This window comes from Streptomyces sp. SDr-06 (assembly GCF_003324565.1).
Lineage (GTDB): Bacteria > Actinomycetota > Actinomycetes > Streptomycetales > Streptomycetaceae > Streptomyces.
Genome location: NZ_QOLA01000019.1, coordinates 1 through 56,658 on the forward strand (window position 1 = coordinate 1; position 56,658 = coordinate 56,658).

A 56,658-nucleotide genomic window follows, 5' to 3' on the forward strand; every position below is an offset into this window, starting at 1 on the left:
CAGTAGACGACTGGGTTGATAGGCCAGATGTGGAAGCCCGGTAACGGGTGGAGCTGACTGGTACTAATAGGCCGAGGGCTTGTCCTCAGTTGCTCGCGTCCACTGTGTTTGTTCTGAAGCAACGAACAGTTGCTGGTTGAGCAGAACCCACTTAATTGAAAAGTGTGCTTGTTCGCTCGAAACCGATAGGGTTTCGGTGGTCATAGCGTTAGGGAAACGCCCGGTTACATTCCGAACCCGGAAGCTAAGCCTTTCAGCGCCGATGGTACTGCAGGGGGGACCCTGTGGGAGAGTAGGACGCCGCCGAACAATATTTCAGGACCCTTGGTCCCAGCGTTCACGCTGGGACCAAGGGTCCTTTTGTTTTTCCGCTTTGCTTTGCCGAAGCGCGTCGGGCAGCCGACTGCGCGAGAATGACTGCAGTACCCGAAGACTAGGAGTCACGATGTCCACCAACTCTCCCGACGATCGTCCGGAGCGCGAGCCGCGCCGTCAGGACGGTGGTGACCGGGGCGGCTACCGCGGTGGTCGAGACGACCGCGGTCCGCGTCGTGACAACGACCGGGGCGGTTACGGCGGGCGTCGCGACGACAGCCGCGGTGGCTCCTCCGGCGGTGGCTACGGCCGCCGCGACGACCGCGGCGGGCGCCCCACCGGCGGCGCCGGCGGCGGCTCGTACGGCCGTCGTGATGACCGTCCGGCCCCGCGCCGTGATGACGACCGTGGTGGGTTCCGTCGCGATGACAACCGTGGTGGCGGCGGTGGGTTCCGTCGTGATGACAGTCGTGGTGGTGGGTCTTCGTACGGGCGTCGTGATGACCGTCCGGCCCCGCGCCGTGACGACGATCGCGGTGGGTTCCGTCGGGACGACAACCGGGGCGGCGGCTCGTACGGACGTCGCGACGACAACCGTGGCGGTTCCGGCTCCTCGTACGGGCGTCGTGATGATCGTCCGGCTCCGCGTCGTGATGACGACCGTGGTGGGTTCCGTCGGGACGACAATCGTGGTGGCGGCGGTGGGTTCCGTCGTGATGACAGTCGTGGTGGTGGGTCTTCGTACGGGCGTCGTGATGACCGTCCGGCCCCGCGTCGGGACGATGACCGTGGTGGGTTCCGCCGTGACGACAACCGCGGCGGCGGCTTCCGCCGTGACGACCGCCCGGCTCCCCGCCGTGACGACGACCGTGGCGGGTTCCGCCGGGACGACAACCGCGGCGGCGGTGGCTTCCGGCGGGATGACAACCGTGGTGGGTCTTCCTACGGCCGTCGTGATGACCGTCCTGCGCCGCGTCGTGATGACGACCGTGGTGGGTTCCGTCGGGACGACAATCGTGGTGGCGGCGGTGGGTTCCGTCGGGACGACAACCGTGGTGGCGGCGGTGGGTTCCGCCGTGATGACAGCCGTGGTGGTGGGTCTTCGTACGGCCGCCGTGACGACCGGCCGGCGCCGCGTCGCGATGACGATCGTGGTGGGTCCTCGTACGGGCGTCGTGATGACCGTCCGGCCCCGCGTCGCGACGATGACCGTGGTGGGTTCCGCCGTGACGACAACCGGGGCGGCGGCTTCCGCCGTGACGACCGTCCGGCTCCCCGCCGTGACGACGACCGTGGTGGGTATGGGCGTCGTGATGACCGTCCGGCCCCGCGTCGCGATGACGACCGTGGTGGGTTCCGTCGGGACGACCGTGGCGACCGTGGTGGGTACCGCGGCCGGGACGACCGGCGGGATGACCGGGGTGGTTACGGGGCGCGCGACGACCGCGGCGGCTACGGACGCCGTGACGACCGGGACCGGGACCGTGAGCCCGTCAAGCGGCTGCCGATCGACGAGGACGTCACCGGCAACGAGATCGACGAGGACGTGCGCCAGGAGCTGATGAGCCTGCCCAAGGGTCTCGCCGAGGAGGTCGCGTGCAACCTGGTGATGGTGGCCCGGCTCATCGACGAGGAGCCCGAGCAGGCCTACGCGTACTCGCGCATCGCGCTGCGACTCGCCTCCCGTGTCGCCGCCGTTCGTGAGGCCGCGGGCTTCGCCGCGTACGCCACGCAGAAGTACTCGGAGGCCCTCGCGGAGTTCCGTGCCGCGCGGCGCATGACCGGGTCCGTCGAGCTGTGGCCCGTCATGGCCGACTGCGAGCGCGGGCTCGGGCGTCCCGAGCGGGCGCTGGCGATGGCCGGCGAGCCCGAGGTGCAGAAGCTGGACAAGGCCGGGCAGGTCGAGATGCGTCTCGTCGCGGCCGGGGCGCGCCGGGACATGGGGCAGCTGGACGCCGCCATCGTGACCCTGCAGAGCCCCGAGCTCGCGTCGAACTCCGTCCAGCCGTGGACCGCCCGTCTGCGCTACGCGTACGCGGACGCGCTGCTGGCGGCCACGCGTGAGGACGAGGCCCGCGAGTGGTTCGCCAAGGCGCTCGAGGCGGACAAGGACGGCACGACCGACGCCTCCGACCGGCTCGCCGAGATGGACGGTGTCGACTTCGTCGACGCCATGGTCGAGGAGGACGCGGACGGCGACATCGAAGCCCCCGCCGCGGCCGCCGACGACCTGGCGGACGAGCCCGACTTCGCCGACGAGGGCGAGGAGGAGGACGACTTCGAGGGCGACGACGCCGATGTCGCGCACGCCGCCGAGATCGTCGACGCCGACCTCGTGGAGCCCGCGCCCGGCGAGCCCCTCCCGCCGGTGAACAAGGACGCCTGACAAATGCTGCCGGACGGAAGTTGTCTGACAGAGAACGTCTGACAGAAACCGTCTGACGGAGGACGTCTGACCGAGAGTGTCTGACGGGGACATCGGACAGCTAGCGGCGTTTGATGTCTGACAGTTGAAAAGAGGCGGTGCCCCGCTGGGGGCGCCGCCTCTTTTTTGTGGCCGGTTCAGACCGATCTCGTCGCCCGTTCAGTTCACGGTCAGGCTGCGCAGCACCAGTCCCGTGGCCGGTTTCGGGCCGAAGGAGGTCGACTTCCGGGGCATGGTGACGCCCTGGCGGGCCAGGTCCCGGACCACCTCCTCGCGTACGGGGTGCATCAGAACCGCCGTCTTGCCGTGGCGTTCGGCCTGTTCGACCGCCGCGGCCGTGTCGTGGATGTACGCGATGTCGTCGGGGTTGTCCGGGATGCGCCAGATCTCGTCGAGCAGGGTCGAGTGGAGGACCGTCGCGTCCAGCGAGCGCCAGGCCGCCGGGCGGTCGGCGCGGATCGTGCGGGCGAGCAGCGCCTCGTCCGGGCGGTCCAGGAGGTGGAAGCGGCCGTCGCCCGCGAGCAGGAAGGCGTTGCCCTCGGACGCCGCCTCGGCCAGGGCCTCCAGGGCGCGGGCGAGCGGGACCTCCAGGGTGCGGACGCGGAAGGCGCCGGACGCGGTGACCGCTGCGAGGGCCTTGGAGACCGGGAGGCGGTGCAGGAGGCGGTGGATCGCGCGGACGCGCAGCGGGTAGCGGGCCGTGTCCACGAGGAGGACCAGGCCGAAGTCCCAGGGGCCGGGCGAGGCCTGTTCGTCGCGCAGCCGCAGATAGGTGGCCCAGCGGTGGTGGCCGTCGGCGATGACCGCCTGGTGGGCGGCGAGGTCGGACTGGACCTCCGCGAGATCGGCTTGATCCGTGAGGGCCCACAGGCGGTGGCGGAAGCCGTCCTCCGTGGTGGTGCGCAGGAGCGGCTCGCGCAGGATCGTGCGGTCGATGACGGCGGTCGCGCCGGTCGGGGTGGTGGTGCCGTGGTAGGTCAGGAGCAGCGGCTCGAGGTGGGCGGCGGTGGTGCGCATCAGGGCCGCGCGGTCCTCGACGACGTGCGGCATCACGTCCTCGTGCGGCAGCACGACTCCGGCCGCGGGTTCGGACAGGGCCAGGGCGCCGATCAGGCCGCGCTGGAGTATGCCGTCGCCCTCCTGTTCGTAGACGTACAGGGCGGGCTCGGGGTCCGGGGCGAGGACGCCCTCGTCGAGCCAGTCGTCCAGGGTGAGCGCGGCCTGCTGGTTGCGGGCGGCCGGGGAGGACGCCTGCGGAAGGATCAGCCGGACGATGTTGTACGGGTCCGCCGACTCCAGGTGCAGCAGCCCGTCGGGGCGTACCACCACGTCGTACGGCGGTGAGGTCACGGCGGCGAGGCTGCCGACCCGCTCGGGAACGTAGCGCAGTCCGCGGAACGGGATCAGGCGCAGCCCGAGGTCCGCACGCCCAGTTGTGCTCATCTGTGCATCGTATGTGGGAGACGGGCATGCGCGATGATCGGGGGGAGAGCATCGAACGAGGAGTGGATGAAGATGAGCCAGACCGGCCGGATCATGCCGAGCGGCAGCGAGCGGGCGCTGAAAGAGGCGTACGACACGGCCCTGCTGGATCTGGACGGGGTGGTCTACGCGGGCGGTGCGGCGATCGCGCACGCCGTCGACTCGCTGGCCGTGGCGCGGGACGGCGGGATGCGTCTCGCTTACGTGACCAACAACGCGCTGCGGACGCCGGACGCGGTGGCCGCGCACCTCACGGAGCTCGGGGTGCCCGCGGAGCCGACCGACGTGATCACCTCGGCGCAGGCGGTGTCCCGGCTCATCGCCGACCAGCTGCCGCGGGGATCAAGGGTGTTGCTGATCGGCGGCGAGGGGCTGCGGGTCGCCCTGGTCGAGCGGGGGCTCGTCCCGGTGGAGTCGGCCGACGACGATCCGGCCGCCGTGGTGCAGGGCTACGGCGGCCCCGACATCACCTGGGCGCGGTTCGCGGAGGCCTCGTACGCGGTGGCCCGCGGGGTGCCCTGGTTCGCCTCCAACACCGACCTGACGATTCCGAGCGGGCGGGGGATCGCGCCCGGCAACGGCGCGGCGGTCGAGGTCGTCCGGATCGCCACCGGCGCCGAGCCCCAGGTCGCGGGCAAGCCGCTGCCCCCGATGCACCGGGAGACGGTGCTGCGGACCGGCGCGCGCAAGCCGCTGGTGGTCGGGGACCGGCTGGACACGGACATCGAGGGCGCCTTCAACGGTGGTGTCGACTCGCTGCTCGTGCTGACCGGCGTGACGGACGGTGCGCAGCTCCTGGCCGCGCGGCCCGAGCACCGGCCCACCTTCGTCGACGCGGATCTGCGGGGTCTGCTCACCGGGCAGCCCGAAGTGACCGCGCGGGAGGGCGGGTTCGCCTGTGGCGGCTGGACCGCGTCCGTCGCGGACGGGGCGTTCGCGCTGGACGGGGAGGGGGAGGCGATGGACGGGCTCCGGGCACTGTGCGCGGCCGCGTGGAGCCATGCCGGGGACGGGGTGTGCGATCTTGACCCGTCGAAGGCACTGGAGCGGCTGGGGCTTTGAGGCCGGGGGACCGGGGTGCGTCCAACCAAGAGCAGGGTAGGCTAACCTAACTTGCGTGTTGGTAGACAGTCCTCCTCAGCCGCGCGACGGGACCACCTGCGCGCCCCCGGCCCCGACCGCCCGGCGCCGTACGCTGCGCGCCGCCGGTCTGCTCGCCTCCCTGGGCGCGCTGGCGTTCGTCGCCGTCGCCAGCATCGCGGTCGGCGCGAAACCCATGCCGCTCGGCGACGTCTGGCACGGCCTCTTCCACGCCTCGGGCACCGCCAACGACGTCCTCGTGCATGACGTACGGGTGCCGCGGACCCTGCTCGGGCTGCTCGTCGGGGCCGCGCTCGGGATCGCCGGCGCGGTCATGCAGGCGCTCACCCGCAACCCGCTCGCCGAGCCCGGCATCCTCGGCGTCAACGCGGGAGCGGCGGCCGCGGTGGTCTCCGCCATCAGCTTCCTGGGCGTCAACTCCCTCACCGGATACGTGTGGTTCGCGTTCCTGGGCGCGGGGGTCGTGTCGGCCGCGGTGTACCTCCTGGGCGGCAGCCGGGCCGCCACGCCCGTACGGCTCGCGCTCGCGGGGACGGCGGCGAGCGCCGCGCTCTACGGCTACATCAACGCCGTGCAGCTCACCGACTCCGCGGCCCTCAACCGGCTCCGGTTCTGGCAGGTCGGCTCGCTGGCCTCGGCGGACATGGCGACCGTCGGCAAGGTCGCGCCGTTCATCCTGGTCGGCCTCGTCGTCGCCCTGCTGCTCGCGCGGCCGCTCAACGCGATGGCCATGGGCGACGACACGGCCCGCGCGCTCGGCGCCCACCTCACCCGGACCCGCGTCACGTCGATGGCCGTGATCACCCTGCTGTGCGGGGCCGCGACCGCCGCCTGCGGGCCGATCGTGTTCATCGGGCTCATGGTCCCGCACCTCGTCCGGGCCATCACCGGGCCCGACCTGCGCTGGATCCTGCCGTACGCGGCCGTGCTCTCGCCCGTGCTGCTGCTCGGCTCCGACGTGGTCGGGCGGATCGTCACCCGGCCCGCCGAACTCCAGGTCGGCATCGTCACCGCGCTCATCGGCGGGCCCGTGTTCATCTATCTCGTACGGCGCAAGAGGATGGCCCAGCTGTGAAGGCGATACGTATCCCCGGCGGCCTCTCCCTGCGGGCCGAGCCGCGCGCGGCGGCCGTGGTCGGCGGCCTCGCCGTCCTCGCGCTCGCGGCCGGTGTGGTCCTGATCGGCACCGGCGACTTCACGATCGCCCCCGCCGACGTCGTCAGCAGCCTGCTCGGTTCGGGCACGCCCGCGCAGGACTTCATCATCAACGAACTGCGGCTGCCCCGCGTGCTCGTGGCGCTCCTGGTGGGTGCCTCGCTCGGGATCTCCGGGGCGCTGTTCCAGTCCATCTCCCGCAATCCGCTGGGCAGTCCGGACGTCATCGGCTTCGGGCAGGGCTCCTCGGTCGGCGCCCTCACCGTCATCGTGTTCTTCCACGGCGGCGCGGTCGCGGTCTCCCTCGGCGCGCTCGTCGGCGGGCTCGCGACCGGCGTCGCCGTCTACCTGCTGGCGTGGAAGAAGGGCGTGCACGGCTACCGGCTCGTGCTCGTCGGCATCGGAGCCGCCGCGATGCTCACCGCGGGCATCCACTACCTGCTCACCAAGTCGACGCTGGTGGACGCCACCCGCGCGATGGTCTGGCTCACCGGCTCGCTCGACGGGCGCGACTGGGCCCAGGTCTGGCCGCTGCTCGCGCTGTTCGTGGTGCTGCTTCCGGTGGTCCTCGCGTACGGGCGGCCGCTCAGGATGCTGGAGATGGGCGACGACGCGGCGTACGCGCTCGGCGTGCCGGTGCAGCGGACCCGTACCGTCCTCATGCTCTGCGCCGTCCTCCTCAACGCCTCGGCGACCGCGGCCGCCGGGCCCATCTCCTTCGTGGCGCTGACCGCGCCGCAGCTGGCCCGCCGGCTCACCCGGGCCACCGGGCCCAACATCCTCGCCTCCGCCTGCATGGGCGCGGCCCTCCTGGTCGTCGCCGACTGGGCCGCGCAGCGGCTGTTCGGCGAGAGCACGCTGCCGGTGGGCGTCCTGACCGGCATGGTCGGCGGCGTCTATCTGCTGTGGCTCCTCGTCACCGAACGCAGGGCGGGCCGGATATGAGCCCCACTGCCCCCAACCCCCTCGCGGATTCCGGCACTTCTACCAGGAGTACGAGCATGCAGCGCCTCAGCGCCGAATCGGTCACCCTCGGCTACGACCAGCGGGTGATCGCCAAGGACCTGTCGGTCGAGATCCCGGACCACTCGTTCACCGTGATCGTCGGGCCCAACGCGTGCGGCAAGTCCACGCTGCTGCGGGCCCTGTCGCGGATGCTGAAGCCGACGTCGGGGCGGGTGCTGCTCGACGGGCAGGCCATTCACTCGCTGCCCGCGAAGAAGGTCGCCAGGACCCTGGGGCTGCTCCCGCAGTCCTCGATCGCGCCGGACGGGATCACGGTGGGTGACCTCGTGGCGCGCGGGCGCTACCCGCACCAGGGGCTGCTGCGGCAGTGGTCGCCCGAGGACGAGCGGATCGTCCAGGAGTCCATGGACGCGACGGGGGTCGGGGGGCTCGGGGAGCGGTATGTCGACGAGCTGTCCGGCGGGCAGCGCCAGCGCGTCTGGATCGCCATGGCGCTGGCCCAGCAGACGCCGCTGCTGCTGCTCGACGAGCCGACGACGTTCCTGGACATCCAGCACCAGATCGAGGTTCTGGACCTGTGCGCGCAGCTCCACGGGGAGCAGGGGCGGACGCTGGTGGCCGTGCTGCACGACCTCAACCAGGCCGCGCGGTACGCCACCCATCTCATCGCGCTGAGGGAGGGGGAGGTGGTGGCCTCTGGGCCGCCCTCTTCCGTTGTCACGGCGGAGCTGGTCGAGCGGGTCTTCGGGGTGCGGTGCCAGGTGATCCCGGATCCGGAGACGGGGACTCCGCTGGTGGTGCCTGCGGCGCCTCGGCGGGTGTTGGTGGGCTGAACTTTCCCCACCCCGCCCCTTCCCGCAACCCTCCGGGGGATGTGAACGGGCTGATCAGGCCTCATGGAGCTCTGCCCCAGACCCCGTTCGCGCCCAAAGGGCGCTCGTCCTCAATCGCCGGACAGGCTGAAGACGCCGCCCCGCCCAGCACCGGCGCCGCGCAGGGGGCTGAAGACGTCCGCACGGGCCAGCACGAGTCCCGCCCAGGGGCGCGGGGAACTGCGCGAGTGGCCGCGCACGGTCTGCGGACGTTGGGCCTGGGGACGGGCCCTGAGGAGGGGCCTGCGCGGGTCCGCACCAGTGCTGCTGAGGGGCGCGGGGAACTGCGCGGGCGGCCCGGCACGGTCCGCGGGCGAAGGCTGGGGGGCCGCGGGCCAGAACGCGTGCTGCGGGTGCGGCACGGAGCGGTCGCGGGGGTGGGTCAGAGGAGGGTTCTCAGGCGGAGGAGGTCTCGGAAGCTCGCTTCCAGGCGGACCCTCCCCGACGCCCAGGCCTTCGCGAAGTTCAGCTCGCCCGCCACCATGGCCACCAGATCGTCGCCCTTCATCGCCAGCCGGATCTGCGCCTTCTCCCGGGGCGGCCCGGAAGCCGTGTCGTGGACTTCGATGCGGCCGTCCTGGAGACGCCCCGCGAAGGTGACGTCCAGGTCCGTGATGTGGCAGCTCAGCGAGCGGTCCAGCGCGGCGGCGGCATGCACGTCGCCCTCCGCGCGGGCCAGATTGTCCGAAAGTCTGTCGAGTGCGTCGCGGCACTCCTCCATGGTCGCCATCGTGATCGACCGTACCCCAGGGCTTCGCGGTAGCGTCTTGGCATGAGCGACTCGATGCCGGGCCCCGAGGCGGAACCCCAGGTGGAACGCGCGGCGGAACCCGACGTGGCCGGCCCCTCGCCGCTGGACGTACCCCGTGCCCCCACCGGCGACGCCGCGATCGACGCCCTCGTCGAGCGGCTCGGCGACGTCGACCACCTCCGTACGGACGGCCACCTGGAGGTGTACGAGGATGTACACCGGGGGCTGCGCGACTCACTGACCGCGCTCGACACCCGCCAGGGGCCTCCCGTACCGGGGGCCGTGCCGGGAACCTCCGGGCCGGTCCGGCCGTTGGCGGACCACCGCCCCTAGCGGTCCGCCGGGCCGCCGACACCTACGACTACAGGAGCTGAACCGAACGTGGCAGGAGTGGCACGCCGCCGCCTCGACGCCGAGCTGGTGCGCCGGAAACTCGCGCGGTCGCGGGAGCACGCCGCCCAGCTGATCGCCGCGGGGCGGGTGAGCGTCGGCAAGACCGTCGCCACCAAGTCCGCGACCCAGGTCGAGACCGCTGCCGCCATCGTCGTGGTCGAGGACGACAGCGATCCGGACTACGTCTCGCGCGGCGGCCACAAACTGGCCGGGGCGTTCGCGGCCTTCGTGCCGCTGGGGCTGAAGGTCGAGGGCCGCCGGGCGCTCGACGCCGGGGCCTCGACCGGTGGCTTCACCGATGTGCTGCTGCGCGCCGGAGCCGGGCACGTGGTCGCCGTCGACGTCGGCTACGGACAGCTCGCCTGGTCCCTTCAGAGTGACGAGCGGGTCACCGTGAAGGACCGTACGAACGTACGCGAGTTGACGCTCGACGACATCGACGGGCAGCCCGCGGACCTGGTCGTGGGAGACCTCTCCTTCATCGCGCTCGGCCTGGTCCTGCCCGCCCTGGTGCGGTGCTCGGCGCCCGACGCCGACCTCGTGCTCATGGTCAAGCCGCAGTTCGAGATCGGCAAGGAACGGCTCGGAAGCGGCGGTGTGGTGCGCAGCCCCGAACTGCGGGCCGAGACGGTGCGGACGGTGGCGGCGCAGGCGGCCGAGCTGGGTCTCGGGGTGGCCGGGGTCACCGCCAGCCCGCTGCCCGGGCCCTCCGGCAACGTCGAGTACTTTCTGTGGCTGCGGGCCGGGGCGCCCGCGCTCGATCCCGCGGACGTGGAGCGCGCAGTGGCGGAGGGACCTCGTTGAGCTCGTCGGAGAACGACACATCGGCACGTACTGTCTTCCTGCTCGCGCACACCGGGAGGCCGGCCGCCATCCGCAGTGCGGAACTGGTGGTCCGGGGCCTGCTGCGCAGTGGCATCGGCGTACGGGTGCTGCGGGCGGAGGCGGCCGACCTGCCGCTGCCGGCCGAGGCGGAGATCGTCGAGGAGGCCACCGCCGAGTGCCTCGACGCCTGCGAACTGCTCATCGTCCTCGGCGGTGACGGCACCCTGCTGCGCGGCGCCGAGCTCGCCCGTGCCTCCGGAGTGCCGATGCTCGGCGTCAACCTGGGGCGCGTCGGCTTCCTCGCGGAGGCCGAGCGCGACGACCTCGACAAGGTCGTCGACCGGGTGGTGACGCGGGCCTACGAGGTCGAGGAGCGGATGACCCTCGACGTCGTCGTGCACAACAACGGCGACGTGGTGCACGAGGACTGGGCCCTGAACGAGGCCGCCGTCCAGAAGGTCTCGCCGGAGCGGATGCTGGAGGTCGTCCTGGAGATCGACGGCCGTCCGGTGACCGGGTTCGGCTGCGACGGCATCGTCTGCGCCACCCCGACCGGTTCGACCGCGTACGCCTTCTCGGCGGGCGGGCCGGTGGTGTGGCCCGAGGTCGAGGCGCTGCTCATGGTGCCGATCAGCGCGCACGCGCTGTTCGCCAAGCCGCTGGTCACCTCGCCCACCTCCGTGCTCGCGGTCGAGGTGCAGCCGCACACCCCGCACGGCGTGCTGTGGTGCGACGGGCGGCGCACGGTCGAACTTCCTTCGGGCGCCCGGGTGGAGGTGCGGCGCGGGGCGGTCCCGGTCCGGCTGGCCCGGCTCCACCACGCCTCGTTCACCGACCGGCTGGTCGCCAAGTTCGCGCTGCCGGTGTCGGGTTGGCGCGGCGCGCCGCACTGACGGAGCCCGGCGCGGGGGGCCTCAGGAGGCGGCGAGCGTCCTGATGGCCCGCCGGCGCAGGGCCGAGCGCACCGGCACGCCCGTGGCCAGCAGGGTCAGGACCAGCGTGCCGCCCGCCAGGGCGAGCGCGGTCGGCCACGGCAGAAACGGGACCCAGGAGCCGAACGCGGCCATGAGCATCGGCGCCAGCGTCGCCAGGGCGACCACCGCGCCGAGCACCAGAGCCGTGGCCGTGACGATGGCGGCCTCCCAGGCGGCCATCGAGCGGATCTGGCCCGGCAGGGTGCCCACCACCCGGAGCAGGGCTACGTCGCGGCGCCGCTCGAAGGAGATCATCGCCAGGGTGTTGGCCGCGGCGATGGCGGCGAAGCCCGCGTACAGGCCGGTGCCGAAGTAGTCGAGCCAGACCTCGCCCGCGCTGCCCGCCGAACCCGTGTAGTGGGCGGTCGTCGTACGCATCGCGATCTTGGTGAGCCCGAAGCCCGTGACCAGGACCAGCGGGACCACCGCGGCCGAGAAGCGGCGCGGCTGCGAGCGCACGTTGAGCATCGCCAGGCGGGCGCTGCCGCCGAACCGGCGGGCCGGAGCCGAGACGAGCCGGGCGGCCGGACCCACGACCTTCGGGCCGAGCAGCCCCGCACCCACGCAGAACAGCAGCAGCACGAGGAACGAGGCCTGCGCCGCCCGGTCGGCGGACTGATGGGCCAGCGACACCGACAGGGCGCCGCCGCCCGCCACCGCGATCACGCCCAGCGGGGCCCGCACCCTGCCGAGGGTGCGCCGGCCCGCCGAGGCCTCGTCCAGGGCCCGTGCCGGGCGCAGCAGCGAGAAGCGCAGCGCGGCCAGGAAGGCGGCGAGCGCCGAGGTGACCACGGCGACGGCCAGGCAGACGGGCAGCGCCCACCAGGTGAAGCGGTAGGTCACCTCGGCCGGGACGAGCCCGTGGTCGCGCAGCCCCGCGAACCACACCCGGCTAACCAGGCCGCCACCGAGCGGGAACCCGGCGACCGCGGCCGGTACGGCGGCGGCGACCGCCTGGGCCACCACGGCCCGCCGCAGCTGCCGGGGCCGGGCGCCGATGGCCCGGACGAGCGCCAGCTCCCGGTGCTGCTGGGTCACCGCGGTGCCCATCGTCGAGGCGATCACGAAGATCGACATGTAGATCGAGCCGATGAGCATCACGACCGCCATGTCGCCGATGTCGTTGGCCGTGAGCGCGCGGCGCGCCGGCGCGGACAGGCCGTCGGCCGAGGTGCTGACCAGAAGGGTCAGCGAAGCGCTCACCACGGTCGAGGCGAACAGCGCGGCCACGAACGTCCCGACGAACGCCGGGCGGTGGCCGCGCAGGGCGGAGCGCGCCAGTCCTGTGCTCATGGGGCAAGCCTGGCGGGCGGGGCGGAGCCGGGACCATCCGGCAGGCCTCATGATCTTGCTGGGGATTTCCCCCGTGCCGGGGGTCGGGGCTCCACGAGAGGGTGACCGGCCGGGGGGCGTCGCACACAGGGCCGCGGACCTCGTAAGGTCGTGTCCGTGTTGGAGGAGATGCGGATACGGTCGCTCGGGGTCATCGACGACGCTGTCGTCGAGCTGTCGCCCGGTTTCACCGCGGTGACCGGCGAGACCGGTGCGGGCAAGACCATGGTCGTCACCAGCCTGGGGCTGCTGCTCGGCGGACGGGCCGATCCCGCGCTGGTGCGGATCGGCGCCAAGGCGGCGGTCGTCGAGGGGCGGATCGCGCTGCGGCCCGGCACCTCGGCGGTGCTGCGGGCCGAGGAGGCGGGTGCCGAGCTCGACGAGGGCGCGCTGCTGGTGAGCCGTACCGTTTCGGCGGAGGGCCGCTCCCGGGCGTTCCTCGGCGGGCGGTCGGTGCCGGTCGGGGTGCTCGCCGAACTCGCCGACGAACTCGTCGCGGTGCACGGCCAGACCGACCAGCAGGGCCTGCTGCGCCCGGCCCGGCAGCGCGAGGCGCTCGACCGGTACGCCGGTGACGCGGTGGCGGGCCCGCTCGCCAAGTACGCCGGGGCCTACCGGCGGCTGCGGGCCGTCGCGGTGGAGCTGGAGGAGCTGGTCACACGGGCGCGCGAGCGCGCCCAGGAGGCCGATCTGCTGCGGTTCGGGCTCGACGAGATCGCCGCCGTCGAGCCGCTGCCCGGTGAGGACGCCGAGCTCGCGGCCGAGGCCGAACGGCTCGGGCACGCCGAGGCGCTCGCCTCCGCGGCGGCCCTCGCGCACGCCGCGCTGGCCGGCAATCCGGAGGACCCGGAGAGCGTGGACGCGACCACCCTGGTCGCCGGCGCCCACCGAGCCCTGGAAGCGGTGCGCTCCCACGACCCCGCGCTCGCGGCGCTCGCCGAACGCATCGGCGAGATCGGCATCCTGCTCGGCGACGTGGCGGGCGAACTCGCCGGGTACGCCGACGACCTGGACGCCGACCCGCTGCGGCTGGCCGCCGTCGAGGAACGCCGGGCCGCCCTGACCGCCCTGACCCGCAAGTACGGCGAGGACATCACGGCCGTACTGGCGTGGGCGCAGGAGGGTGCGGCGCGGCTGACCGAACTCGACGGCGACGACGACCGGATCGAGCAGCTCACGGCCGAGCGGGACGGGCTGCGGGGTGAACTGTCCGTCCTGGCCCAGGAGTTGACCGACGCCCGCACCGAGGCCGCGGCCCGGTTCGCCGAGGCCGTCACCGCCGAGCTCGCCTCGCTCGCGATGCCGCACGCGCGGGTGTCGTTCGCGGTGACCCAGAGCGAGTCCGCCGACGAGGCTTCGGGCGTGGAGGTCGGCGGGCGGACCGTGGCGTACGGGCCGACCGGCGCGGACGAGGTCGAGCTGCTGCTCGCGCCCCATCCGGGCGCGCCGCCGCGGCCGATCGCCAAGGGCGCCTCGGGCGGTGAGCTCTCGCGCGTGATGCTCGCGGTGGAGGTCGTCTTCGCGGGCACCGACCCGGTGCCGACGTACCTCTTCGACGAGGTCGACGCGGGCGTCGGCGGCAAGGCGGCGGTCGAGATCGGCCGCCGGCTCGCCAAGCTCGCCAAGTCGGCGCAGGTCGTGGTGGTCACGCACCTGCCGCAGGTGGCGGCCTTCGCCGACCGCCAGCTCCTGGTCGAGAAGACCAACGACGGCACGGTCACCCGCTCCGGCGTCACGGTCCTGGAGGGCGAGGACCGGGTGCGCGAGCTGTCGCGGATGCTCGCCGGGCAGGAGGACTCGGAGACGGCCCGGGCGCACGCGGAGGAGCTCCTCGCCACCGCCCGCGCGGACGGATAGCCGCGCGACGGGTCACCCGGCGGCTCTCGTAGGGTGACCCGTATGGCTGATGTGGTGCGCGGGATCAGGGCGTTCGGGATGGCCGGGGCGGTCGCGCGGGCCGTCTACGTGGGGCTCGCCAGGACCCGGCGGGACGAGCGGTTCACGCGGAAGAGCTACGCGGGACGCACCGTCGACCTGTACTCCGGGCCCGCCGTCGCGCTCGGTGCGCTGGCCGGGAGCGCGACCCTGCCGACCCGGGCCGCCGGGCTCGTGGCGGTCGGGGCGGGCGCGCTGTGCGGGGCGTACGACGATGTCCGGGGGGACCACCGGCGCGGGTTCCGGGACCATCTGGGCGCGCTCGCGAGCGGTGAAGTCACCAGTGGCGCGGTCAAGTTGATCGGGATCGGCGGGGCCGGCCTGGTGGCGGGGGCGCTGCTCAAGGAGCGGGCCGTCGACAGGGTGCTCGCCGCGGTGGTGGTGGCCGGAACCGCGCACCTGGTCAACCTGGTGGACCTGCGGCCCGGCCGGGCCACCGGTCTCGTCCTCGCCGTGGGCGCCCCCGGCCTGCTGCGCGGACCCGAGGCGGCCGTGCCGATGGGGGCGGCCGCCGCCGTCCTCGCCGACGACCTCGGTGAGCGCACCATGATCGGCGACAGCGGCGCGCACGCGCTGGGCGCGGCCCTCGGGGTCGCCATCGCGGGTGGCAACGGGCGGACCGGTCTCGCCGTGCACGCCGCGGCGCTGCTCGCCGTGGCCGCGTGGGCTCAGTCGCGCCTTCCGCGGTGAGCTGGTGGGCGCGTCCGTTCGTTCACCCGTGGGGGTGTATCGCGTGCGGTGATCCACCCCGCGCGACACGGAAGGAACCCCCGGACGGTGCCGGAACGCCCGTACGGGCTGGCATCCTTGGCCGGGAACCACCGACCTCCACCGCCGACTCCGCCGCTCCGGGAGCCTGTTCACGTGTCACAGCTGCGTACGGTCCAAGTGCTGGGCGGCGGCAGCGCGGGCAGCAGCGCGCACGTCAGGTCGCTCGCGGCCGGTCTGGTCGCGCGGGGCGTACGCGTCACCGTCTGCGCCCCCGCCGAACTAGAGCGGGAGTACGACTTCCATGCGGTCGGGGCCCGCTTCGTGGCGGTTTCGCGGCGCGGCGACCCGGCGGCGATCGGCGCCCTGCGGGGTGCCTGCGCCGACGCCGACGTCGTCCACGCGCACGGGCTGCACGCCGCGGTCCGCGCCGCCCTCGCGCTCAGGGGCCGCAAGGGCGTGCCGCTGGTCGTCACCTGGCACACCCGCTCGCACGCCGAAGGCGCCCGCGGCCAGGTCCTGCGGCTGGTGGAGCGCCGGGTCTCGCGGGCCGCCGCGGTGGTCCTGGCCACCTCGTCCGACCTGGTCGACCGGGCGCGCAGCCGGGGCGCCCGGGACGCCCGGCTCGCCCCGGTGGCCATCCCGGCGCCCCGGCTGCCGTCCGGCCTCCTCGACGACAAGGCGCGGGCCGAACTCGGCGCCGTGGACCGGCCGTTGCTGATGGCCGTGGGCAGCCTCGTCGAACACCGCGGCTACGAGGTGCTCCTGGACGCCGCCCGCACCTGGCGCGATCTCGCCACCGTGCCGCTGCTCGTCATCGCGGGGGAGGGGCGCTGCCGGGCCGCGCTGCAACACCGGATCGAGGCGGAGTCGCTGCCGGTCCGGCTCATCGGGCGGCGCGACGACATCACCGAGCTGCTCGCGGCCGCCGACATCGCGGTCCTGCCGAGCCGTTGGGAGTCCCGGTCGCTGCTCGCCCAGGAGGCCCTCCGCCTGGGGGTGCCGCTGGTCGCCACCGCGGTGGGCGGGGTGCCGGAGCTGGTGGGGGACGCGGCCCTGCTCGTCCCGTACGGGGACGCCGAGGCGCTCGCGGACGCGGTCGCGGGGCTGCTGGGGGACCCCGGGGCCCGCCGTGCGCTGGCCGCGGCCGGGCGGGCGCAGGCCGAGACCTGGCCCACCGAGGACGAAACGGTTGCTCAGGTCCTGGCCGTCTACGACGAGCTGGTGAGCTCCTAGGACCCGGCCCGGGCCCTGCCCCGGGTGGCCTCAGCCGGTCGCGTGCCGGCGGGCCCGCAGCGCGAGCGACAGGGCGAGCACCGTCTGCGGGTCGTCCAGGTCCGTGCCCAGCAGGTCCGCGATGCGGGCCAGCCGGTTGTACAGGGTCTGGCGGTTGAGATGCAGCTCGCGGGCGGTCTCCGCCTTGCGGCCCGCGTGCGCCAGATAGCTCTCCAGGGTGGGCAGCAGGGGCGGCCGCGAGGCCCGGTCGTGGGCCTGGAGCGGGCCGATCGCGCGCTCCACGAAGGCCGCGAGGTCCGGGTGTTCGCGCAGCCGCCACAGCAACAGGTCGATGTCGAGGCGGCGTGCGTCGTACCAGGGCCGCTCGGGCAGTCCCTGCGCCGCGGCCGCCGTCTCCGCCGCGTGCCGCAGCCCGGCGCCGGCCGCCGCCCAGCCGCCCGCGACCCCGACCACGACCACCGGCTGCGTCCCGGCCCGCGCGCCCGTGAGCCCGGCCCGCTCGACGCCCGCCCGCAGCGCCGCCGCGACCCGGTCGGCCACCGCGGTGCGCTCCGTCTCCGAGCGCAGCCCGAGCAGCAGTGGGACGCGGCCCTCGACGGGGCGTACGCCGAGCAGCACGGGCACGCCCACCGAGGACAGCTCTTCGAGCACCGCCCGGGCGAGGACCGCCCAGTTGCCCGTCGGGGCGAGTTCGGAGGCCAGCCGCATCACGACCGGGAGCAGCGGCCCCTCGCCGGGCTTGAAGCCGAGGACCTTGGCCTGGGCGGGGGCGTCCTCGGGGGTGATGCGGCCCTCGGCGAGGTCGGTGAGGAAGTCGCCGCGGCCGCGCGCGGCCAGTTCCTCCTCCTGGCGGGCCTGCATGAGGACGACGGCGAGGATGCCCGCGGCCCGCTCGGCCGCCATGCGGTGCACCGGCAGCAGGGGCGGGCCGACCGCGAGCAGCGCGAGGCGGGCCCGTACCGCGCCCGCGCCGTGGCCGCCGCCCGGCACGTCGACCAGGACCGCGCCCGCCGGCGGTCCGGAGGCGCGCGCCTCGCGCTGGCCGCGCAGCCCCTCCCAGACCTGGAGCGGGTCGGCGGCCGCCTCGCCCGCGTCACAGGCGGCGGCGTACAGGAGCTGGCCGTCCGGGGTCTCCAGGAAGACCGGGTTGGCGGTGAAGTCGGCCAGGATGCCGAGGACCTGGGGGATCCCGCCGCCGCCGAGCAGCGCGCCCGTGCACCGCTGGTGGACCTCTTCGGCGCGCTGGAGCAGGGCGTAGTGGCCGTTGACGATCTCGGTGTGGATCTCCTCGGTCACCGCGACGAACGGCACCTCGCGGTGCAGCTGGACCAGGGGGAGCCCGGCGGAGCGGGCGGTCTCGACGAGGGTGGCCGGAAGGCGGGCGAAGCGCGGGCCGAGCTCGACGACGAGGGCGGCGATGCCCCGGTCCGCGAGCCGCCGCACGAACGCGCGCTGCTCGGCGGGGCGGGTGCCGAGGCCCAGCCCGGTGGTCAGGAGGAGTTCGCCGCCCTTGAGCAGCGAGGCGATGTTGGGCACCTCGCCCGCGTGCACCCAGCGCACCGTGCGCTGGAGCCGCTCGGCGCCCGCGACGACCTCCGGGAGGCCGCCGCGCAGCCCCGGCAGCTCCAGCGCCCGCTGCACGGTGATCCCGCCCTGCGTGTCCACTGCGACCCACCTCTCGTCCCGCGGGACCCGGGCCCGGCCCCGGGACGACACCGCATGCGGCGGACGCTACCTGCGGTTACGTCCCGGGAGCCGCCCCTTGTGGCGTACGTCACGCGGGGCGGCCGGGCGGGTCGGCCGCGGGGCGCGGTGGGCCCGCCCTCAGCCGCCGTACGCGCCCGAAGCGGTCAGCCGCAGCGCCGTGTCGATCAGCGGAACGTGGCTGAAGGCCTGCGGGAAGTTGCCGACCTGACGCTGGAGGTGCGGATCCCACTCCTCGGCGAGCAGGCCCAGGTCGTTGCGCAGGGCGAGGAGCTTCTCGAAGAGCTTGCGGGCCTCGTCGACCCGGCCGATCATCGCGAGGTCGTCCGCCAGCCAGAACGAGCAGGCCAGGAACGCGCCTTCCTCGCCCAGGAGGCCGTCCAGGTTGTCCTCGTCACCGCCCGTGGTCGGGTAGCGCAGGATGAACCCGTCCGGTGTGGACAGCTCGCGCTGGATCGCCTCGATGGTGCCGATCACGCGCTTGTCGTCCGGGGGCAGGAAGCCCATCTGCGGGATGAGCAGCAGTGACGCGTCCAGTTCCTTCGAGCCGTAGGACTGCGTGAAGGTGTTGCGTTCCTTGTCGTAGCCCTTCTCGCAGACGTCCCGGTGGATGTCGTCGCGCAGCTGGCGCCACTTGTCGAGCGGGCCGTCCGCGTCGCCGGACTCGATCAGCTTGATCGTGCGGTCGACCGCGACCCAGGCCATCACCTTGGAGTGCACGAAGTGGCGGCGCGGCCCGCGCACCTCCCAGATGCCCTCGTCGGGCTGGTCCCAGTGGCTCTCCAGATAGCGGATCAGCTTGAGCTGGAGCAGGGAGGCGTAGTCGTTGCGGGCCAGGCCCGTCATGTGCGCCAGGTGGAGCGCCTCGGTGACCTCGCCGTACACGTCGAGCTGGAGCTGGTGGGCGGCGCCGTTGCCGGCCCGCACCGGCGTCGAGTTCTCGTACCCGGGCAGCCAGTCGAGCTCCGTCTCGCCGAGCTCCCGCTCGCCCGCGATCCCGTACATGATCTGGAGGTTCTCGGGGTCTCCCGCGACCGAGCGCAGGAGCCACTCGCGCCAGGCGCGGGCCTCCTCGCGGTAGCCGGTGCGCAGCAGCGAGGACAGGGTGATCGCGGCGTCCCGCAGCCAGGTGTAGCGGTAGTCCCAGTTGCGCTCGCCGCCGATGTGCTCGGGCAGCGAGGTCGTGGGCGCGGCCACGATGCCGCCGGTCGGGGCGTAGGTGAGCGCCTTCAGGGTGATCAGGGAGCGGACCACGGCCTCGCGGTAGGGCCCGTGGTAGGTGCAGTGGTCGACCCACTCCCGCCAGAAGTCCTCGGTCGCCACCAGGGACGCCTCGGGCTCGGGCAGCGCGGGCGGCTCCCGGTGCGAGGGCTGCCAGCTGATGGTGAACGCCACCCGCTCGCCGGGGGAGACGGTGAAGTCGGAGTACGTCGTGAGGTTCTTGCCGTACGTCTCCGCCTCGGTGTCCAGCCACACCGAGTCCGGGCCCGCGACCGCGACCGTGCGCGTGTCGACCTTGTGCACCCAGGGGGTGATCCGCCCGTAACTGAAGCGCATGCGCAGGGTGGAGCGCATCGGCACCCGGCCGGTGACGCCTTCCACGATGCGGATCAGCTGCGGGGCGCCGTCACGCGGCGGCATGAAGTCGGTCACCCGGACCGTGCCGCGCGGGGTGTCCCACTCCGATTCCAGGACGAGGGAGTCGCCCCGATAGCGGCGGCGGTCGGCCGTCGGGGGTGGGTCGTCGGTGCCGTACGCCGGACCGACCCGCCAGAAACCGTGTTCCTCGGTGCCGAGCAGTCCGGCGAAGACGGCGTGCGAGTCGAAGCGGGGCAGGCAGAGCCAGTCCACGGTGCCGTCCCTGCAGACCAGTGCGGCGGTCTGCATGTCTCCGATGAGTGCGTAATCCTCGATGCGCCCGGCCACGTGCAATCTCCAGTCGAACGGCCACGTCCGCCCCCTGGGGGCGCTTACAGCGACAGCGGTCAAGGGTTCGCCAACGAGCGCATGTTCCGGGTGACGGACGGGGTGGTGCCGTGCTACCAGGAGGCTCGGCAAGCGAGTGTCCGAGCAGGATACGACGCACCCCAGTGATCCGCTGGAGCCTTCCTTGAACGCCATTGGGCCGAATGGGTGAGCCTTGCACGCAGTGCTGTCCGGCCGCACACAGAGCGTGGCCGGACGCGGTCTCCCGCTGTCGCTGATACCCTGGTAGCCCGTGGCCGGGTGCTGAAAAAAGCCCCGAACCGCAGCGACGGCACCCCCCGGAATCTCGCACGAGATCCACACAGGGTGACCGGCACGCACTCCACACAGCGACCACGGGAGCCCCCTCTTGGCCATGCAGCCCACGGCTTCGCGCAACAGCGCAGCCACGACGACCAAGCACATCTTCGTCACCGGGGGTGTCGCCTCTTCCCTCGGCAAGGGTCTGACTGCCTCCAGCCTGGGTGCGCTCCTCAAGGCGCGGGGCCTTCGGGTCACGATGCAGAAGCTCGACCCGTACCTGAACGTCGACCCGGGCACGATGAACCCGTTCCAGCACGGCGAGGTGTTCGTCACCAACGACGGCGCCGAGACCGACCTGGACATCGGCCACTACGAGCGCTTCCTCGACGTCGACCTCGACGGCTCGGCCAACGTGACCACCGGCCAGGTCTACTCGCAGGTCATCGCCAAGGAGCGGCGCGGCGAGTACCTCGGCGACACGGTGCAGGTCATCCCGCACATCACCAACGAGATCAAGCACCGCATCCGCCGCATGGCGACCGACGACGTGGACGTCGTCATCACCGAGGTCGGCGGCACGGTCGGCGACATCGAATCGCTGCCGTTCCTGGAGACCGTCCGTCAGGTCCGCCACGAGGTCGGCCGCGACAACGTCTTCGTCGTGCACATCTCGCTGCTGCCCTACATCGGCCCCTCTGGCGAGCTGAAGACCAAGCCGACCCAGCACTCGGTCGCCGCCCTGCGCAACATCGGCATCCAGCCCGACGCGATCGTGCTGCGCGCCGACCGCGAGGTGCCGCTGTCCATCAAGCGCAAGATCTCGCTGATGTGCGACGTGGACGAGGCCGCCGTGGTCGCCGCCATCGACGCCAAGTCGATCTACGACATCCCCAAGGTGCTCCACACCGAGGGCCTGGACGCCTACGTCGTCCGCAAGCTGGACCTGCCGTTCCGCGACGTGGACTGGACGCAGTGGGACGACCTGCTCGACCGGGTCCACAACCCGCTGCACGAGGTCACCGTCGCGCTGGTCGGCAAGTACATCGACCTGCCCGACGCCTACCTCTCCATCACCGAGGCCATGCGCGCGGGCGGGTTCGCCAACAAGGCCCGCGTCAAGGTCAAGTGGGTCACCTCGGACGACTGCAAGACCCCGGCCGGCGCCAAGAAGCACCTCGGCGACGTGGACGCGATCCTGGTGCCCGGCGGCTTCGGCGACCGCGGCGTGAACGGCAAGATCGGCGCGATCCAGTACGCCCGCGAGAACAAGGTGCCGCTGCTCGGCATCTGCCTGGGCCTGCAGTGCATCGTCATCGAGGCGGCGCGCAACCTGGCCGGGATCCCGGACGCCAACTCCACCGAGTTCGACGCCGCCACCGCCCACCCCGTCATCTCGACGATGGAGGAGCAGCTGGCCTACGTCGAGGGCGCGGGCGACCTGGGTGGCACGATGCGGCTCGGCCTGTACCCGGCGAAGCTCGCCGAGGGCTCCATCGTCCGCGAGGTCTACGACGACCAGCCCTACGTCGAGGAGCGCCACCGCCACCGCTACGAGGTGAACAACACCTACCGCGCGGAGCTGGAGAAGAAGGCGGGCATCGTCTTCTCGGGCACGTCCCCGGACAACAAGCTCGTCGAGTACGTCGAGTACCCGCGCGAGGTGCACCCCTACCTGGTCGCCACCCAGGCGCACCCGGAGCTGCGCTCGCGCCCGACGCGTCCGCACCCGCTCTTCGCGGGCCTGGTCAAGGCCGCCGTCGAGCGCAAGACGGGCAAGCCGGTCGCGTAGTCGCGGGATTCCCCGGCCTCTCGACTAGGCTCGATCAGGGGAGAACCCAGTCGTCGCCGGGGTACGGGTCCTCATCAGGGGGCCCGTGCCCCGGTTTTTTGTTTTTCTGTTGGTGCGCACTGTGGGAGGACGCCGTCATGGCCATCGAGGACACCGCCGAGAACTGGCAGATCGTGGCGACCGCCACCCCCTTCACCGGTCACAAGACCGGGGTGCGCACGGACGACGTCGTGATGCCCGACGGCTCGGTGCACCAGCGGGACTACCAGCTCCACCCCGGCTCCGTGGCGGTCGTGGCGCTGGACGACGAGGGCCGCGTCCTGGTGCTGCGCCAGTACCGCCACCCCGTGCGCCACAAGCTCTGGGAGATCCCGGCCGGGCTCCTGGACGTGCCCGGCGAGAACCCGCTGCACGCCGCCGAGCGCGAGCTGTACGAGGAGGCGCACGTCAAGGCCGGACAGTGGCACGTCCTGACCGATGTGTACCCGAGCCCCGGCGGCAGCGACGAGGCGGTACGGATCTTCCTGGCCCAGGACCTGTCCGAGGCGGAGGGCGAGCGCTTCGAGGTCTCCGAGGAGGAGGCCGACATGGAGCTGGCCCGGGTGCCGCTGGACGATCTCGTCCGGGGCGCGCTCGCGGGGGAGCTGCACAACACCTGTCTGGTGGTCGGCGCGCTCGCGCTGGCCGCGGTGCTGCGGGGCGACGGCGTCGACTCCCTGCGCCCGGCCGGGGCGCCCTGGCCGGCCCGGCCGTTCGAGGAGTGAGCCCCGCCCGCGGGGGACGGGCCCCGTCTTTTCCCGCCCCGCGCCGACCGATCTGACAATCGGCTGATCCGATCGGGCGACATCGGGCGAAAGTGGGCCCTGCTCCGCCCAAACGGTCACGAAGGGTGAACTACGCTCGGACTGCCCGTGCGGAGACCCGCACGGTCTCCAGGTGCTCAGGCGGACGGAGCGTGGCCCGTGACGGATCAGGCGGTGGACGTGGGCGGGGCTGCCGCCGGGCAGCGTACCGGGCAATTCCTGGGCAGGCAGCGGGAGTTGAAGGAGCTACGGGCCGACATCGAACGGGCCGGACTTGACACCCTGTCAGGCAAGAAGTCGCCCCGCGCCAGGGTCCTGCTGATCGCCGGCCGGCCCGGATCGGGACGCACCGCGCTCGCCGCCGAACTCGCCCGCCAGGTGGCCGACGACTATCCGGACGGGGTGCTGCGGGCGTCGCTCACCGAGCCCGGCGGGGCGCGTGTCCCGGCCGACCGGGTCGCCAGGGACCTGTTGGAGGCGCTGGATGTCCCGGTGCCGCCCGGGGCCGGCCAGGACGAGCTGACCGAGCTGGTCCGCGGGGCGCTCGCGGGCCGCCGGGCGATCGTGCTGCTCGACGACGCGGCCGACGCCGAGCAGGTCGGCCCGCTCCTGCCCGACACCTCGGAGAGCCTGGTCGTGGCCACCGCCCAGGGCCCGCTCACCGGAATCCCCGACGTCCGCCCCTGCACGCTGGGCGGTCTCGACGTCAAGTCGGCCGTCGAGCTCCTGGAGGGCTTCACCGGCGCGGTCCGGGTCACGGTCGACCCGCGCGCCGCCGAGATGCTCGTGGAGGCGTGCGGCGGACAGCCCGCGGCCCTCGTCCTGGTCGGCGGCTGGCTCGCGGCCCGCCCCAAGGCCGCCGTCTCCGACGTGGCCAAACAACTGCGCGCCATGTCCGAGGTAGGGGCCGAACTCCCCAGCGCGGCACGCCCGTTGGCGCGTTCCTTCCGCCTCGTGTACGAGTCCCTCTCGCAGCCGGCCGCGCGGATACTGCGACTGCTGTCGCTCGCCCCCGCCGGGATCGCCGACGCGCACACCGCCTCCGCGCTGGCGGGCTGCTCGGTCTCGGGCGCCCAGGCGGCGCTGGCCGACTTCCTGGCGTACGGACTGCTGCGGTGCGACCCGGCCGCGCCCGAGCAGTACCGGGTGCCCGGCGCCCTCGCTCCGCTGCTGCGCACGCTGTGCGAGGCCGTGGACCGGCCCGGCGAGATCGAGCTGGCCCGGGCCCGGATGCTGGAGCGGACCGTGCGGCTGCTCCAGTCCTGCCGGGCGGTCGCCGAGCCGGAGGGCTCGCCCGCCCGCCGCAAGCTCGCGGGCCTCCCGCGCGCCCTGCGCTTCCCCGGCGCGGCGGTGGCCGAGGCCTGGCTGCGCGGGCGCCGGCCCGCGCTGCTCGCCTCCGCCCGGCTCGCGGTGGAGGACGGCGAGCTCGATACCCTGGCCCGGCGCCTGGTGGCCGCGCTGGTGCGGGCGCTCGCCGCACACCAGGGCGCCGAGGCGGCGGCTCCCGAGCTGTACGGGCTGCACCAGCTCGTCCTCGACGTCGCCGACCGGCGCGACCTGCACCGCGAGAAGGCCGCGGCCCTGCTCAACCTGGGAGACCTCGACGCGGGGACCGGGCGGACCGCCGAGGCGCTGGCCCGCTACCGGGCCGCCCTGGACGCCGGCCGCGCGGCGGGCGACCCCTACGCGACCGGCCGCGCGATGGAATCCGTAGGCGGCGCCCACCAGGAGCTGGGGGACTGGCAGCGGGCCTCCGACTGGTACGGGCGGGCCCTGTCCCAGCGGCTCGCGCGCGGCGAGCGGGCGGACGAGGCCCGGCTGTACGGGCGGCTCGCCACCGTGCACACCTACGCGGGCCGCTACGGCGAGGCGCTGCGCTGCTGGCGCGCCGCGGTGGCCGGATACCGGCGGCTCGGCGATCTCCCGGGCCAGGCAAGGGCGTTGAGCGAGGCGGCCCGGGTCCAGGAGTACGCCGGGCGCCCCGAGGAGTCGCTGCGCACCTGCCGCGAGGCGGTGGAGTTCGCCCGCAGGGCCGGTGATCTGCGTCTCCAGGCCGCGCTCCAGCTCCGGCTCGCCGACACCCTGGACCGGCTCGGCGACCCCACCGCGGCGCGGATCCACCGGGCCACGGCCGACAGATTGCTGGAAGATGAGCCGTCAAGGCCATGAGGCCTGCGAAATCCGCAGTGCTTCGGCCAAAGATTAAAGCTTTGTAAGGGTAGACAGCTGGAAAACCTTCATTAGACTGGCTCCGCCGCAACTTCCTGCGGTGTCTCCCGGTGCGCCTCCTTGCGTCCGGGTATGTATCGCATTGCCCCCGTTTTCCCCTGAGCCAAGGACCGTGATCGACGTGAAGGTCGGTATCCCCCGCGAGGTCAAGAACAACGAGTTCCGGGTGGCCATCACCCCCGCCGGTGTGCACGAGCTCGTACGCCACGGCCACCAGGTCTTCGTCGAGCAGAACGCCGGCGTCGGCTCCTCGATCACGGACGCCGAGTACGTCTCCGCCGGTGCGGAGATCCTCGGCAGCGCCGACGAGGTCTGGGCCACCGCCGACCTGCTGCTCAAGGTGAAGGAGCCCATCGCGGAGGAGTACCACCGCCTCCGCAAGGACCAGACACTCTTCACCTACCTGCACCTCGCCGCCTCCCGCGAGTGCACGGACGCCCTGCTGGAGTCCGGCACCACCGCGATCGCGTACGAGACCGTCGAGACGGCCAACCGCCAGCTGCCGCTGCTCGCCCCGATGTCCGAGGTCGCGGGCCGGCTCGCCCCGCAGGTCGGCGCCTACCACCTGATGCGCTCGGCCGGCGGCCGCGGCGTGCTGCCCGGCGGCGTCCCCGGCACCCACGCCGGTCGCGCCGTCGTCATCGGCGGTGGCGTCTCCGGCTGGAACGCCGCCCAGATCGCCGTCGGCATGGGCTTCCACGTGACCCTGCTCGACAAGGACATCAACAAGCTCCGCGAGGCCGACAAGATCTTCGGCACCAAGGTGCAGACGATCGTCTCCAACGCCTACGAGCTGGAGAAGGCCGTCATCGAGGCCGACCTCGTCATCGGCGCGGTGCTCATCCCGGGCGCCAAGGCCCCGAAGCTGGTCACCAACGAGCTCGTCGCCAAGATGAAGCCCGGAAGTGTCCTTGTCGACATTGCGATCGACCAGGGCGGCTGCTTCGAGGACTCGCGTCCGACCACCCACGCCGAGCCGACCTTCATGGTCCACAACTCGGTCTTCTACTGCGTCGCCAACATGCCGGGCGCGGTGCCGAACACCTCCACCTACGCCCTCACCAACGCCACGCTGCCCTACATCGTGTCGCTGGCGAACAACGGCTGGGTCGAGGCGCTGCGCCGCGACGCCGCGCTCGCCCTCGGCCTCAACACCCATGACGGCCAGGTCGTTTACGGCCCGGTCGCAGAGGCGCACGGCCTGGAGCAGGTCGAGCTGAACTCGCTCCTCGGCTAGGGCAGCCGCCGGTCCGTCAACCCGGACCGTCAACCTCGTACATCCGGCCGGACCTTGTCGACCAAGGTCCGGCCGGATGTGTATCGCGACACTTCCGCCCCCCTGCGCCGGGCTTGCTCAACTCGCCTCGAACGTAACCCTTTAACCGTTTCGCGCACTGGTGAAACGTGCACGCGAGTCCCCGTACGCCCTTGACAGAGCGGTGTTCCATTGCCGACACATCGGGCCGGGTCCGGCGGATTGTGTTGCTGCGGACCGGTGACACGCCATAGAGTCGCCAACCGTCGGCATGGTGCCACGCTGACCTATCGATAAAGTTTCCTGGTCACGTCCAAGGAGGTAAGACGACTTGTGAATGAGTCGACATTTACTCCCGGAGGTGGTCAGTCAGGAATCCCTGCGGGGATGTCCGTACGGGGCCAGAGCCCTTCGGGGCCCGAGGCTGTCGGCTCCGTCGCGGTCCGCACCTCCGAAACCACTCTGCTTCCCACGCACGCGGGGATGGCCCCCACCCAGCACATGACGACAGCCCCACGGATGATGGACGGCCTACACGTGAACGCCACGGCCGGCAACGAGAGCGGCCGGGAGACCGCCGCTCTCGCCGACTTTGACGAAGTGCCCCAGGGGCACTTCTACGACCCCGACGCCGAGTACGAGCCCGACCCCGAGTACGCGGCCACCCTCGCCCCCGACGCTGCCCGTCAGCGCCGCGAGCGGATCGGCCCGACCGGACGGCCACTGCCGTACTTCCCGATCCCGGGTCCCCTGACCGACCACGGTCCCGCGAAGATCATCGCGATGTGCAACCAGAAGGGCGGCGTGGGCAAGACGACGTCGACCATCAACCTGGGTGCCGCGCTCGCCGAGTACGGACGCCGCGTCCTGCTCGTCGACTTCGACCCGCAGGGTGCCCTGTCGGTCGGCCTCGGCGTCAACCCGATGGAACTCGACCTCACCGTCTACAACCTGCTCATGGAGCGGGGCATGTCGGCCGACGAGGTGCTGCTCAAGACCGCGGTCCCGAACATGGACCTGCTGCCGAGCAACATCGACCTGTCCGCCGCCGAGGTGCAGCTGGTGAGCGAGGTCGCGCGCGAGTCCACGCTCCAGCGGGCCCTGAAGCCGCTGATGCAGGACTACGACTACATCGTGATCGACTGTCAGCCCTCGCTCGGCCTGCTCACCGTGAACGCCCTGACGGCGGCTCACAAGGTGATCGTGCCGCTGGAGTGCGAGTTCTTCGCGCTGCGCGGTGTCGCGCTGCTGACCGAGACGATCGAGAAGGTGCAGGAACGTCTCAACCCCGACCTGGAGTTGGACGGCATCCTCGCCACGATGTACGACTCCCGCACGGTGCACAGCCGCGAGGTCCTGGCCCGCGTGGTCGAGGCCTTCGACGACCACGTCTACCACACGGTCATCGGCCGGACCGTGCGCTTCCCGGAGACCACCGTCGCCGGTGAGCCGATCACGACGTACGCCTCCAACTCCGTCGGCGCGGCCGCCTACCGTCAGCTCGCCAGGGAGGTGCTCGCCCGGTGTCACGCCGAGTGAGTCTGCCCGGGGCCGACGAGCTGTTCCGTACGACCGGGGGGATGGCGCTCTCGCCGTCCACCCCGAGGCGAGGGGCCAACGGCGAGGCCAGGGTGCCGTCCCCGGCGGGCGAGAGCGAGCCCGTCGCCGCCGAGCCCGCGCCCGAGGCGGAGCACACCGCCGCCGAGGAGGACTCCGGCTCGGCCGAGCCGCGCAGCCGGGCCGCCGCCGAGGCGGAGACCGCCAAGACCCGGCGCACGCCCGCCCAGGGCGGCTCCGGCTCGGGCACCGCCCAGCAGCGGCGCCGCCAGCGCGCGGCCAACCGGCGGCCCAGCGGGCGCGAACGGCACGACGAGAAGATCACCGTGTACGTCTCCGCCGAGGAGCTGATGGACCTGGAGCACGCACGCCTGGTCCTGCGCGGCGAGCACGGCCTGGCGGTCGACCGCGGGCGGATCGTCCGCGAGGCGGTCGCCGTGGTCCTCGCGGACCTGGAGTCCCGGGGCGACGCGAGCATCCTCGTACGGCGTCTTCGGGGGCGGTAGCGGTTAGCCTGCGCCGTGCGGCCGCGTGCCGCCCGCGCTCAGTACCGCCCGCTCCGCACCCCTGGAAAGCCCTGTGCCCTCCGCCGACGAATCGGATGCTCCCGCCGCGCGAGGGGCTCGCCGTGCGCTCGGGCGGGGGCCTGGGGGTGCCTCCTCCGCCCCGCCCCCTCCCGTCGAGGCCCACCCCGTCGCCGAACCACCCGTCGGGACCGACCCCGCCGCCGAACAAGCCGGTGACGGCAGGTTCACCGTCCGGCTGGCCAACTTCGAGGGGCCCTTCGATCTGCTCCTCCAACTGATCTCCAAGCACAGGATGGACGTCACCGAGGTCGCCCTGTCCAAGGTCACCGACGAGTTCATGGCGCACATCAGGGCCATGGGGCCGGACTGGGACCTGGACCAGACGACCGAGTTCCTCGTCGTCGCGGCCACCCTGCTCGACCTCAAGGCCGCCCGGCTGCTGCCCGCCGCCGAGGTGGAGGACGAGGCCGACCTCGCCCTCCTGGAGGCCCGAGACCTGCTGTTCGCGCGGCTGCTCCAGTACCGCGCGTACAAGCGCATCGCGGACATCTTCAGCGAGCGGCTCGACACGGAGGCGCGCCGGTATCCGCGCACCGTCGGCCTGGAGCCGCATCTCGCCGAGCTGCTGCCCGAGGTCGTCATCAGCATCGGCGCCGAGGGCTTCGCGAAGCTGGCCGTCAAGGCCATGCAGCCCAAGGCCAAGCCGCAGGTGTACGTCGACCACATCCACGCCCCGCTGGTGTCGGTGCGGGAGCAGGCCGAGATCGTGGTGGCGCGGCTGCGGGAGGCCGGGGAGGTCAGCTTCCGGGTGCTGGCCGAGGACGCCCCGGACACCCTCACGGTCGTCGCCCGCTTCCTGGCCCTCCTGGAGCTGTACCGCGAGAAGGCCGTCGCCCTGGACCAGGACGAGGCGCTGGGCGAGCTGGTGGTGCGCTGGAGCGGCGGGGAGGGCGACGGGGCGCCGACGGTGACCGACGAGTTCGACCGAGAGGTGACGGAGGAGAAGGCATGACGGAGGAACTGGAGCTGAAGCCGGCCCTGGAAGCCGTCCTCATGGTCGTCGACGAGCCCGCCACCGAGGACCACCTCGCGAAGGTCCTGGAGCGGCCGCGGCGGGCCGTGGCGGACGCCCTGCGGGAGCTGGCCGACGAGTACACCGTCCAGGGCCGGGGATTCGAGCTGAGGCTCGTGGCGGGCGGCTGGCGGTTCTACAGCCGGGCCGCGTACGCGGACGCCGTCGAGGGCTTCGTCCTGGACGGCCAGCACGCCCGGCTCACCCAGGCGGCCCTGGAGACCCTCGCGGTCGTCGCCTACCGCCAGCCGGTGAGCCGCTCGCGGGTCTCGGCGGTGCGCGGGGTGAACTGCGACGGGGTCATGCGGACCCTGCTCCAGCGGGGTCTGGTCGACGAGGCGGGCACGGAACCCGAAACAGGTGCGATCCTGTACAGGACGACGAACTACTTTCTGGAGCGGATGGGCCTGCGCGGCCTGGACGAGCTCCCGGAGCTCGCGCCCTTCCTCCCCGAGGCGGACGCGATCGAAGCCGAGACGCTGGAGGGTGTGCCGTCGTTCGATCCGGACGCGCCCGACGCGCCGGAAACCCCCGCAGACGACAAGACGGAAATGTGATGCGAAGCAGCAGCGGCAGGAACAGCAGCGGAAACAACGGCGGGAGCCGTGGTGGCAACAGCGGCGGCCGCGGCAGCAGCAGTGGTGGCGCCGGCGGCCGGGGCGGCAACCGCGGCGCCGGCGGCGGGCGCGACGGCCAGCGCCAGGGCGGCGGCCCGCGCCAGAGCGGCAGCGGCAAGCAGCGGCCCCCGCGTCCCGAGGAGCGCACCTACGACGTGGGCGGCGGTTCCTCCGACGCTCCCCGCAGCGGCCGGGGCGCCTCGGCGCGCGGCGGCGCGAAGGGCGGCCCCAAGGCGCCCCAGGGCGGAACGCCGGTGCGCCGCGGCCCGCACGGCCAGCGCCTCGGCGCCGCCCGCCCGCGCGAGCTCGACGCCAAGATCGAGCAGCGCAACCGCGACCGGTACGCGGACAAGCCGGACGTGAAGACGCCCAAGACCTTCCCCGGCGCCGAGCAGGAGGGCGAGCGGCTGCAGAAGGTGCTCGCACGGGCCGGCATGGGCTCGCGCCGCGCCTGCGAGGAGCTGATCGAGCAGGCCCGCGTCGAGGTCAACGGCGAGATCGTGCTCGAACAGGGCAAGCGGGTCGACCCGGAGAAGGACGAGATCAAGGTGGACGGCCTCACCGTCGCCACCCAGTCGTACCTGTTCTTCGCGCTGAACAAGCCGGCCGGCGTCGTCTCCACCATGGAGGACCCGGACGGCCGCCAGTGCCTCGGTGACTACGTCACCAACCGCGAGACCCGGCTCTTCCACGTCGGCCGGCTCGACACCGAGACCGAGGGCATCATCCTGCTCACCAACCACGGCGAGCTGGCCCACCGTCTGACCCACCCCAAGTACGGCGTGAAGAAGACCTACCTGGCCGCCATCACGGGCCCGCTGCCGCGCGAGATCGGCAAGCGGCTCAAGGAGGGCATCCAGCTGGAGGACGGCTACGCGCGGGCCGACGCCTTCCGGGTCGTCCAGCAGACCGGCAAGAACTACCTCGTCGAGATCGAGCTGCACGAGGGCCGCAAGCACATCGTGCGCCGCATGATGGCGGAGGCCGGCTTCCCGGTCGAGAAGCTGGTGCGCGTCGCCTTCGGCCCGATCGGGCTCGGCGACCAGAAGTCCGGCTGGCTGCGCCGCCTCACCAACACCGAGGTCGGCATGCTGATGCGCGAGGTCGACCTGTAAAGGCCCCGGCCAACTCCCGCTGGGAGGAGCCCGGTTCCCGTGTCGCACGGGAGCCGGGCTCTTCCGCGTCCGCGCCCTTCCGCAACCTTGTGCGGCCGCCCGAACACCTTTATAGTCACAGTGACCATTAAGGAGGTGGGGGCGTGAGCCTCACCTGGACCGAGATCCTCGGCTTCGCGACCGGCGCGCTGTGCGTCTGGCTGGTGGCCCGGCAGCACATCGCCAACTGGCCGGTGGGACTCGCCAACAACGCGCTCTTCATCGCGCTGTTCCTCCGGTCCGGCCTGTACGCCGACGCCGGACTCCAGGTCGTCTTCATCGCCCTCGCCGCATACGGCTGGTGGACCTGGGCCCACGGGGGTGGATCAGGTCCCGGCGCGCTCGCGGTCCGGCGGACGACCCGCACCGAGTGGCGGTGGCTGCTCGCGGCGGGGGCGGTGGGGACCGTCGCGCTCACCTTCCTGCTCGGCGCGGCCACCGATTCGACCGTCCCGTTCTGGGACGCGCTGACCACCGCGCTCTCGCTCACGGCGACGTACGGGCAGTGCGTCAAGCTCGTCGAGTCCTGGTGGCTGTGGATCGCGGCGGACGTGGTCTACATCCCGCTCTACGCCTACAAGGAGCTCTACCTGACCTCGCTCCTGTACGCCGGATTCCTGACCCTGTGCCTGATCGGACTGCGCGGCTGGCGGCGCGAGCTCGCCGCCCGCCCGGCCCGCCTCGCGGAGGTGGCGGCATGAAGACGTACGAACACGGCCTGGTCCTCGGCAAGTTCTACCCGCCGCACGCCGGCCACCACCACCTGGTGCGCACCGCCGCCGACCGCTGCGAGCGGCTCACCGTGCTGGTCTGTGCGGCCTCCGTCGAGACGATCCCGCTGGCCGAGCGGGTCCAGTGGATGCGCGCGGCGCATCCGGACGCGCGGGTGGTGGGCGCGGTCGACGACATCGAGATGGACCTGAACGACCCCGCCATCTGGGACGCCCACCTGGCCGTCTTCAGGGGCGCGGTCCCCGAGCGCGTCGACGCGGTCTTCACCTCCGAGTCGTACGGCGACGAACTCGCCCGCCGCTTCGGCGCCGAGCACGTCCTCGTCGACCTCGACCGCACCCTGTTCCCGGTCTCCGGCACGGCCGTGCGCAAGGACCCGGTGGGCAGCTGGGACTTCCTCGAAGCGCCGGTCAAGGCCTGGCTGGCCCGGCGCGTGGTCGTGCTCGGCGCCGAGTCGACCGGCACCACCACGATGGCCCGCGCGCTCGCCGAGCACTACCGCGCGCGCGGCAGCGTGTGGGCGCGCACCCGGTGGGTCGCGGAGTACGGGCGGGAGTACAGCGAGGGCAAGCTGGCCGCGCTGCGCTCGCGCTGCCCGCAGGCCCAGTGGGAGGACGTCGAGTTCGGCTCGGACGAGTTCCCGGTGATCGCCGAGCGGCAGAACGAACGCGAGAACCGGGCCGCGGGCCTCGGCTCGCCCGTGCTGTTCTGCGACACCGACTCCTTCGCCACCACCGTGTGGCACGAGCGCTACCTGGGCCGCCGCAGCCCGCGCGTCGAAGCCGTCGCCGACCGGGCCGCGGCCCACCACCTGTGGCTGCTCACCGGCCACGAGGGGGTGCCCTTCGAGGACGACGGGCTGCGCGACGGGGAGGAGCTGCGGCCCTGGATGACCGACCGGTTCCGGGCCGAACTGATCCGTACCAAAAGGGAGTTCATCGAGCTGCACGGGGCACACGAGGAACGGCTCGATGCCGCCGTCGCCGCTGTGGACGCGCTGCTCGACCGGGGCTGGGACCTCGCCGACCCGCTGCCGGAGCGACGATGACCACCGTCGGCCCCCGGGCCCGGGAGGGGGGCGCCCGGGGGCCGCGGGACAAGGCGCCCGAGGGGTACGACCCGTACGCCTTCGAGCCGTTCGCCGTCACCGTGGACCTGGCCGTCTTCACGGTCCGCGAGGGTGCCCTGCACGCGCTGCTCATCCGGCGCGGCCAGGAGCCGTACGCGGGAGCCTGGGCGCTGCCGGGCGGCTTCGTGCTGCCGCGCGAGTCCGCCGAGCTCGCGGCCCGGCGCGAACTGGCCGAGGAGACCGGGCTCGCGGACGACGTCGTGGCCCGGCTGCACCTGGAACAGCTGCGCACCTACAGCGAGCCGGACCGCGACCCCCGTATGCGGGTCGTGTCGGTCGCCTACACCGCGCTCGTGCCCGATCTGCCCGAGCCGCGCGGCGGCGGCGACGCGGCGCACGCCGAGTGGGTTCCCTTCGGCTCGTACGGCGACCTCGCCTTCGACCACGCCGACATCCTCGCCGACGCCCACGAGCGCGTCGGCGCCAAGCTGGAGTACTCCTGCCTCGCCACGTCGTTCTGCCCGCCCGAGTTCACCCTCGGCGAGCTGCGGCAGGTGTACGAGACGGTCTGGGGCACCGCCCTGGACCGCCCCAACTTCCGCCGCAAGGTCCTGGCCACGCCCGGCTTCGTCGAGCAGGTGACCGGCGCCTCGCGGCTGACCGGCGGCCGGGGCAAACCGGCCGCGCTCTACCGGGCGGGACCCGCCACCGCGCTGCACCCGCCCCTGATGCGCCCGGAGGGACGACAGACATGAACCGTGCTGCGAAACAGACGGCGACCGGTGCCTTGATCGGGCTCGCGCTGGGGGACGCCCTCGGCTTCCCGACCGAGTTCAACGACGTGCCCGCGATCCTCACCAAGTGCGGGCCGTGGCGCGAGATGGCGCTGCCGAGCCCCGCGTTCGTCACCGACGACACCCAGATGACGCTCGCCCTCGGCCGCGGCATCCGCACCGCCATGGACAGCGGACTGCTCGGCCCGGCCCGGCTCGAAGGGCCCGTCCGCGAGGAGTTCGTCGACTGGTACCACTCGCCCGAGAACAACCGCGCCCCCGGCCGCACCTGCCTGGTGGCGTGCGCCAAGCTGGACAGCGGCCTTGTGTGGCAGGAGGCGAGCCAGCTCGGCTCCAAGGGCTGCGGCGCCAACATGCGGGTCGCGCCGGTCGGCCTGGTGCCGGGGCTCAGCGAGGAACAGCGCGCGGGCGCCGCCCAGTTGCAGTCCGCGCTCACCCACGGCCACCCCACCGCGCTCGCCGCCTCCGACCTCACCGCGCGGGCCGTGTACCTGCTCGCCCAGGGCGCGGACCCGATGGGCCTGGTCGGCCAGCTGCGCTCGTACGCGTACGAGAACCGGGTCCGCTACCACGAGCGCTGGCTCGGCGACCTGTGGACGCGTGCGCAGGACCCGACCCCCGGCCACTTCATCGCACGCGGCTGGGACGAGTGCCTGGACGCGCTCGACCGGGTGCTCAAGGCGCTCCGCACCCCCTCGCCCGAGACCGACCCCTGCCTGGAGACCGGCGACGGGTGGATCGCGGAGGAGGCCTTCGCCACGGCCCTGCTCTGCTTCCTGCTCTTCCCCGACGAGCCCCTCACGGCCCTGCGCCGCGCGGCCTGCACCCAGGGCGACTCGGACTCCATCGCCTGCCTGGCCGGCGCGTTCGCGGGCGCCCACCTGGGGGCGGCGGCCTGGCCCAAGGAGTGGGCCGAGCGCATCGAGTACCGCAGCGAACTCCTGACCCTGGGGGCCCTCTGGGATGCTTGATCCATGATCGAACTCCATACCGCCGACCTCGCACCCGCGCTCGCCGACCAGCACGCCGCCCTGGACGAGGCGCGGGCCCGCTCGCTACTGCCCGGCGCGCCCACCGGACACGACGCGCTGCACGACTTCGTCGTGCGCGTCCGCATCGAGCGCTGACGCGCGGCGCGCGCGGAACAGGAAGTCCGCCACCCGGGCCCGGTCGGGTTCGCGCGGCAGCGGTGTGGTCCTGGCCGCCTCGTCGGACTCGGCGGCCAGGCGGGCCATCCGGGCCTCCACCTCGGGCCAGGCCACCTCGCCCCGCTTCACCGCGAGCAGCCGCTCGCGCTCGGCGCCGACGTCGATCGTGAGCACGCCGGTGCGCAACAGATCGCGGCAGCTCGTCAGCAGCCGCAGCAGATGCATGGCGTGCTTCCACCGCGGCGCGCCGTACCGGCGCACATCGGCGTCGAGCTTCCTGCGCTGGCCGAGCGCGTACCGGGCGAAGGTCTCGTGGGCCCGCCGGGACAGGAACGCCTCGCGCAGCGCCAGGAGTTCCCGCCCAGTCTCGTCGGCGTACTCGACCAGCGGGGAGTGCAGGCACTCCAGGACGTTCGGGTTGGCGCGCAGGGCCAGCTCGCAGAACCGCTCCAGCTCCCAGCTGAACTGCTCGTCCGCCGGGCCCTCGACATGCGTCGGGGGCTTCTCGAAGCGCCAGAACAGCGGTGTCGGCGCGAGGTAGACCCCGCGCACGTCGGTGTCGCTGTCCGCGGTCGCGAGGCCGAAGGCGCGCGAGCCCATGACACAGGAGTAGACGGTGTGGCGTGCGACGAGCTCCTCGGGTGTCATGCCGCCCATGCTCGCCGCTCAGGGCAGCAGAATCGAATCCTTGTCGACGGTGATCTGCCGCGCGGGCAGCGGGCGCGGGGCCGGACCGCCTGCCACCGAGGCGTCCGCGACGCGGTACTTGCTGCCGTGGCAGGGGCAGTTGATGGTGCCGCCCGACACGCTGGTGACGGTGCAGCCCTGGTGGGTGCAGACCGCCGAGAAGCCCTTGAAGGTGCCCGCCTCCGGCTGGGTGACGACGATCTTCTGCTCCGCGAAGACCTTGCCGCCGCCGACCGGGATGTCGGTTGTCCTGCCGAGGACCTGTCCGGACCGGGCGGGCGGGTTGGACCCGCCCGGCGCGGAGGCCGCGGTGCCGCTCGGGGCACTGGGGGAGGGCGTCGGACCACCGCCGCCCCCGGACTTCGAACAACCCGCGAGCGCCGCCGCGCCCGCCGCGGCCACGAGTACCATCCTGCGGCTGTTGACTGCGTCCATCATGTGCTCCTCACGTCGTCATGGCGGACGTGAGGGGCCACGGTGCGCCGTCCCTCACGCCGAACGCGCGGCCCTCACGCCGTACGTCCGGACGCCGTGCCGGCCCTTCGGACGTACGCGCCGCGGGAGCATCCTCGCGCCGGACGCCCGCGACACGAAGCACCGACGAGGGGAGTTCCCGCACGTTCCCTCCAACGTGCCGGGGGTGTCGGGGGCGGTGACAGGCACACCGGGGTCACGTCCGGGGCGCGAGACCCAGCGCGCGCCCCTCGGCGTCCCGCCGCACTTCGAGCACCGCCGTCACGGCCGCCCGCTCGACGGGCCCGTACACATGGGGGAACAGCACGTCCCCGCCGCCCTCCCAGCGGACCTCGGCGGCCAGCGCCGACTCGTCGACGCACAGGGCCAGAAGCGGGCCCGGCACGTCGCGGTAGTGGGCGTCGGCGACGGCCAGGGCCGACGCCTCGTCGGCCGAGCAGTGCACGAAGCCCTCGGTGGCCAGGGAGGAGGGCCGGTAGGGCAGACCGGGGTCGGCCGACCACTCGACCAGGGGAACCACATGCAGGATCATGCGTCGGTTCTACCGCACCCCGCCCCGGCCCGGCCCCGAGGACGCCCTTGGCCCAGATGGCGGCCGGGGCCCCAGGGGCGGTGCCGTTCCGCCGCGCGTCCCCCTCCGGCGGGCACGACCATGGTGGGAGACGACCTGGCGGCCTTCGGGGCGGTCGCCGTGTCCGTCCGTCGGCGGCGCTGACTACGCTGAACGGGAACGAAGGCCGAGCCGAGGAGCACGTCGTGGCGGTACGAGCGGTCCGTGGGGCCGTCCAGCTGGAGCGGGACGAGTCCGCGCACATGGACGAGCAGGTCGGCTCCCTGCTCACCGAGATCCTGCAGCGCAACGAGCTGACCCCGAACGACCTCATCAGCATCTGGTTCACCGCCACCCCCGATCTGCACAGCGACTTCCCGGCCGTGGCCGCGCGCCGCCTCGGCCTCACCGACGTGCCGCTGCTCTGTGCGCAGGAGCTCGACATAGCGGGCGCCATGCCCCGGGTCGTCCGGGTCCTGGCGCACGTCGAGACCTACCTCGACAAGGCCGAGATCGCCCATGTCTACCTCGGCTCCGCCGCCGCCCTGCGCAAGGACATCGCCCAGTGAGAACCGCCCTCGTCATCGGTACCGGCCTGATCGGCACCTCCGCCGCCCTGGCCCTCGCGAGCCGCGGGATCGCGGTGCACCTCGCCGACCACGACCCGGGCCAGGCCCGCACCGCCGCCGCCCTCGGCGCCGGTACGGACGAGCCGCCCGAGGGCCGGGTCGACCTCGCCGTCGTGGCCGTGCCGCCCGCGCACGTGGCCGCCACGCTGGCCGGGGCGATCCGGGACGGGGTGGCCCGCGCGTACATCGACGTGGCCAGCGTCAAGGGCGGCCCGCGCCGCGAGCTGCTCGCCCTCGGCTGCGACCTGAGCTCCTACATCGGCACCCACCCTATGGCGGGCAAGGAGCGCTCGGGCCCGCTCGCCGCCACCGCCGACCTCTTCGAGGGCCGCCCCTGGGTGCTCACGCCGACCCGCGACACCGACACCGAGGTGCTCAACCTCGCGCTCGAACTGGTCGCGCTGTGCCGTGCCGTGCCGGTGGTGATGGACGCCGACGCCCACGACCGGGCCGTCGCCCTGGTCTCGCACACCCCGCAGCTGGTCTCCTCCATGGTCGCCGCCCGCCTCGAAGAGGCCGACGAGACGGCGGTACGGCTGTGCGGCCAGGGCATTCGCGACGTCACCCGCATCGCGGCCTCCGACCCCGGGATGTGGGTGGAGATCCTGTCCGCCAACCCCGGGCCGGTCGCCGACGTGCTGTCCGAGATCGCCGCCGACCTCGACGAGACGGTGCGCGCCCTGCGCTCCCTGGAGTCCGCCGACGAGGACAAGCGCCGCGGCGGCGCGGCCGGGATCGAGGACGTGCTCAGGCGCGGCAACGCGGGCCGGGTCAGGGTGCCCGGCAAGCACGGGGCGGCTCCCGCCACGTACGAGATCGTCGCCGTGCTCCTCAGCGACGAGCCGGGCGGGCTCGCGCGGCTGTTCGCCGACGCGGGCCGGGCCGGCGTCAACATCGAGGACGTCCGCATCGAGCACGCCACCGGCCAGCAGGCGGGTCTGGTCCAGCTCATGGTCGAGCCGGCCGCGGCCCCCGGCCTGACCGCCGCACTGCGGGAACGGGGCTGGTCGATCAGGCAGTGAGCGGTCGGGGGGACGGGGCGGGACGGCGGGCTCGCACGAGCCAGTAACCTTGTACGGGGCGGATTTGCGCCCCGAGCATCCCCGCCCCGTACCAGGAAGGTGTCCGTCACCGTGGAAAGCGCCGCCCGGACCGCTCCGGCAGCTGTGATTGTCGCCATCGACGGCCCCTCCGGCACCGGCAAGTCCAGCACGTCCAAGGCGGTCGCCGCGAAGCTCGGGCTGAGCTACCTGGACACCGGCGCCCAGTACCGGGCGATCACCTGGTGGATGATCACCAACGGCATCGACATCGACGACCCGGCGGAGATCGCGGTCGCCGCCGCCAAGCCCGTGATCGTCTCCGGTACCGACCCGTCGGCGCCGACCATCACGGTCGACGGCGAGGACGCCTCCGGGCCGATCCGCACCCAGGAGGTCACCTCCAAGGTGAGTGCCGTCAGCGCGGTGCCCGAGGTGCGGGCCCTGATCACCCAGCTCCAGCGCGACATCGCGGCCGGGGCCGGGCAGGGCATCGTGGTCGAGGGCCGCGACATCGGCACGACCGTGCTGCCCGACGCCGACCTGAAGGTGTTCCTCACCGCGTCCCCCGAGGCGCGCGCGGCCCGCCGCAGCGGCGAGCTCAAGGGCTCCGACGTGGCGGCCACCAGGGAAGCCCTGATCAAGCGGGACGCGGCGGACTCCGGCCGCAAGACCTCCCCGCTGGCCAAGGCCGACGACGCGGTCGAGGTGGACACCACCGAGCTCACGCTCGACCAGGTCATCGAGTGCGTGGTCACCCTCATCGAGGAGAAGCAGGCCGCCAAGTGACAGCGGTTCCAGCGGCCGAGCGAGGCGCCGAGACCGGACGCCGGATCGGTGTCGGCCTGATGTACGGGCTGTGGAAGCCCCGGGTGCTCGGCGCCTGGCGGGTTCCGGCGAGCGGTCCGGTGATCCTCGCCGTCAACCACTCCCACAACATCGACGGCCCGATGGTCATGGGCACCGCCCCGCGCGGCACCCATTTCCTGATCAAGAAGGAAGCCTTCGTGGGGCCGCTCGGCTCCTTCCTGGAAGGCATCGGCCAGCTCAAGGTGGACCGGTCGGTCGCCGACCGCGCCGCGATCACCGAGGCGCTGGCCGTGCTCGACCGGGGCGGCGTCCTCGGGATCTTCCCCGAGGGCACCCGGGGCGACGGCGACTTCGCGTCGCTGCGGGCGGGCCTCGCCTACTTCGCCGTACGGTCGGGGGCACCCATCGTCCCGGTCGCGGTGCTGGGAAGCACCGAGCGCCGGGGACGGTTGATAAAGGGGCTGCCGCCCCTGCGCAGCCGCGTCGACGTCGTCTTCGGGGACGCCTTCGAAGCCGGTGACGGCAGCGGGCGGCGGACCCGCAAAGCCCTGGACGAGGCCACCGTCCGCATCCAGGACCGGCTCACCGGTCACCTGGACACCGCCAGGCGCCTGACCGGGCGCTAGGCCAGACTTTCAGTAGTGGACCGCCCGATCGCGATCCACCGATCACCACGATGAACGAGGTACGGACTTCATGAACGACCAGCACGAACACGGAGCTCTCGGCGACGCCGAGTTCGCGGAGTTCATGGAGCTCGCCGCCGAAGAGGGCTTCGATGTCGAGGACGTCGAGGAGGCGCTCGGCGAGGCCGGCCACGGCCCGCTCCCCGCCCTCGCTGTCGTCGGCCGCCCCAATGTCGGCAAGTCGACCCTGGTGAACCGCATCATCGGCCGCCGCGAGGCCGTCGTCCAGGACAAGCCCGGCGTCACCCGTGACCGCGTCACCTACGAGGCCGAGTGGGCCGGCCGCCGCTTCAAGGTCGTCGACACCGGCGGCTGGGAGCAGGACGTCCTGGGCCTCGACGCGTCCGTCGCCGCCCAGGCCGAGTACGCCATCGAGGCCGCCGACGCCGTGGTCTTCGTCGTCGACGCCACGGTGGGCGCCACCGACACCGACGAGGCCGTCGTCAAGCTGCTGCGCCGGGCCGGCAAGCCCGTCGTGCTCGCCGCGAACAAGGTCGACGGCATGTCCGGCGAGTCCGACGCCGCGGCCCTGTGGTCGCTCGGCCTCGGCGAGCCGTTCCCCATCTCGGCGCTGCACGGCCGCGGCACCGGCGACCTCCTCGACGAGATCCTCAAGGCCCTTCCCGAGGCCCCGCCGCAGCGCTTCGGCACCGCGGTGGGCGGCCCGCGCCGCATCGCCCTCATCGGCCGCCCGAACGTCGGCAAGTCCTCGCTCCTGAACCAGGTGGCCAAGGAGGAGCGCGTCGTCGTCAACGAGCTGTCCGGCACCACCCGCGACCCGGTCGACGAGCTCATCGAACTGGGCGGGGTCACCTGGAAGTTCGTCGACACGGCCGGCATCCGCCGCCGTGTCCACCTCCAGGAGGGCGCTGACTACTACGCCTCGCTGCGTACCGCCGCCGCCGTGGAGAAGGCGGAGGTCGCGGTCGTCCTCATCGACACCAGCGAGCCGATCTCCGTGCAGGACCAGCGGATCATCACGATGGCCGTCGACGCCGGGCGCGCGCTGGTCATCGCGTACAACAAGTGGGACACCCTCGACGAGGAGCGGCGCTACTACCTGGAGCGCGAGATCGAGACCGAGATGCAGCAGGTCGCCTGGGCGCCCCGGGTCAACGTGTCCGCGCTGACCGGCCGCCACATGGAGAAGCTGGTCCCGGCGATCGAGACGGCCCTGGCGGGCTGGGAGACCCGCGTTCCGACCGGTCGCCTCAACGCGTTCCTCGGCGAGCTCGTCGCCGGCCACCCGCACCCGATCCGCGGCGGAAAGCAGCCGCGCATCCTGTTCGGTACGCAGGCGGGCACCAAGCCGCCCCGCTTCGTCCTGTTCGCCTCCGGCTTCATCGAGGCCGGCTACCGGCGCTTCATCGAGCGCCGGCTGCGCGAGGAGTTCGGCTTCGAGGGCACCCCGATCCACATCTCGGTGCGGGTGCGCGAGAAGCGCGGCCGCAAGAAGTAGTCGCCACACCGAGGGCCGTGGGGGAGCGAGTCCCTCGCGGCAGCAGGTCAGAGCCCCCTGCGGGGGCCGGGCGGCAGTGCCGCCGGGAGCTGGTGCCCGGTGTACTGCCGCCCGTTCGCGTTCATCGCCGGGTGCAGCTGCCAGTTCCCCGCGTACGTGGTGGGGAAGTGCTGGGTGTGGTGGCCGGACTGCTGGCCGACGCGGGAGCCGTGGATCGCGGTGAAACCGCCACCGAGTGCCGCGAACCCGGTGAAGCCGAGGTCCTCCTCGCCGGACCGGTCGCCGGGCAGGGCCCGGAAGGACCGGCGGTACTCCGAGTACAGCGCGTCGTAGATCGGCGTGGGGGAGTGGGCTCCCGAGGCGTCGCCCGACGGGCGCATGGCCGGGATCGGGGACTGGTACGGCTGGCGGGAAGGGTCGTATGTGTGCACGTATGTGCCAACGACCCGGTAGGGCCGGGGATGCGGGGTGATTCGGCTTATCGGTAGCGCGCGGCCCGGCTCCCCACGCCCCTTCCGCGCCCGCCGCGGACCGGCCGGGACGGGCGCGCGGGAGAGGACCTCAGGTGCCGGCCAGCGGCATGGCGGCGGCCACCAGCCGGCCGTCGGCCGCGGCCTTCTCCAGGGCGTCACGGAGCAGGTCCTCACGCGGCTGCTGGCCGATCATGCCGACCGGGGCCGCGAAGACCAGCACCCGCTGGGACTTGTTGGCGGCGGCCCGCCAGCCGTCCGTCACCTGGAGCGGCTGGTGCGCCTGCCACCAGGAGACGGAGCCGCTGCCCCCGCCGGTGCCGGGCTGGAGCACCGCGTGCAGCTGGCCCATCGCGAGGAGCACGGACCAGCCCGGCAGCACCGAGGGCAGCCGGCCCATGTCGGTCACCGGCACGAAGCCCTGCTCGATGAGGAGCGGGAGGAACTCGTCGGTGGTGCCGCCCGAACCCGGCCGGGCGATGGGGCCGGTCGGCTCGACGACGAGCGCCGGGTGCAGGTCGCCCTCGATCAGGACCAGGCCGCTGGTGATGCCGAGCACCGCCTGCTCGGGCGCGCCCTCGACGGGCTCCTCGCCCGTGATGGAGCGGACGGCCCCCTGGAGCTGCTCCTCGGCGACCTGGACGACCTGCGAGGGGATGCAGCTGGCGTGGGCGAAGGCGAGGACGGCGGTCTCCTCGCCGACGAACAGGACGGTGCTGGTGCGCTCCTGCTCGGAGTCGCCCGGCGTGCGGCAGGAGGTGCAGTCGTAGCTGCCCGGGGCGTTCTCGCCGGCGAGCAGCCGCTCGGCTTCTTCGTCGCCGATCTCGGCGCGGACGTCCTCACTGACGTCGAGCATGCGCGGCACGGGTGGCTCCTAGGAACTGAGTGGATGCGCCGGGCGGTTCCCGGCTTCTCTCGTACAGACGACAACGGGCGATCTGTGGCCGGGGTCACGCGCGAAGGCGAACGGAATCGAACCGCCGCCAGCGGAGGGTGAATTCACCGGCGGAACCCTTCACTCCCCGTCAACAGATGGGGAAGGCATGGAAGTTGTCCTGGTGAGCTGAGTCACAGATCGCTGCGGCGGCAGGCCGATAAATATCGATATCTGTGGATGAAGTGGGTGACCGAAAATCGCCGATACTCCCGGTAACAGGCAACTGGCCTGGAATGACGGGGCTTTGGTTGATGCCGGGCCCCGGGGGTCCCTAGATTCCACCGCCGTGTGCATCGAGCACCGCCCGGGAACGCCCGCCGGCCGCACAGCCAGCTACGACCTTCCGGTGGGCGGGGGCGGCACGGAACGAGGCGCCGGACGCGCCGAGGGCCGCGCCGCCCAGGGGGACCCCGGGTCCTTCGAAAGGGATTTCATGTCTGTTGGTACCAGTGGTTCCAGCTCCCTGCGCAGGCGTGGCACGGCAACGCTGATCGGGGCCGCGGTGGTGGCACCGCTCGCCCTGCTCAGCGTCGCCACCGGTCCGGCCGCCGCGGCGGACTCCGGTGTATGGGACCGCATCGCCCAGTGCGAGAGCGGTGGAAACTGGCACATCAACACCGGCAACGGCTACTACGGCGGCCTCCAGTTCGACGCCGGTACCTGGCGGGCACACGGCGGCGGGGCGTACGCGTCCACCGCCGACCGGGCCAGCAGGGCCCAGCAGATCGCCATCGCCGCCAAGGTGCAGCGCTCGCAGGGCTGGGGTGCCTGGCCGGCGTGCTCGCGTCAGGCGGGGGCCTACGGCAGCGCGCCCGCGGCGGGCGAGCCCGCCCGGCCGAAGCAGGCCGCGCGCCCGCAGCAGGCGGCGCCCAAGCCGCTCAAGGCGCCCGCTGAGCACAAGGCGCCCGCGCCGCGGCAGCACACCGCCCCGCTCCCCACGCAGAGCGCGCCCGCCGCCCCGGCCGGTACGTACACGGTCAGGAGCGGTGACACCCTGTCCTCCATCGCGGCGGCCCACGGCATCCGCTGGGAGGCGCTGTACGCGGCCAACCGGGCCGTCATCGGTGGTGACCCCGATCTCATCCTGCCGGGCCAGCACCTGAAGATCTGAGGGACCGAGCCCCGTCCGGCCGCCCGGACGGGGCTCGCCGCTGTCCGAAATCGTCCGGTGCCGCGGTGCCCGCCCCGGACCCCGGGTGGACCAGCGGTGACCGGCCCCTGGAGTACAGGTGACGCCCAACCCAAGTACAGTCCGTTGCTGACCGAAGCGTTTCGGTCCCGGCCGGACCGGCGGCCGGATGATCAAGCGCAAGATCGACCGATCGATCGAATGACCAAGGGACGCGTGGCGCATGCACCTCTCCTTCCTGCTGCACAACGCGTACAGCCTGGGCGGCACCATCCGGTCCACCTTCAACCTCGCCGGTGAGCTCGCCCAGCGGCACGACGTCGAGATCGTCTCCGTCTTCCGCCACCACGACGAGCCCACCCTCCCCGCCCCCGAGGGCGTCCGGCTGCGGCACCTGGTCGATCTGCGCAAGAACAGCCCGGAGTACGAGGGCGAGCACCCCCAGCACCGGCAGCCGGCCAAGGTCTTCCCGCGCGGCGACGGCCGCCACAGCCAGTACAGCCGCCTCACCGACGCCCGGATCGGCGCGCACCTGCGGTCCGTCGAGGCCGATGTCGTCATCGGCACCCGGCCCGGGCTCAACGTGCACATCGCGCGCGAGACCCGCCCCGGCGTGGTCCGGGTCGGCCAGGAGCACCTGACCCTGCCGGGCCACAGCTACCGGCTGCGCAGCGAGATAGCGCACTCCTATCCGCTGCTCGACGCGATCACCACGGTCACCGCCGCCGACGCGGCCGCCTACCGGGCCCTGCGCCTGCCCGACGTGCGCGTCGAGGCGGTGCCCAACGCGATCCCGGCCCCCGCCCTGGAACCGGCCGACGGCGACGCCAAGCTGGTCGTGGCGGCCGGGCGGCTCACCCCGGTCAAGCGGTACGACCTGCTGGTCAAGGCGTTCGCTCGGGTCGTCGCCGTACGACCGGACTGGAAGCTGCGGATCTACGGTTCCGGCGACGCCTTCGGGAACGAACGCGAGGCCCTGCGGAACCTGATCGACGATCTTGGCCTCTACAACCATGTGTTCCTCATGGGCCTGTCCGGCGACCTCGACAGCGAGTGGGTCAAGGGTTCCCTCGCGGCCGTCACCTCCAGCCACGAGTCCTTCGGCATGACCATCGTCGAGGCGATGCGCTGCGGACTCCCCGTGGTCTCCACGGACTGCCCGCAGGGGCCGCGCGAGATCATCGACGACGGGGTGGACGGCCGCCTCGTCGAGACGGGCAACGCCGACGCGGTGGCCGGGGCCCTGCTCGAACTGATCCAGGACGACGGGCTGCGCCACCGCATGGCCAAGGCGGCCCTGGAGAACTCCGCGCGCTTCGACCCCGCCAGGATCGCCGAGCGCCACGAGGAGATCTTCCGGCAACTGCACGCCCAGGGCGCGGGCAGCCGCTCCGCCGGGGCGCTGCGCGAGTCGCTGCACCGGGCCCGCAGCTCCGCCCTCGACGGGGCGTACGCCCTGCGCCACAAGGCCGCCTCCGTGCTCCGGAAAGGGCAGACCGCATGACCACCACCGCCGAGTCCCCGGACACGGGCAGCGCCGCCGCCCCGCGCGCCCACTGCATAGCCGACTCAGCGGGCGGAGTGACCTTCGACGTCACGGGAGCCGGTCGGCCGGGCGCCGCGCTCGTCCTGCGCCGGCGCGGGACCGACCCCGGCCCGGACGTGCTGCTGCCGCTCACCCCGTCCGCGAAGGGCCTGCTGCGCGCGGTCCTGCCCAGCACGGTCGACATGGCCGAGGGCGTGTGGGACGCGTATCTGCGCTTCGGCGAGGGCGCCGAGCAGCGCCTGGAGCCGGGCACCCGGGACCTGCGCGCGCTGGTCGACCGGGAGCCGGGGCCGGATGCCGACCGGGTCGCGGCCCGCATCCCCTACCCGGGCCGCTCGGGCGAGCTGATCGTCCGCAGCTGGCTGCGCAGACCGCACGCCGAGACCGGCACGATCCGCGTCGAAGAGGACGCGGTCACGGTGCACGGGCGGCTGTACGGCGCGGGGCTCGCCACCGGGGCCACCGTCGAGGCGCGGCTGCGGGGCGGGGCCGGCCGGGTCCACCGGGTGCCCGCCACCGCCGAGGGCGACGGCTTCGCCTTCACGCTGGCGTACGCGCCGCTCGCGGAGGGACTCGACGCCAAGGAATGGCTCTGGGACCTGTGGCTGGTCAACGGCCCCGGCGCGCCCGCCGTCCGGCTGGCCCGCATCCTGGACGATGTCCCCCTGAAGCAGGTGATCTTCGTGTACCCGGGCTCGCGGGTGGGCGCGGGTGTGGTGCGCCCGTACTACACGGGCGCGAACGACCTGAGCGTGCGGGTCGACGCGGCGCGCGGCTAGGAGGGCGGCTCCGTCGGTCCGGGCCCTTCCGCGGCCGGCACCGCTCCCGGTGCCTCCAGCTCCGCCGCCTCTGCTGCCTTGTCCAGGGGCAGCACGTCGTCGCGGAACGGGGCGAACTCCGGGTGGTGCAGGTCGAAGGCCGGTGACTCGGTACGGATGCGGGGGATGGTCACGAAGTTGTGCCGCGGCGGCGGGCAGGACGTGGCCCACTCCAGCGAGCGGCCGAACCCCCAGGGATCGTCGACCTCGACCTTCTCGCCGTACTTCGCGGTCTTCCAGACGTTGTAGAAGAACGGCAGCGTGGACAGGCCCAGCAGGAACGCGCCGATCGAGGAAACCGTGTTGAGCGCCGTGAAGCCGTCGGCCGCCAGGTAGTCCGCGTACCGCCGGGGCATGCCCTCCGCGCCCAGCCAGTGCTGGACCAGGAACGTGGTGTGGAAGCCGACGAAGAGCGTCCAGAAGTGGATCTTGCCGAGCCGCTCGTCGAGCATCCTGCCGGTCAGTTTCGGCCACCAGAAAGAGAAGCCGCCGAACGTCGCGAAGACCACCGTCCCGAACACCACGTAGTGGAAGTGGGCGACCACGAAGTAGGAGTCCGTGACGTGGAAGTCCAGCGGGGGCGACGCCAGGATGACGCCGGTGAGGCCGCCGAACAGGAAGCTCACCAGGAAGCCGACGGCCCACAGCATGGGTGTCTCGAAGCTCAGTGAGCCCTTGAGCATCGTGCCGGTCCAGTTGAAGAACTTCACCCCGGTCGGCACCGCGATCAGGAAGGACATGAACGAGAAGAACGGCAGCAACACCGCTCCGGTGGCGAACATGTGGTGGGCCCACACCACGATGGAGAGCCCGGTGATGGCCGCCGTCGCCCCGACGAGGGTCATGTAGCCGAAGATGGGCTTGCGGGAGAAGACCGGAATGATCTCCGTGATGATGCCGAAGAACGGCAGCGCGATGATGTAGACCTCGGGATGGCCGAAGAACCAGAAGAGGTGCTGCCACAGCAGCGCCCCTCCGTTCTGCGCCTCGAAGACCACCGAGCCGAACCTGCGGTCCGCCTCCAGGACCAGCAGCGCCGCCGCGAGCACCGGGAACGCGATGAGCACCAGGATCGAGGTGAACAGGACGTTCCAGGTGAAGACCGGCATCCGGAACATCGTCATGCCGGGGGCGCGCATCCCGACGATGGTGGTCACGAAGTTGACCGCGCCGAGGATGGTGCCGAAGCCGGAGAGCGCGAGCCCCATGATCCAGAGGTCGGCGCCGACGCCGGGGGAGCGGGTCAGCGAGTTGAGGGGCGCGTAGGCGAACCAGCCGAAGCTCGCGGGCCCGGTCGGCAGCAGCACCGAGCCCAGCACGATCAGGCCTCCGAACAGGAACAGCCAGTAGGCCAGCATGTTCAGGCGCGGGAAGGCGACGTCGGGGGAGCCGATCTGCAGCGGCATGATCGCGTTGGCGAACCCGGCGAAGGTCGGGGTGGCGAAGAGCAGCAGCATGATCGTGCCGTGCAGCGTGAAGAGCTGGTTGTACTCCTCGTTGGTCATGATCTGGAGCCCGGGGCGGGCGAGTTCGGCCCGCATCAGCAGGGCCATCACACCGGCGATCAGGAAGAAGACGAACGACGTGATCAGGTAGAGGTGCCCGATCCGCTTGTGGTCCGTGGTGGTCAGCCAGGCGACGATCACCGCGCCCGGCCGGCCCGCCCTCGCGGGCTCCGCCGCCCGGGTCACCGTCTCCGTACCCATCGCACCCCCTGAGGTGTCCGGCATCAGGCCAAGGGGCCATGATGCTCGCGCCCGGGGCGCCGCAACAGGGGGCGTGCCCCCATCCGGCCAGGCCCCGGAGGCGCCGGGAGACCGGGATGCGGGTAGCGATTGTGTAAGGGAGCGGTGAATTACCTATGCATCGTCAATTTCCTCCGGCGTGCCGTCGAGTGGGAATTGCCGAAGTGTCCGGCGTAAGAATTGCATCAATTCCAGGAATGCGTTCGAGTGGCTGGAAGTGGGGTGTGCGATAACTGGGCAAGGGGTCAGGAACTGCCCGTACGAGTGACGGAGTTCGAAGGGAACCCGAGCGCCGATCCTGTGACAGAAGTGTGACTGGCGGGGTACCGGAGGCGGACAACCAGCGGGTTCGCGGCGGGTTCCCACCCGGCTCGCGGGCCACGGGAGACCCCCGCTTCCGTCCGCGGGGCGGCGCGCCTACGGTGGGTGGCATGGCACCCATACCGTCCCACTCCGCCCATCCCGACGACGCCCCAGAGTCCTATGTCGGCCTCGACGCCGAGGGCGCCGAGCGGCTCGCCAGGTCGCGCGGCTGGTCCACCGTCAGGTCGCTCCCGCCGGGCTCGATCATCACCATGGAGTATCTGGCGGGGCGGCTGAACTTCGAGGTCGAGCACGGCACCGTGACCCGCTGCTGGCACGGCTGAGCCGTCCCCGGACGCACGCAGGGCGAAGGCCCCCGGTGCATCACCGGGGGCCTTCGCCCTGCGTGCGTACCGCGCGCCGACCGCGCCGCCGTCAGCCGCCGAGGGGGCGGGCCGGGGCGGTGCGCGGCGCCCGCTCGGTGTGCGGGGGGCGCCGGGTGCCGGACGGGACGACCGGGGGCCGCTCCGAGCGGGCCGGCTGGTAGGGCCTGGCCGGGAGTGGCCGGCCGGGCCCGCGCCCGCTCGCGGCGCCGACCGGCTCGCGCACGGGCGCGTCGTCCTCGTCGTGGCCGCGCTGGGGCACCATCGCGGGCACGGTCGGGGCCGGTACGGGGGCCGGGGCCGCCGCGCCGCGGGTCCGCCTGCGCTCGCGCACCTTCTCGCGCACGGCGAAGACGAAGGCCTCCGCGCGGGCGATCAGCGGCTCGAACCACGGCAGTGCGAGCAGGATGAGCAGCCCGGCCGCCCAGCCCAGGAGCACGTCGCTCACCCAGTGCGTGCCGAGGTAGACCGTGGTCGCGCCGACGCCCAGGGCCACCATCGCCGAGATGACCGAGAGCCAGCGCCGGGCGCGCGGCGTGGTGGCGAGGTAGGCGAGGATGCCCCAGGTCACGACCGCGTTGGCGGTGTGCCCCGAGGGAAATATGTCGCCGCCGGCGAAGAGCTCGGCGGACCCTATCTGCGTCGCGTAGTGGGGCCCGAGCCGTCCCAGGCCGAGCTTGACCGCGCCGACCGTCATGTTGAGCAGCAGAAGGGCCGCCCCGAGAGTCAGGAGCGGCCGGAGGGTGTGCTGGCGCCAGGAGCGCCAGCCCAGCCAGGCCATGACCATCACCGCGGTGGGTCCGCGCTGGCCGAGGACCACGAAGTAGTCCAGGAAGGCGTGCAGCTGCGGCCAGTGTTCGTACGGCCGGTACAGCATGACCTTCCAGTCCAGCTCCACGAGCCAGGACGAGCCCAGCACGGCGACGACGATGGCGAGGTAGAACGCCATCGTCGCGCCGAAGAGGACCACGCGGTGACGGCTCATCCGCGGGATCTCTATCTTCGGTGGCTCGGGCTCCCGGTCCAGGCGGGCGAAGATTCGGTCAGTACGCACTCAATCGACGTTACAGCGAGTGAGTGACGGCCCAGGCCGATCCGGGGTCTTTGTGATGACGATGTGATGTGGAGTATGTCTCATGCCCACCGTTATTCCCGGCCCCTCGCGGAATACCCCGGGACCTCGGTCCCTATTCATTCGGCCCGCCTCCGGAAGGCCTGTTTGTATGCGGCGGAATTCCGTTTGCCCGACGGGAGAGCGGAATTCATCCTTCTGTCACCGGCCCAGCACGGAGCGTAAAGATCACCCCAGGGGTGGTATCACCGTGGCGTACGCCACACCTCGGCGGGCCGCGCGGTGAGAGGTGGACCACGCGCCCTGCTGGGGAACTCGCGTACGCTGACGAATCACTCGCCCGTCGATGCCGGGCCCCGGGGATCACGATCAGGGCCGGTCACTGGCCCACCGGGCCCACCGACCGCGAGAGTGGTGATGGCACGGTCCGCTGCGGCCGCACCGTCCCGGGCTCCGAGGGCCCGCAGTACTGGGAGGTACGTACATGACTGGGACGACCATCGGTGCGCGAGCGCGCGTCCGCGCGAGCGGCGCCAACCGCTGGGTCATCCTCGTCGTCCTCTGTGTGAGCCTGCTGTTCGTGGCGCTGGACGCCACCGTCCTGCACGTCGCGATCCCCTCGGTCACCGAGGACCTGCGGCCGGGCTCCGTGGAACTGCTCTGGATCGTCGACGCCTACCCCCTCGTCTGCGCCGCGCTCCTCATCTTCTTCGGCACCCTGGGCGACCGGGTGGGCCGGCGCCGGGTGCTGCTGCTCGGCTACGCAATCTTCGGCGCCGCCTCGGCGGTCGCCGCGCTCGCCGAGTCGGCACCGGTTCTGATCGCGGCCCGCGCGCTGCTCGGCATCGGCGGCGCGATGATCATGCCCGCCACGCTCTCCATCCTCCGTGTCGTCTTCCCCGACCGCCGTGAGCGGGCCACCGCCATCGGCATCTGGACGGCGGTCGCCGCGATCGGCGCCGCCACCGGGCCGGTGCTCGGCGGCTTCCTCGTGCAGCACTTCTGGTGGGGCTCGGTCTTCCTCATCAACATCCCGCTGATGGCGCTCATCCTGCCGCTGGGCCGCTGGCTCCTGCCCGAGTCCAAGGGCAGCTCGGACGGACCCTGGGACGTGCTCGGCGCGCTGATGGCGGCCGGGGGCATCCTCGCGCTGGTGCTCGGCGTGAAGCGGCTCGGCGCAGGAGAGGGCCTCTTCGACGGCCGTACGCTCGCCGCCCTCTGTCTCGGCACCGCCCTGCTCATCCTCTTCGTCCGCAGGCAGCGCCGCCGCGCGCACCCGCTCATCGACATCCGGATGTTCTCCCGGCCCGCCTTCGCCACCTCGGTCGGCTGCATCATCGTCGCCATGCTGGCGCTGGTCGGCCTGGAGCTCATAGCCGTCCAGTACCTCCAGCTCGTGCTCGGCCTCTCCCCGCTCCAGACCGGTCTGCGCATGCTGCCGCTCACCTTCGCCGCGATGGCGGCGGGCGCGACCGGGTCGTACACCCTGCGCAGGCTCGGCCCGCGCCGGATGGTCTGCACGGGCTTCGTGCTGACCGCGGCCGCCGTGCTGCTGCTCGTCCTGATGGGCCAGACCGACTGGCCGACGCTGATGATCGTCTCGTTCGTGCTGCTCGGCTTCGGGCTCCAGACCACCCTCTTCGCGGCGTACGAATCGATGCTCAGCGAGGCCCCGCCGGAGCGGGCCGGTGGCGCGGCCGCCATCGGCGAGACCTCCTACCAGCTCGGCGCGGGCATGGGCATCGCGCTGCTCGGCAGCGTCATGAACGCCGCCTACGCGCCCGGCCTCGCCTCGGTGGGCGGCGTCCCCGCCCAGGCCTCGGCCGCCGCGTCCAACTCGCTGGGCGAGGCCTACGACGTCGCCACCCGCCTCGGCGGCTCCGCGGGCGAGGCGCTGCGCACCGCGGCCCGGAACTCCTTCGTGCACGGCGTGCACGTCACCCTGTTCGTCAGCGCCGGGCTGCTGCTCCTCGGCGCGGTGGCGGGGCTGCGGCTGCCGCGGATCATGGACTGCTCGGTGACCGGGCCGGAGCGGGACGAGGAGCCGGAGTCCGCGTTCGGGTCCGAGCCGAGGCAGTCGCAGCAGCTGAGCGTGAAGCTGCCGTCCCCGGCGCGGCCCGGCGATGTGGCCACCGTGGAGTCTGGACGCACGGGACACTGACCCGTAACGTCAGCGCTCAGGTAACAACTAACACTGCTAGTTTTAGTTGAGCGAGAGCCGCGGAGGCGCCCTCATGTCCGCTCCTTCCTCCCAGCCGCCCCCCTTCGACCCGGCCGACCCGCTCGGCATCGACGACCTGCTCGGCCCCGAGGACCTCGCGATCCGCGACACCGTGCGCTCGTGGGCCGCCGACCGCGTCCTGCCGCACATCGCCGAGTGGTACGAGAACGGCGAGCTGCCCGGCATCCGCGAACTGGCCCGCGAACTCGGCTCGATCGGCGCGCTCGGCATGTCCCTGACCGGCTACGGCTGCGCGGGCGCCACCGCCGTCCAGTACGGCCTGGCCTGTCTGGAGCTGGAGGCGGCCGACTCCGGCATCCGCTCGCTCGTCTCCGTCCAGGGCTCACTCGCCATGTACGCGATCTGGCGGTTCGGTTCCGAGGAGCAGAAGCGGCGCTGGCTGCCCGGCATGGCGGCGGGCGAGATCATCGGCTGCTTCGGCCTCACCGAGCCCGACCACGGCTCCGACCCGGCCGGCATGAGGACGTACGCGAAGAGGGACGGCACCGACTGGGTGCTCACCGGCCGCAAGATGTGGATCACCAACGGCTCGGTGGCGGGCGTCGCGGTGGTCTGGGCCCAGACCGACGAGGGCATCCGCGGCTTCGCCGTCCCGACCGACGCCCCCGGCTTCGCGGCCCCCGAGATCAAGCACAAGTGGTCCCTGCGGGCCAGCGTCACCAGCGAACTCGTCCTGGACGAGGTGCGGCTGCCGGCCGAAGCGGTGCTGCCCGGCGTCACCGGCCTCAAGGGCCCGCTCAGCTGCCTCTCGCACGCGCGCTACGGCATCGTGTGGGGGGCGATGGGCGCGGCCCGGGCCTCGTTCGAGGCGGCCGTCGACTACGCGAAGACCCGCGAGCAGTTCGGCAGGCCCATCGGCGGCTTCCAGCTGACCCAGGCCAAGCTCGCCGACATGGCCCTCGAACTGCACAAGGGGATCCTGCTCGCCCACCACCTCGGCCGCCGGATGGACGCGGGGCGGCTCCGCCCGGAGCAGGTCAGCTTCGGCAAGCTCAACAACGTGCGGGAGGCGATCGAGATCTGCCGCACCTCGCGCACGATCCTCGGCGCCAACGGGATCTCGCTGGAGTACCCGGTGATGCGGCACGCCACCAACCTCGAATCGGTGCTCACCTACGAGGGCACCGTCGAGATGCACCAGTTGGTGCTGGGCAAGGCGCTCACCGGACTCGACGCGTTCCGCTAGGAACGGCCGGGACGGCGAGCGCCCCCCCGTGGCGGTCGCCGTCCCTCCCGGGGGCGGGCCCCCGGGGCCCCGCCCGTGGGGCATCGCAGGGCTCAGCTCTGGTTGAAGAAGCCACCGGTCTGGCGGCCCGCGGCCTCGCCGCTGACGATCTGGGTGTCGGCGGGGGTCAGCAGGAAGACCCGGGTCGCCACGCGCTCGATGGAGCCGCGCAGACCGAAGGTGAGGCCGGCCGCGAAGTCGACGACGCGCTTGGCGTCACCGGCGTCCATGGACGTCAGGTTCACGATGACCGGCACGCCCTCACGGAACAGCTCGCCGATGCCCCGCGCGTCCCGGAAGCCGTCCGGCGTGACGGTGGCGATCCGGCGGCCCTGCTCCTCGGCTGTCTCGGAGGCCACTTGCACCCGCGGGTCGGTCACCCAGGCCTCGCCGGACTCGGCGGCACCTTCGGTGAACTCGTCGTCGTAGTAGCGGTCGTCGTTGTCCTCGACAAGTCCCAGCCATGCACTCGCCTTGCGCACCGATCCCATGGACGCCTCCTCTCGCAGCGGTCTTCTTCTTGCTACTTCTTCAGTTCCGTATCCCTATGGTCGTCCATGATGCGGATACCGCGCCAAGTGGATAGTCGCCGCGCAGGTGATTCGTGACGGTACTGGCACAGATCATGTGGCGATTCGTCAGGAATCCTCTGGGATACGCCCGGTACGGGAACCCCGGCGTAACAAAATTATGTATGTCCCTCCACACGAGTGACACAGCCGTCGTACGGGTGAACGGATCACTCGATACGATGCGTGCCGCACTGAAGATCGACGCGTCGGGCGGGGTGCCCAACGTCACTCGGGGGAGAGCTGTGTTCGGAATCGTCAGGCCCTGTTCGCACCGGCTCACCGAGGGCCTGAAGACGGAGTGGATGGCCCATCTCTGCGGGCTCTGCCTGGCACTTCGGTCCGACCACGGCCAGCTCGCCCGGGTGGTGACCAACTACGACGGCCTCATCGTCTCGGTTCTGACGGAGGCTCAGGCCGAGCGGAGCACCGGTTGGCGGCGCACCGCGGGGCCCTGCCCGCTGCGCGCGATGCGGACCGCTCCCGTCGCCCGGGGCGAAGGCGCCCGGCTGGCCGCGGCCGTCTCCCTCGTGCTCGCCTCCGCGAAGGTCCGCGACCACGTGGCCGACCGCGACGGCCTGTTGAAGCGCAAGCCGGTCGCGCTCGCGGCCCGGCGCATAGCCAGGAGCTGGGACCGGGCCGGCGCGCGCACCGGCGCCTCGCTCGGCTTCGACACGGCCGTCCTCGTGGACGCCGTCGACCGGCAGGGCGCCATCGAGGAGCTCGCGGGGCCCGGCACCTCCCTGCTGACCGTCACCGAGCCCACCGAGACGGCCACCGCGGCCGCGTTCGCGCACACCGCCGTGCTCGCCGGAAAGCCGCACAACGTCCCGCCGCTCGCCGAGGCGGGCCGCCTCTTCGGGCGGCTCGCGCATCTCCTGGACGCCGTGGAGGACCGGGAGGCCGACGCCGCGTCAGGTGCCTGGAATCCGCTCGCCGCCACCGGCACCGACCTCGTCGAGGCCCGCAGGCTCGCCGACGACGCGGTGCACGGCATCCGGCTCGCGCTGCGCGAGGTCGACTTCGTGGACGGCAGGCTCGCCCACGTCCTGCTCGCCCACGAACTGACCCAGTCGGTGAACCGCTCGTTCCGCACCACGGCCTGCGGCCACCCCCACGACACCGGGCACGAGGCGTCGTACGGTCCCTACGGGCAGCCGCCCCAGCAGGGCGGCAACCCCTACCAGGGCCAGGGCCCCTACGGAGGCCAGCCGTACGGAGGAGGCAACCCCCATGGCGGCGGCAACCCCTACGGCGGGGGCCACTACGGTGGCGGGCCCGGCGGGTTCGGACCCGGCGGCCAGGGGCCCGGCTTCAGCCCGGAGCCGCCCCGCCCCCAGCCGCGCGGCTTCTTCGCGGGCTGCGCCGCGTTCATCGGCCTGTGCTGCACCTGCCGGCTGTGCTGCGCCGACGAGTACGAGGGGCCGTGGTCGCGCAAGAAGCGCGAGGGCTGCTGCACCGACTGCGACTGCGACTGCGGTTGCTGCGAGGTGTGCCAGTGCTGTGAATGCTGCGCCTGTCTCGGCGCCGGCTGCTGAGCCGCGGCACGTCAGCTCCCTTACCCGAAGGGCTACTTGTGCTCGGGTGGTGAGATCCGGGACTGCTCGATGCCCGATCCCGTGGTGCCCCACTTCGCCAGGATCCTGTCGTACGTCCCGTCCTTCTTCAGCCGGTTGACGGCGGCCTGGAAGGCCGGGGCCAGCGGGGTGTTCTTCTTGAAGGCGAAGCCCACGTCGAGGCGGTGGAACTCGTTGAGGAACGTCAGTCCCGGCTGTCGGTCGACCGCGTACCGCAGCCCGTTGATGGTCGACATGACCACATCGCTGCGGCCCTGCTGGAGCGAGATCCACAGCGCCCCCTGGTCGCTGTAGGTCTGCACCGCGTACGGCTTCCTCCCCGCCTGTGCGCACTTCGGCCGGTTCTTCTCCAGGGTCGCCTCGAACGTGGTGCCCGCGCCGGTCGCCACGTTCAGGCCGCACAGCTGGGTGAGGTCGGTGACGTGGGCCAGCTTGCTGTCCTTGCGGACGGCGAAGCCCTGGCCGTCGTTGATGTAGGTGACGAAGTCGATGGTCCTGCGGCGCTCGTCGGTGACGCCGAAGTTGCCGGTGCCCACGTCGTACTTGCCGCTGTCGAGCGCGGGCAGGATCGCCTCGAAGGAGGCCACCTCGCGCTTCAGCCTCAGGCCGAGCACCTTGGCCACGGCGTCCGCGAAGTCGATGTCCTGCCCGGCCACCGTCCTGCCGTCCTCCAGGTAGGTGGCCCCCGGTGGCGTCCCGACGCTGGTGGCCAGGGTGAGGCTGCCCGCCGCCCGGACGCTCTCCGGCAGCAGCGCGGCCGCCGCCTCGTCCTTGCGGACGCCCGACACCACGTCGGTGGTGGGGATCTTCGCCCCCTGCCCGGCCGCGGGCGCCGCGTTGCCCGCCGCCCCCACGTCGGCCGGGTCCGGCGACCCGCAGGCGGTGAGGCCGAGTGCCGCGGCGGTGATCAGGGCGAACGCGGCGAAGTTGCGCGATCTGCTCAGGCTTGGGGACCGGCTCATGACGGGGTGCGCTCCAGGGATTTCGGGCAGGCGGACGTGCCCGGGGTGACGGGTGAGGTGTGACCGGGTGGTGCGGGGACGCCGAGGGGAGGGGTGCGCGAGTGTTCAGTGATGTGAAGGCATGCGGAAAGGCCGCGGAGACACGGCGCGAAGGCGCACGGGAGTCATGAGGAAACCGTGCAGGGGGTCAGCTCAA

The 56,658-nt window shown here is 72.6% G+C and carries 52 protein-coding genes and 2 rRNA genes; 40 read left to right on the forward strand and 14 right to left on the reverse strand.

The window, feature by feature from the left end:
- From DT019_RS29370 to DT019_RS29390, 4 genes are all read left to right on the forward strand, one after another.
- Positions 1-87, forward strand: a 23S ribosomal RNA gene (locus DT019_RS29370); the annotation flags it as partial.
- Positions 88-192: 105 nt separating this feature from the next.
- Positions 193-309 (forward strand): 5S ribosomal RNA (gene rrf, locus DT019_RS29375).
- A gap of 305 nt (positions 310-614) precedes the next feature.
- A complete protein-coding gene (locus tag DT019_RS39840; protein WP_189390036.1) occupies positions 615-1,877 on the forward strand; it encodes a hypothetical protein in 1,263 nt (420 codons plus the stop codon).
- Complete coding sequence (locus tag DT019_RS29390) at positions 1,862-2,701, forward strand: tetratricopeptide repeat protein (protein WP_223279831.1); 840 nt, start codon at positions 1,862-1,864, stop codon at positions 2,699-2,701. The genes DT019_RS39840 and DT019_RS29390 overlap by 16 nt, the downstream gene beginning before the upstream one ends.
- A gap of 198 nt (positions 2,702-2,899) precedes the next feature.
- Here DT019_RS29390 and DT019_RS29395 read toward each other — a convergent pair whose 3' ends face one another.
- Positions 2,900-4,183, reverse strand: a complete 1,284-nt coding sequence (locus DT019_RS29395) for a DUF1015 family protein (RefSeq protein WP_114039983.1) — start codon at positions 4,181-4,183, stop codon at positions 2,900-2,902.
- Positions 4,184-4,255: 72 nt separating this feature from the next.
- Between DT019_RS29395 and DT019_RS29400 the strand changes: the two genes are divergently transcribed.
- Genes DT019_RS29400 through DT019_RS29415 form a run of 4 tightly spaced genes read left to right on the forward strand, consistent with a single transcriptional unit; the run spans position 4,256 to position 8,277 of the window.
- Positions 4,256-5,284 carry an HAD-IIA family hydrolase gene (locus DT019_RS29400; protein ID WP_114040111.1) on the forward strand — a complete coding sequence of 343 codons (1,029 nt, stop codon included), beginning with the start codon at positions 4,256-4,258 and terminating at the stop codon, positions 5,282-5,284.
- 58 nt (positions 5,285-5,342) lie between these two features.
- Positions 5,343-6,398 (forward strand): FecCD family ABC transporter permease, encoded by a 1,056-nt coding sequence (locus tag DT019_RS29405; protein ID WP_411292751.1) that lies wholly within the window; start codon positions 5,343-5,345, stop codon positions 6,396-6,398.
- Positions 6,395-7,423, forward strand: a complete 1,029-nt coding sequence (locus DT019_RS29410) for a FecCD family ABC transporter permease (RefSeq protein WP_114039985.1) — start codon at positions 6,395-6,397, stop codon at positions 7,421-7,423. The genes DT019_RS29405 and DT019_RS29410 overlap by 4 nt, the downstream gene beginning before the upstream one ends.
- Positions 7,424-7,479: 56 nt before the next feature.
- Positions 7,480-8,277, forward strand: a complete 798-nt coding sequence (locus DT019_RS29415) for an ABC transporter ATP-binding protein (RefSeq protein WP_114039986.1) — start codon at positions 7,480-7,482, stop codon at positions 8,275-8,277.
- A 421-nt stretch (positions 8,278-8,698) separates the two neighbouring features.
- Here DT019_RS29415 and DT019_RS29420 read toward each other — a convergent pair whose 3' ends face one another.
- Positions 8,699-9,046, reverse strand: a complete 348-nt coding sequence (locus DT019_RS29420; RefSeq protein WP_114039987.1) for an SCP2 sterol-binding domain-containing protein — start codon at positions 9,044-9,046, stop codon at positions 8,699-8,701.
- Positions 9,047-9,088: 42 nt separating this feature from the next.
- On the opposite strand from DT019_RS29420, the gene DT019_RS29425 reads away from it, so the two are divergent.
- From DT019_RS29425 to DT019_RS29435, 3 genes are read left to right on the forward strand one after another with little or no spacing between them, the layout of a single operon-like run.
- Positions 9,089-9,400, forward strand: a complete 312-nt coding sequence (locus tag DT019_RS29425) for a hypothetical protein (RefSeq protein ID WP_114039988.1) — start codon at positions 9,089-9,091, stop codon at positions 9,398-9,400.
- Positions 9,401-9,448: 48 nt separating this feature from the next.
- Positions 9,449-10,264: a TlyA family RNA methyltransferase gene (locus tag DT019_RS29430; RefSeq protein WP_114039989.1), complete on the forward strand. Its 816-nt coding sequence runs from the start codon at positions 9,449-9,451 to the stop codon at positions 10,262-10,264.
- Positions 10,261-11,178 (forward strand): NAD kinase, encoded by a 918-nt coding sequence (locus DT019_RS29435; RefSeq protein ID WP_114039990.1) that lies wholly within the window; start codon positions 10,261-10,263, stop codon positions 11,176-11,178. Before DT019_RS29430 ends, DT019_RS29435 begins: the two co-directional genes overlap by 4 nt.
- Positions 11,179-11,199: 21 nt before the next feature.
- On the opposite strand, the gene DT019_RS29440 is transcribed toward DT019_RS29435, so the two are convergent.
- The gene (locus DT019_RS29440) at positions 11,200-12,552 is read right to left on the reverse strand and encodes an ABC transporter permease (RefSeq protein WP_223279826.1); all 1,353 of its coding nucleotides are present in this window, start codon (positions 12,550-12,552) and stop codon (positions 11,200-11,202) included.
- Between the two features lie 150 nt (positions 12,553-12,702).
- On the opposite strand from DT019_RS29440, the gene recN reads away from it, so the two are divergent.
- The 3 genes from recN (at position 12,703) to DT019_RS29455 (ending at position 16,470) form a co-directional block, all read left to right on the forward strand.
- Entirely contained in the window at positions 12,703-14,448 is a 1,746-nt protein-coding gene (recN, locus tag DT019_RS29445) for a DNA repair protein RecN (protein ID WP_189390040.1), read from the forward strand.
- Positions 14,449-14,490: 42 nt separating this feature from the next.
- Positions 14,491-15,216 (forward strand): hypothetical protein, encoded by a 726-nt coding sequence (locus DT019_RS29450; protein WP_114039993.1) that lies wholly within the window; start codon positions 14,491-14,493, stop codon positions 15,214-15,216.
- A gap of 174 nt (positions 15,217-15,390) precedes the next feature.
- Positions 15,391-16,470: a glycosyltransferase family 4 protein gene (locus tag DT019_RS29455; protein WP_114039994.1), complete on the forward strand. Its 1,080-nt coding sequence runs from the start codon at positions 15,391-15,393 to the stop codon at positions 16,468-16,470.
- 30 nt (positions 16,471-16,500) lie between these two features.
- On the opposite strand, the gene DT019_RS29460 is transcribed toward DT019_RS29455, so the two are convergent.
- Together DT019_RS29460 and DT019_RS29465 are read right to left on the reverse strand one after the other, a co-directional pair.
- Positions 16,501-18,135, reverse strand: coding sequence for a PucR family transcriptional regulator (locus DT019_RS29460; RefSeq protein ID WP_114039995.1), 1,635 nt, complete (start codon positions 18,133-18,135; stop codon positions 16,501-16,503).
- 159 nt (positions 18,136-18,294) lie between these two features.
- Entirely contained in the window at positions 18,295-20,100 is a 1,806-nt protein-coding gene (locus DT019_RS29465) for a glycoside hydrolase family 15 protein (protein WP_189390042.1), read from the reverse strand.
- Between the two features lie 415 nt (positions 20,101-20,515).
- Between DT019_RS29465 and DT019_RS29470 the strand changes: the two genes are divergently transcribed.
- The 14 genes from DT019_RS29470 (at position 20,516) to DT019_RS39845 (ending at position 35,128) form a co-directional block, all read left to right on the forward strand.
- Entirely contained in the window at positions 20,516-22,192 is a 1,677-nt protein-coding gene (locus DT019_RS29470; protein WP_114039997.1) for a CTP synthase, read from the forward strand.
- A 137-nt stretch (positions 22,193-22,329) separates the two neighbouring features.
- A complete protein-coding gene (locus DT019_RS29475) occupies positions 22,330-22,956 on the forward strand; it encodes an NUDIX domain-containing protein (RefSeq protein WP_114039998.1) in 627 nt (208 codons plus the stop codon).
- Positions 22,957-23,154: 198 nt separating this feature from the next.
- Positions 23,155-25,164 (forward strand): tetratricopeptide repeat protein, encoded by a 2,010-nt coding sequence (locus tag DT019_RS29480; protein WP_114039999.1) that lies wholly within the window; start codon positions 23,155-23,157, stop codon positions 25,162-25,164.
- Between the two features lie 181 nt (positions 25,165-25,345).
- Complete coding sequence (gene ald / locus DT019_RS29485; RefSeq protein ID WP_114040112.1) at positions 25,346-26,461, forward strand: alanine dehydrogenase; 1,116 nt, start codon at positions 25,346-25,348, stop codon at positions 26,459-26,461.
- A 405-nt stretch (positions 26,462-26,866) separates the two neighbouring features.
- On the forward strand, positions 26,867-28,018 hold the full coding sequence (locus tag DT019_RS29490) for a ParA family protein (protein WP_114040000.1): 1,152 nt from the start codon (positions 26,867-26,869) through the stop codon (positions 28,016-28,018).
- Positions 28,003-28,542 (forward strand): hypothetical protein, encoded by a 540-nt coding sequence (locus tag DT019_RS29495; RefSeq protein ID WP_114040001.1) that lies wholly within the window; start codon positions 28,003-28,005, stop codon positions 28,540-28,542. The genes DT019_RS29490 and DT019_RS29495 overlap by 16 nt, the downstream gene beginning before the upstream one ends.
- Positions 28,543-28,615: 73 nt before the next feature.
- Entirely contained in the window at positions 28,616-29,575 is a 960-nt protein-coding gene (locus DT019_RS29500; RefSeq protein ID WP_114040002.1) for a segregation and condensation protein A, read from the forward strand.
- Positions 29,572-30,192 (forward strand): SMC-Scp complex subunit ScpB, encoded by a 621-nt coding sequence (gene scpB, locus DT019_RS29505; protein WP_114040003.1) that lies wholly within the window; start codon positions 29,572-29,574, stop codon positions 30,190-30,192. Before DT019_RS29500 ends, scpB begins: the two co-directional genes overlap by 4 nt.
- Positions 30,192-31,367 carry a pseudouridine synthase gene (locus tag DT019_RS29510; protein WP_114040004.1) on the forward strand — a complete coding sequence of 392 codons (1,176 nt, stop codon included), beginning with the start codon at positions 30,192-30,194 and terminating at the stop codon, positions 31,365-31,367. Before scpB ends, DT019_RS29510 begins: the two co-directional genes overlap by 1 nt.
- Positions 31,368-31,510: 143 nt before the next feature.
- On the forward strand, positions 31,511-32,107 hold the full coding sequence (gene pnuC, locus DT019_RS29515) for a nicotinamide riboside transporter PnuC (RefSeq protein WP_114040005.1): 597 nt from the start codon (positions 31,511-31,513) through the stop codon (positions 32,105-32,107).
- Positions 32,104-33,186 (forward strand): AAA family ATPase, encoded by a 1,083-nt coding sequence (locus tag DT019_RS29520; protein WP_114040006.1) that lies wholly within the window; start codon positions 32,104-32,106, stop codon positions 33,184-33,186. Before pnuC ends, DT019_RS29520 begins: the two co-directional genes overlap by 4 nt.
- On the forward strand, positions 33,183-33,962 hold the full coding sequence (locus DT019_RS29525) for an NUDIX hydrolase (RefSeq protein ID WP_114040007.1): 780 nt from the start codon (positions 33,183-33,185) through the stop codon (positions 33,960-33,962). The genes DT019_RS29520 and DT019_RS29525 overlap by 4 nt, the downstream gene beginning before the upstream one ends.
- Positions 33,959-34,972: an ADP-ribosylglycohydrolase family protein gene (locus DT019_RS29530; RefSeq protein ID WP_114040008.1), complete on the forward strand. Its 1,014-nt coding sequence runs from the start codon at positions 33,959-33,961 to the stop codon at positions 34,970-34,972. Before DT019_RS29525 ends, DT019_RS29530 begins: the two co-directional genes overlap by 4 nt.
- Before the next feature lie 3 nt (positions 34,973-34,975).
- A complete protein-coding gene (locus DT019_RS39845; RefSeq protein WP_189390044.1) occupies positions 34,976-35,128 on the forward strand; it encodes a hypothetical protein in 153 nt (50 codons plus the stop codon).
- Here DT019_RS39845 and DT019_RS29535 read toward each other — a convergent pair.
- The 3 genes from DT019_RS29535 to DT019_RS29545 form a co-directional block, all read right to left on the reverse strand.
- Positions 35,057-35,797, reverse strand: a complete 741-nt coding sequence (locus DT019_RS29535) for a DNA polymerase beta superfamily protein (protein WP_114040113.1) — start codon at positions 35,795-35,797, stop codon at positions 35,057-35,059. The genes DT019_RS39845 and DT019_RS29535 overlap by 72 nt on opposite strands.
- Before the next feature lie 18 nt (positions 35,798-35,815).
- Positions 35,816-36,271 (reverse strand): Rieske (2Fe-2S) protein, encoded by a 456-nt coding sequence (locus DT019_RS29540; protein WP_114040009.1) that lies wholly within the window; start codon positions 36,269-36,271, stop codon positions 35,816-35,818.
- 235 nt (positions 36,272-36,506) lie between these two features.
- Positions 36,507-36,842 carry a DUF952 domain-containing protein gene (locus DT019_RS29545; protein ID WP_114040010.1) on the reverse strand — a complete coding sequence of 112 codons (336 nt, stop codon included), beginning with the start codon at positions 36,840-36,842 and terminating at the stop codon, positions 36,507-36,509.
- Between the two features lie 224 nt (positions 36,843-37,066).
- Between DT019_RS29545 and aroH the strand changes: the two genes are divergently transcribed.
- The 5 genes from aroH to der all read left to right on the forward strand — a co-directional run bounded on the left by aroH (position 37,067) and on the right by der (position 41,484).
- Positions 37,067-37,429: a chorismate mutase gene (gene aroH, locus DT019_RS29550; protein WP_114040011.1), complete on the forward strand. Its 363-nt coding sequence runs from the start codon at positions 37,067-37,069 to the stop codon at positions 37,427-37,429.
- A complete protein-coding gene (locus tag DT019_RS29555; protein ID WP_114040012.1) occupies positions 37,426-38,511 on the forward strand; it encodes a prephenate dehydrogenase in 1,086 nt (361 codons plus the stop codon). The genes aroH and DT019_RS29555 overlap by 4 nt, the downstream gene beginning before the upstream one ends.
- Before the next feature lie 99 nt (positions 38,512-38,610).
- Positions 38,611-39,318 (forward strand): (d)CMP kinase, encoded by a 708-nt coding sequence (cmk, locus tag DT019_RS29560; protein ID WP_114040013.1) that lies wholly within the window; start codon positions 38,611-38,613, stop codon positions 39,316-39,318.
- The gene (locus tag DT019_RS29565; protein WP_114040014.1) at positions 39,276-39,965 is read left to right on the forward strand and encodes a lysophospholipid acyltransferase family protein; all 690 of its coding nucleotides are present in this window, start codon (positions 39,276-39,278) and stop codon (positions 39,963-39,965) included. The genes cmk and DT019_RS29565 overlap by 43 nt, the downstream gene beginning before the upstream one ends.
- Before the next feature lie 70 nt (positions 39,966-40,035).
- Positions 40,036-41,484, forward strand: coding sequence for a ribosome biogenesis GTPase Der (der, locus tag DT019_RS29570; RefSeq protein WP_114040015.1), 1,449 nt, complete (start codon positions 40,036-40,038; stop codon positions 41,482-41,484).
- 47 nt (positions 41,485-41,531) lie between these two features.
- Here der and DT019_RS29575 read toward each other — a convergent pair whose 3' ends face one another.
- Positions 41,532-41,864 carry a hypothetical protein gene (locus DT019_RS29575; protein WP_411292748.1) on the reverse strand — a complete coding sequence of 111 codons (333 nt, stop codon included), beginning with the start codon at positions 41,862-41,864 and terminating at the stop codon, positions 41,532-41,534.
- 181 nt (positions 41,865-42,045) lie between these two features.
- Positions 42,046-42,819, reverse strand: coding sequence for a hypothetical protein (locus tag DT019_RS29580; RefSeq protein ID WP_114040017.1), 774 nt, complete (start codon positions 42,817-42,819; stop codon positions 42,046-42,048).
- Positions 42,820-43,324: 505 nt separating this feature from the next.
- Here DT019_RS29580 and DT019_RS29585 point away from each other — a divergent pair.
- The 3 genes from DT019_RS29585 to DT019_RS29595 all read left to right on the forward strand — a co-directional run bounded on the left by DT019_RS29585 (position 43,325) and on the right by DT019_RS29595 (position 46,345).
- The gene (locus tag DT019_RS29585; RefSeq protein ID WP_114040114.1) at positions 43,325-44,002 is read left to right on the forward strand and encodes a transglycosylase family protein; all 678 of its coding nucleotides are present in this window, start codon (positions 43,325-43,327) and stop codon (positions 44,000-44,002) included.
- A 241-nt stretch (positions 44,003-44,243) separates the two neighbouring features.
- Entirely contained in the window at positions 44,244-45,524 is a 1,281-nt protein-coding gene (locus tag DT019_RS29590) for a glycosyltransferase family 4 protein (protein ID WP_114040018.1), read from the forward strand.
- Positions 45,521-46,345 (forward strand): hypothetical protein, encoded by an 825-nt coding sequence (locus DT019_RS29595; RefSeq protein WP_114040019.1) that lies wholly within the window; start codon positions 45,521-45,523, stop codon positions 46,343-46,345. The genes DT019_RS29590 and DT019_RS29595 overlap by 4 nt, the downstream gene beginning before the upstream one ends.
- Here the strand turns inward: DT019_RS29595 and ctaD are convergent.
- Positions 46,342-48,090: a cytochrome c oxidase subunit I gene (ctaD, locus tag DT019_RS29600; protein ID WP_114040020.1), complete on the reverse strand. Its 1,749-nt coding sequence runs from the start codon at positions 48,088-48,090 to the stop codon at positions 46,342-46,344. The genes DT019_RS29595 and ctaD overlap by 4 nt on opposite strands.
- Before the next feature lie 470 nt (positions 48,091-48,560).
- Here ctaD and DT019_RS29605 point away from each other — a divergent pair, with 470 nt between their 5' ends.
- Entirely contained in the window at positions 48,561-48,776 is a 216-nt protein-coding gene (locus DT019_RS29605) for an I78 family peptidase inhibitor (protein WP_114040021.1), read from the forward strand.
- Positions 48,777-48,867: 91 nt separating this feature from the next.
- Here DT019_RS29605 and DT019_RS29610 read toward each other — a convergent pair whose 3' ends face one another.
- Entirely contained in the window at positions 48,868-49,869 is a 1,002-nt protein-coding gene (locus tag DT019_RS29610; RefSeq protein ID WP_114040022.1) for a phosphatase PAP2 family protein, read from the reverse strand.
- A gap of 502 nt (positions 49,870-50,371) precedes the next feature.
- Between DT019_RS29610 and DT019_RS29615 the strand changes: the two genes are divergently transcribed.
- Both DT019_RS29615 and DT019_RS29620 read left to right on the forward strand, forming a co-directional pair.
- A complete protein-coding gene (locus tag DT019_RS29615) occupies positions 50,372-52,048 on the forward strand; it encodes an MFS transporter (protein ID WP_114040023.1) in 1,677 nt (558 codons plus the stop codon).
- A gap of 73 nt (positions 52,049-52,121) precedes the next feature.
- The gene (locus tag DT019_RS29620; RefSeq protein WP_114040024.1) at positions 52,122-53,315 is read left to right on the forward strand and encodes an acyl-CoA dehydrogenase family protein; all 1,194 of its coding nucleotides are present in this window, start codon (positions 52,122-52,124) and stop codon (positions 53,313-53,315) included.
- 92 nt (positions 53,316-53,407) lie between these two features.
- Here DT019_RS29620 and DT019_RS29625 read toward each other — a convergent pair whose 3' ends face one another.
- Positions 53,408-53,845, reverse strand: a complete 438-nt coding sequence (locus DT019_RS29625; protein ID WP_114040025.1) for a cell division protein SepF — start codon at positions 53,843-53,845, stop codon at positions 53,408-53,410.
- 323 nt (positions 53,846-54,168) lie between these two features.
- Between DT019_RS29625 and DT019_RS29630 the strand changes: the two genes are divergently transcribed.
- Positions 54,169-55,461 carry a DUF5685 family protein gene (locus DT019_RS29630; protein WP_189390059.1) on the forward strand — a complete coding sequence of 431 codons (1,293 nt, stop codon included), beginning with the start codon at positions 54,169-54,171 and terminating at the stop codon, positions 55,459-55,461.
- 32 nt (positions 55,462-55,493) lie between these two features.
- Here the strand turns inward: DT019_RS29630 and DT019_RS29635 are convergent, their stop codons facing one another.
- Positions 55,494-56,462: an ABC transporter substrate-binding protein gene (locus DT019_RS29635; protein WP_388983725.1), complete on the reverse strand. Its 969-nt coding sequence runs from the start codon at positions 56,460-56,462 to the stop codon at positions 55,494-55,496.
- Between the last annotated feature and the right edge of the window lie 196 nt (positions 56,463-56,658).

Bases quoted from the DNA above. Each gene is read 5' to 3' on its own strand.
- DT019_RS29395 (WP_114039983.1), bottom strand. From the start codon at position 4,183: ATGAGCACAACTGGGCGTGCGGACCTCGGGCTGCGCCTGATCCCGTTC.
- DT019_RS29400 (WP_114040111.1), top strand. From the start codon at position 4,256: ATGAGCCAGACCGGCCGGATCATGCCGAGCGGCAGCGAGCGGGCGCTG.
- DT019_RS29415 (WP_114039986.1), top strand. From the start codon at position 7,480: ATGCAGCGCCTCAGCGCCGAATCGGTCACCCTCGGCTACGACCAGCGG.
- DT019_RS29420 (WP_114039987.1), bottom strand. From the start codon at position 9,046: ATGGCGACCATGGAGGAGTGCCGCGACGCACTCGACAGACTTTCGGAC.
- DT019_RS29425 (WP_114039988.1), top strand. From the start codon at position 9,089: ATGAGCGACTCGATGCCGGGCCCCGAGGCGGAACCCCAGGTGGAACGC.
- DT019_RS29440 (WP_223279826.1), bottom strand. From the start codon at position 12,552: ATGAGCACAGGACTGGCGCGCTCCGCCCTGCGCGGCCACCGCCCGGCG.
- DT019_RS29450 (WP_114039993.1), top strand. From the start codon at position 14,491: ATGGCTGATGTGGTGCGCGGGATCAGGGCGTTCGGGATGGCCGGGGCG.
- DT019_RS29470 (WP_114039997.1), top strand. From the start codon at position 20,516: ATGCAGCCCACGGCTTCGCGCAACAGCGCAGCCACGACGACCAAGCAC.
- DT019_RS29475 (WP_114039998.1), top strand. From the start codon at position 22,330: ATGGCCATCGAGGACACCGCCGAGAACTGGCAGATCGTGGCGACCGCC.
- DT019_RS29490 (WP_114040000.1), top strand. From the start codon at position 26,867: ATGTCCGTACGGGGCCAGAGCCCTTCGGGGCCCGAGGCTGTCGGCTCC.
- scpB (WP_114040003.1), top strand. From the start codon at position 29,572: ATGACGGAGGAACTGGAGCTGAAGCCGGCCCTGGAAGCCGTCCTCATG.
- DT019_RS29510 (WP_114040004.1), top strand. From the start codon at position 30,192: ATGCGAAGCAGCAGCGGCAGGAACAGCAGCGGAAACAACGGCGGGAGC.
- DT019_RS29520 (WP_114040006.1), top strand. From the start codon at position 32,104: ATGAAGACGTACGAACACGGCCTGGTCCTCGGCAAGTTCTACCCGCCG.
- DT019_RS29525 (WP_114040007.1), top strand. From the start codon at position 33,183: ATGACCACCGTCGGCCCCCGGGCCCGGGAGGGGGGCGCCCGGGGGCCG.
- DT019_RS29530 (WP_114040008.1), top strand. From the start codon at position 33,959: ATGAACCGTGCTGCGAAACAGACGGCGACCGGTGCCTTGATCGGGCTC.
- DT019_RS39845 (WP_189390044.1), top strand. From the start codon at position 34,976: ATGATCGAACTCCATACCGCCGACCTCGCACCCGCGCTCGCCGACCAG.
- DT019_RS29535 (WP_114040113.1), bottom strand. From the start codon at position 35,797: ATGACACCCGAGGAGCTCGTCGCACGCCACACCGTCTACTCCTGTGTC.
- DT019_RS29540 (WP_114040009.1), bottom strand. From the start codon at position 36,271: ATGGACGCAGTCAACAGCCGCAGGATGGTACTCGTGGCCGCGGCGGGC.
- DT019_RS29545 (WP_114040010.1), bottom strand. From the start codon at position 36,842: ATGATCCTGCATGTGGTTCCCCTGGTCGAGTGGTCGGCCGACCCCGGT.
- der (WP_114040015.1), top strand. From the start codon at position 40,036: ATGAACGACCAGCACGAACACGGAGCTCTCGGCGACGCCGAGTTCGCG.
- DT019_RS29575 (WP_411292748.1), bottom strand. From the start codon at position 41,864: ATGCGCCCGTCGGGCGACGCCTCGGGAGCCCACTCCCCCACGCCGATC.
- DT019_RS29585 (WP_114040114.1), top strand. From the start codon at position 43,325: ATGTCTGTTGGTACCAGTGGTTCCAGCTCCCTGCGCAGGCGTGGCACG.
- DT019_RS29590 (WP_114040018.1), top strand. From the start codon at position 44,244: ATGCACCTCTCCTTCCTGCTGCACAACGCGTACAGCCTGGGCGGCACC.
- DT019_RS29595 (WP_114040019.1), top strand. From the start codon at position 45,521: ATGACCACCACCGCCGAGTCCCCGGACACGGGCAGCGCCGCCGCCCCG.
- ctaD (WP_114040020.1), bottom strand. From the start codon at position 48,090: ATGGGTACGGAGACGGTGACCCGGGCGGCGGAGCCCGCGAGGGCGGGC.
- DT019_RS29605 (WP_114040021.1), top strand. From the start codon at position 48,561: ATGGCACCCATACCGTCCCACTCCGCCCATCCCGACGACGCCCCAGAG.
- DT019_RS29615 (WP_114040023.1), top strand. From the start codon at position 50,372: ATGACTGGGACGACCATCGGTGCGCGAGCGCGCGTCCGCGCGAGCGGC.
- DT019_RS29620 (WP_114040024.1), top strand. From the start codon at position 52,122: ATGTCCGCTCCTTCCTCCCAGCCGCCCCCCTTCGACCCGGCCGACCCG.
- DT019_RS29625 (WP_114040025.1), bottom strand. From the start codon at position 53,845: ATGGGATCGGTGCGCAAGGCGAGTGCATGGCTGGGACTTGTCGAGGAC.
- DT019_RS29635 (WP_388983725.1), bottom strand. From the start codon at position 56,462: ATGAGCCGGTCCCCAAGCCTGAGCAGATCGCGCAACTTCGCCGCGTTC.